The sequence below is a fragment of the Sphingomonas trueperi genome (assembly GCF_040545665.1).
Taxonomy (GTDB): domain Bacteria; phylum Pseudomonadota; class Alphaproteobacteria; order Sphingomonadales; family Sphingomonadaceae; genus Sphingomonas; species Sphingomonas trueperi_B.
Window position 1 is genome coordinate 167,216 of record NZ_JBEPMH010000004.1, and the last position, 56,369, is coordinate 223,584.

Annotated in this window: 49 protein-coding genes (2 of these 49 running past the window's edge); 23 read left to right on the forward strand and 26 right to left on the reverse strand. The window is 68.4% G+C overall.

Going from position 1 to position 56,369, the window contains the following annotated elements:
- The 4 genes in view from smc to ABIC65_RS14260 are tightly spaced (at most 24 nt apart) and all read right to left on the reverse strand, a layout consistent with a single transcriptional unit that may run on beyond the window.
- A protein-coding gene (gene smc / locus ABIC65_RS14245) for a chromosome segregation protein SMC (RefSeq protein WP_354309615.1) crosses the window boundary here: on the reverse strand, window positions 1–218 show its beginning. It extends 3,190 nt beyond the left edge of the window; 218 of the gene's 3,408 nt are visible here — the first part of the coding sequence; the start codon lies at window positions 216–218; its stop codon lies off the left edge, out of view.
- Between the two features lie 10 nt (window positions 219–228).
- Window positions 229–996: a thioredoxin domain-containing protein gene (locus ABIC65_RS14250; RefSeq protein WP_354309616.1), complete on the reverse strand. Its 768-nt coding sequence runs from the start codon at window positions 994–996 to the stop codon at window positions 229–231.
- A 24-nt stretch (window positions 997–1,020) separates the two neighbouring features.
- The gene (locus tag ABIC65_RS14255) at window positions 1,021–1,716 is read right to left on the reverse strand and encodes a DsbA family protein (RefSeq protein ID WP_354309617.1); all 696 of its coding nucleotides are present in this window, start codon (window positions 1,714–1,716) and stop codon (window positions 1,021–1,023) included.
- Window position 1,717: 1 nt separating this feature from the next.
- Window positions 1,718–2,254 carry a DUF721 domain-containing protein gene (locus ABIC65_RS14260; protein ID WP_354309618.1) on the reverse strand — a complete coding sequence of 179 codons (537 nt, stop codon included), beginning with the start codon at window positions 2,252–2,254 and terminating at the stop codon, window positions 1,718–1,720.
- A 28-nt stretch (window positions 2,255–2,282) separates the two neighbouring features.
- On the opposite strand from ABIC65_RS14260, the gene ABIC65_RS14265 reads away from it, so the two are divergent.
- From ABIC65_RS14265 to nudC, 3 genes are read left to right on the forward strand one after another with little or no spacing between them, the layout of a single operon-like run.
- A complete protein-coding gene (locus tag ABIC65_RS14265) occupies window positions 2,283–3,326 on the forward strand; it encodes an A/G-specific adenine glycosylase (protein WP_354309619.1) in 1,044 nt (347 codons plus the stop codon).
- Window positions 3,323–4,606: a serine hydrolase domain-containing protein gene (locus ABIC65_RS14270; RefSeq protein WP_354309620.1), complete on the forward strand. Its 1,284-nt coding sequence runs from the start codon at window positions 3,323–3,325 to the stop codon at window positions 4,604–4,606. Before ABIC65_RS14265 ends, ABIC65_RS14270 begins: the two co-directional genes overlap by 4 nt.
- Window positions 4,603–5,472 (forward strand): NAD(+) diphosphatase, encoded by an 870-nt coding sequence (gene nudC, locus ABIC65_RS14275; protein ID WP_354309621.1) that lies wholly within the window; start codon window positions 4,603–4,605, stop codon window positions 5,470–5,472. Before ABIC65_RS14270 ends, nudC begins: the two co-directional genes overlap by 4 nt.
- Window positions 5,473–5,622: 150 nt before the next feature.
- On the opposite strand, the gene ABIC65_RS14280 is transcribed toward nudC, so the two are convergent.
- On the reverse strand, window positions 5,623–6,513 hold the full coding sequence (locus ABIC65_RS14280; protein WP_354309622.1) for a prephenate dehydratase: 891 nt from the start codon (window positions 6,511–6,513) through the stop codon (window positions 5,623–5,625).
- 102 nt (window positions 6,514–6,615) lie between these two features.
- Here ABIC65_RS14280 and ABIC65_RS14285 point away from each other — a divergent pair, with 102 nt between their 5' ends.
- A complete protein-coding gene (locus ABIC65_RS14285) occupies window positions 6,616–7,293 on the forward strand; it encodes a c-type cytochrome (RefSeq protein WP_354309623.1) in 678 nt (225 codons plus the stop codon).
- A gap of 150 nt (window positions 7,294–7,443) precedes the next feature.
- On the opposite strand, the gene prsR is transcribed toward ABIC65_RS14285, so the two are convergent.
- Genes prsR through ABIC65_RS14300 form a run of 3 tightly spaced genes read right to left on the reverse strand, consistent with a single transcriptional unit; the run spans window position 7,444 to window position 12,235 of the window.
- A complete protein-coding gene (gene prsR / locus ABIC65_RS14290) occupies window positions 7,444–8,808 on the reverse strand; it encodes a PEP-CTERM-box response regulator transcription factor (RefSeq protein WP_354309624.1) in 1,365 nt (454 codons plus the stop codon).
- The gene (gene prsK, locus ABIC65_RS14295) at window positions 8,805–10,847 is read right to left on the reverse strand and encodes an XrtA/PEP-CTERM system histidine kinase PrsK (RefSeq protein WP_354309625.1); all 2,043 of its coding nucleotides are present in this window, start codon (window positions 10,845–10,847) and stop codon (window positions 8,805–8,807) included. The genes prsR and prsK overlap by 4 nt, the downstream gene beginning before the upstream one ends.
- Window positions 10,847–12,235, reverse strand: a complete 1,389-nt coding sequence (locus ABIC65_RS14300; RefSeq protein WP_354309626.1) for a TIGR03013 family XrtA/PEP-CTERM system glycosyltransferase — start codon at window positions 12,233–12,235, stop codon at window positions 10,847–10,849. Before ABIC65_RS14300 ends, prsK begins: the two co-directional genes overlap by 1 nt.
- 159 nt (window positions 12,236–12,394) lie before the next feature.
- Between ABIC65_RS14300 and ABIC65_RS14305 the strand changes: the two genes are divergently transcribed.
- Window positions 12,395–13,453: a mannose-1-phosphate guanylyltransferase/mannose-6-phosphate isomerase gene (locus ABIC65_RS14305; RefSeq protein WP_354309627.1), complete on the forward strand. Its 1,059-nt coding sequence runs from the start codon at window positions 12,395–12,397 to the stop codon at window positions 13,451–13,453.
- A gap of 87 nt (window positions 13,454–13,540) precedes the next feature.
- Here the strand turns inward: ABIC65_RS14305 and ABIC65_RS14310 are convergent, their stop codons facing one another.
- Both ABIC65_RS14310 and ABIC65_RS14315 read right to left on the reverse strand, forming a co-directional pair.
- The gene (locus tag ABIC65_RS14310; RefSeq protein WP_354309628.1) at window positions 13,541–14,050 is read right to left on the reverse strand and encodes a PEPxxWA-CTERM sorting domain-containing protein; all 510 of its coding nucleotides are present in this window, start codon (window positions 14,048–14,050) and stop codon (window positions 13,541–13,543) included.
- A 155-nt stretch (window positions 14,051–14,205) separates the two neighbouring features.
- Window positions 14,206–14,841, reverse strand: coding sequence for a trimeric intracellular cation channel family protein (locus ABIC65_RS14315; protein WP_354309629.1), 636 nt, complete (start codon window positions 14,839–14,841; stop codon window positions 14,206–14,208).
- Between the two features lie 82 nt (window positions 14,842–14,923).
- On the opposite strand from ABIC65_RS14315, the gene ABIC65_RS14320 reads away from it, so the two are divergent.
- Window positions 14,924–15,595, forward strand: a complete 672-nt coding sequence (locus tag ABIC65_RS14320) for a YoaK family protein (protein WP_354309630.1) — start codon at window positions 14,924–14,926, stop codon at window positions 15,593–15,595.
- A gap of 3 nt (window positions 15,596–15,598) precedes the next feature.
- On the opposite strand, the gene ABIC65_RS14325 is transcribed toward ABIC65_RS14320, so the two are convergent.
- Entirely contained in the window at window positions 15,599–16,444 is an 846-nt protein-coding gene (locus ABIC65_RS14325; RefSeq protein WP_354309631.1) for an oxygenase MpaB family protein, read from the reverse strand.
- Window positions 16,445–16,516: 72 nt separating this feature from the next.
- On the opposite strand from ABIC65_RS14325, the gene ppc reads away from it, so the two are divergent.
- The 5 genes from ppc to ABIC65_RS14350 all read left to right on the forward strand — a co-directional run bounded on the left by ppc (window position 16,517) and on the right by ABIC65_RS14350 (window position 24,726).
- On the forward strand, window positions 16,517–19,183 hold the full coding sequence (gene ppc / locus ABIC65_RS14330; protein WP_354309632.1) for a phosphoenolpyruvate carboxylase: 2,667 nt from the start codon (window positions 16,517–16,519) through the stop codon (window positions 19,181–19,183).
- A gap of 98 nt (window positions 19,184–19,281) precedes the next feature.
- Window positions 19,282–20,967 (forward strand): hypothetical protein, encoded by a 1,686-nt coding sequence (locus ABIC65_RS14335; RefSeq protein WP_354309633.1) that lies wholly within the window; start codon window positions 19,282–19,284, stop codon window positions 20,965–20,967.
- The gene (locus tag ABIC65_RS14340) at window positions 20,964–22,505 is read left to right on the forward strand and encodes a hypothetical protein (protein ID WP_354309634.1); all 1,542 of its coding nucleotides are present in this window, start codon (window positions 20,964–20,966) and stop codon (window positions 22,503–22,505) included. Before ABIC65_RS14335 ends, ABIC65_RS14340 begins: the two co-directional genes overlap by 4 nt.
- 9 nt (window positions 22,506–22,514) lie before the next feature.
- Window positions 22,515–24,200, forward strand: a complete 1,686-nt coding sequence (locus tag ABIC65_RS14345; protein WP_354309635.1) for a hypothetical protein — start codon at window positions 22,515–22,517, stop codon at window positions 24,198–24,200.
- Window positions 24,201–24,270: 70 nt separating this feature from the next.
- Window positions 24,271–24,726, forward strand: a complete 456-nt coding sequence (locus tag ABIC65_RS14350) for a hypothetical protein (RefSeq protein WP_354309636.1) — start codon at window positions 24,271–24,273, stop codon at window positions 24,724–24,726.
- A gap of 39 nt (window positions 24,727–24,765) precedes the next feature.
- Here ABIC65_RS14350 and ABIC65_RS14355 read toward each other — a convergent pair whose 3' ends face one another.
- The 3 genes from ABIC65_RS14355 to ABIC65_RS14365 all read right to left on the reverse strand — a co-directional run bounded on the left by ABIC65_RS14355 (window position 24,766) and on the right by ABIC65_RS14365 (window position 27,276).
- Window positions 24,766–25,905 carry a GNAT family N-acetyltransferase gene (locus tag ABIC65_RS14355; RefSeq protein ID WP_354309637.1) on the reverse strand — a complete coding sequence of 380 codons (1,140 nt, stop codon included), beginning with the start codon at window positions 25,903–25,905 and terminating at the stop codon, window positions 24,766–24,768.
- A 271-nt stretch (window positions 25,906–26,176) separates the two neighbouring features.
- Complete coding sequence (locus ABIC65_RS14360) at window positions 26,177–26,632, reverse strand: hypothetical protein (RefSeq protein ID WP_354309638.1); 456 nt, start codon at window positions 26,630–26,632, stop codon at window positions 26,177–26,179.
- The gene (locus tag ABIC65_RS14365) at window positions 26,629–27,276 is read right to left on the reverse strand and encodes a histidine phosphatase family protein (protein ID WP_354310022.1); all 648 of its coding nucleotides are present in this window, start codon (window positions 27,274–27,276) and stop codon (window positions 26,629–26,631) included. Before ABIC65_RS14365 ends, ABIC65_RS14360 begins: the two co-directional genes overlap by 4 nt.
- A gap of 262 nt (window positions 27,277–27,538) precedes the next feature.
- Here ABIC65_RS14365 and ABIC65_RS14370 point away from each other — a divergent pair, with 262 nt between their 5' ends.
- The 3 genes from ABIC65_RS14370 (at window position 27,539) to ABIC65_RS14380 (ending at window position 30,453) form a co-directional block, all read left to right on the forward strand.
- Window positions 27,539–28,159: an outer membrane protein gene (locus ABIC65_RS14370; RefSeq protein ID WP_354309639.1), complete on the forward strand. Its 621-nt coding sequence runs from the start codon at window positions 27,539–27,541 to the stop codon at window positions 28,157–28,159.
- A gap of 148 nt (window positions 28,160–28,307) precedes the next feature.
- A complete protein-coding gene (gene dnaN / locus ABIC65_RS14375; RefSeq protein ID WP_093296005.1) occupies window positions 28,308–29,420 on the forward strand; it encodes a DNA polymerase III subunit beta in 1,113 nt (370 codons plus the stop codon).
- 268 nt (window positions 29,421–29,688) lie between these two features.
- Window positions 29,689–30,453: a Coq4 family protein gene (locus ABIC65_RS14380; protein ID WP_354309640.1), complete on the forward strand. Its 765-nt coding sequence runs from the start codon at window positions 29,689–29,691 to the stop codon at window positions 30,451–30,453.
- On the opposite strand, the gene ABIC65_RS14385 is transcribed toward ABIC65_RS14380, so the two are convergent.
- Entirely contained in the window at window positions 30,450–31,178 is a 729-nt protein-coding gene (locus ABIC65_RS14385; protein ID WP_354309641.1) for a hypothetical protein, read from the reverse strand. The genes ABIC65_RS14380 and ABIC65_RS14385 overlap by 4 nt on opposite strands.
- On the reverse strand, window positions 31,178–31,984 hold the full coding sequence (locus tag ABIC65_RS14390; protein WP_354309642.1) for a hypothetical protein: 807 nt from the start codon (window positions 31,982–31,984) through the stop codon (window positions 31,178–31,180). The genes ABIC65_RS14385 and ABIC65_RS14390 overlap by 1 nt, the downstream gene beginning before the upstream one ends.
- 75 nt (window positions 31,985–32,059) lie before the next feature.
- Here ABIC65_RS14390 and recF point away from each other — a divergent pair, with 75 nt between their 5' ends.
- From recF to ABIC65_RS14410, 4 genes are all read left to right on the forward strand, one after another.
- Window positions 32,060–33,127, forward strand: a complete 1,068-nt coding sequence (gene recF / locus ABIC65_RS14395; RefSeq protein WP_354309643.1) for a DNA replication/repair protein RecF — start codon at window positions 32,060–32,062, stop codon at window positions 33,125–33,127.
- Between the two features lie 163 nt (window positions 33,128–33,290).
- Window positions 33,291–35,702: a ligase-associated DNA damage response DEXH box helicase gene (locus ABIC65_RS14400; RefSeq protein ID WP_354309644.1), complete on the forward strand. Its 2,412-nt coding sequence runs from the start codon at window positions 33,291–33,293 to the stop codon at window positions 35,700–35,702.
- 53 nt (window positions 35,703–35,755) lie between these two features.
- Complete coding sequence (locus ABIC65_RS14405) at window positions 35,756–36,760, forward strand: retroviral-like aspartic protease family protein (protein WP_354309645.1); 1,005 nt, start codon at window positions 35,756–35,758, stop codon at window positions 36,758–36,760.
- Window positions 36,761–36,792: 32 nt separating this feature from the next.
- A complete protein-coding gene (locus ABIC65_RS14410) occupies window positions 36,793–38,226 on the forward strand; it encodes a mannitol dehydrogenase family protein (protein ID WP_354309647.1) in 1,434 nt (477 codons plus the stop codon).
- A gap of 147 nt (window positions 38,227–38,373) precedes the next feature.
- On the opposite strand, the gene ABIC65_RS14415 is transcribed toward ABIC65_RS14410, so the two are convergent.
- The 5 genes from ABIC65_RS14415 to hflK form a co-directional block, all read right to left on the reverse strand.
- Entirely contained in the window at window positions 38,374–40,320 is a 1,947-nt protein-coding gene (locus ABIC65_RS14415) for an OPT family oligopeptide transporter (RefSeq protein ID WP_354309649.1), read from the reverse strand.
- Window positions 40,321–40,474: 154 nt separating this feature from the next.
- On the reverse strand, window positions 40,475–42,073 hold the full coding sequence (locus ABIC65_RS14420; protein WP_354309651.1) for a helicase HerA-like domain-containing protein: 1,599 nt from the start codon (window positions 42,071–42,073) through the stop codon (window positions 40,475–40,477).
- A 69-nt stretch (window positions 42,074–42,142) separates the two neighbouring features.
- Window positions 42,143–43,660, reverse strand: a complete 1,518-nt coding sequence (locus tag ABIC65_RS14425; RefSeq protein WP_354309653.1) for a Do family serine endopeptidase — start codon at window positions 43,658–43,660, stop codon at window positions 42,143–42,145.
- A gap of 96 nt (window positions 43,661–43,756) precedes the next feature.
- The gene (gene hflC / locus ABIC65_RS14430) at window positions 43,757–44,605 is read right to left on the reverse strand and encodes a protease modulator HflC (protein WP_354309655.1); all 849 of its coding nucleotides are present in this window, start codon (window positions 44,603–44,605) and stop codon (window positions 43,757–43,759) included.
- Window positions 44,605–45,687 (reverse strand): protease modulator HflK, encoded by a 1,083-nt coding sequence (gene hflK, locus ABIC65_RS14435; RefSeq protein ID WP_354309656.1) that lies wholly within the window; start codon window positions 45,685–45,687, stop codon window positions 44,605–44,607. Before hflK ends, hflC begins: the two co-directional genes overlap by 1 nt.
- A 71-nt stretch (window positions 45,688–45,758) precedes the next feature.
- Here hflK and ABIC65_RS14440 point away from each other — a divergent pair, with 71 nt between their 5' ends.
- Together ABIC65_RS14440 and ABIC65_RS14445 are read left to right on the forward strand one after the other, a co-directional pair.
- Window positions 45,759–46,715 (forward strand): P-loop NTPase, encoded by a 957-nt coding sequence (locus tag ABIC65_RS14440; protein ID WP_354309658.1) that lies wholly within the window; start codon window positions 45,759–45,761, stop codon window positions 46,713–46,715.
- Between the two features lie 3 nt (window positions 46,716–46,718).
- Window positions 46,719–47,153, forward strand: coding sequence for a CoA-binding protein (locus tag ABIC65_RS14445; RefSeq protein WP_354309660.1), 435 nt, complete (start codon window positions 46,719–46,721; stop codon window positions 47,151–47,153).
- A 145-nt stretch (window positions 47,154–47,298) separates the two neighbouring features.
- Here ABIC65_RS14445 and ABIC65_RS14450 read toward each other — a convergent pair whose 3' ends face one another.
- From ABIC65_RS14450 to ABIC65_RS14460, 3 genes are all read right to left on the reverse strand, one after another.
- Window positions 47,299–48,423 (reverse strand): aminotransferase class V-fold PLP-dependent enzyme, encoded by a 1,125-nt coding sequence (locus ABIC65_RS14450; RefSeq protein WP_354309661.1) that lies wholly within the window; start codon window positions 48,421–48,423, stop codon window positions 47,299–47,301.
- On the reverse strand, window positions 48,420–49,184 hold the full coding sequence (locus ABIC65_RS14455) for a tryptophan 2,3-dioxygenase (RefSeq protein WP_354309663.1): 765 nt from the start codon (window positions 49,182–49,184) through the stop codon (window positions 48,420–48,422). Before ABIC65_RS14455 ends, ABIC65_RS14450 begins: the two co-directional genes overlap by 4 nt.
- 137 nt (window positions 49,185–49,321) lie before the next feature.
- Window positions 49,322–49,930 (reverse strand): hypothetical protein, encoded by a 609-nt coding sequence (locus ABIC65_RS14460; RefSeq protein WP_354309665.1) that lies wholly within the window; start codon window positions 49,928–49,930, stop codon window positions 49,322–49,324.
- Between the two features lie 255 nt (window positions 49,931–50,185).
- Between ABIC65_RS14460 and acnA the strand changes: the two genes are divergently transcribed.
- The 3 genes from acnA (at window position 50,186) to ABIC65_RS14475 (ending at window position 55,668) form a co-directional block, all read left to right on the forward strand.
- Window positions 50,186–52,858, forward strand: a complete 2,673-nt coding sequence (acnA, locus tag ABIC65_RS14465; protein ID WP_354309667.1) for an aconitate hydratase AcnA — start codon at window positions 50,186–50,188, stop codon at window positions 52,856–52,858.
- Window positions 52,859–53,109: 251 nt separating this feature from the next.
- Complete coding sequence (locus ABIC65_RS14470; RefSeq protein ID WP_354309669.1) at window positions 53,110–54,294, forward strand: NF038122 family metalloprotease; 1,185 nt, start codon at window positions 53,110–53,112, stop codon at window positions 54,292–54,294.
- A gap of 183 nt (window positions 54,295–54,477) precedes the next feature.
- The gene (locus tag ABIC65_RS14475; RefSeq protein WP_354309671.1) at window positions 54,478–55,668 is read left to right on the forward strand and encodes an NF038122 family metalloprotease; all 1,191 of its coding nucleotides are present in this window, start codon (window positions 54,478–54,480) and stop codon (window positions 55,666–55,668) included.
- Window positions 55,669–55,708: 40 nt separating this feature from the next.
- On the opposite strand, the gene ABIC65_RS14480 is transcribed toward ABIC65_RS14475, so the two are convergent.
- Together ABIC65_RS14480 and ABIC65_RS14485 are read right to left on the reverse strand one after the other, a co-directional pair.
- A complete protein-coding gene (locus ABIC65_RS14480) occupies window positions 55,709–56,185 on the reverse strand; it encodes an FKBP-type peptidyl-prolyl cis-trans isomerase (RefSeq protein WP_354309673.1) in 477 nt (158 codons plus the stop codon).
- On the reverse strand, window positions 56,185–56,369 hold the final stretch of the coding sequence (locus tag ABIC65_RS14485) for an S-methyl-5'-thioadenosine phosphorylase (protein ID WP_354309675.1). Its footprint extends 682 nt past the window's final position; the window shows 185 of its 867 coding nt (coding positions 683–867); its start codon lies beyond the right edge, outside the window; its stop codon occupies window positions 56,185–56,187. Before ABIC65_RS14485 ends, ABIC65_RS14480 begins: the two co-directional genes overlap by 1 nt.

Here is a 56,369-nt window from a genome sequence, read left to right on the forward strand (position 1 = left end):
GGCCGCGTCGCGGTTCCGGCGAAGATCACGTCTTCCATGCCGGCGCCGCGCATCGACTTGGCGCTGGTCTCGCCCATCACCCAGCGCAGCGCTTCGAGCAGGTTGGACTTGCCGCAGCCATTGGGGCCGACGATGCCCGTCAGCCCCGGTTCGATCCGCAGATCGGCCGGGTCGACGAAGCTCTTGAAGCCCGTCAGCCGCAGCCGCTTTATCTGCATGGCTGGTCGATCAGCGTGCGCCGGCCTTCTGGAGCAGCGGCTCCAGATCGGCCCAGGTGTTCACATCGGTCTTCTGGCCGTTGATGAAGAAGGTGGGCGTCGAGTTCACGCCGTACACATTGGCGCCGTCGGCATTGACCTTGGCGATCGTCTCGATCTGCTTCTGGTCGGCGAGGCAAGCCTTGGCCTGGGCCTCGGGCAGGCCGCGCTGCTTCATGAAGTCGACCATGCCCAGCGCCTGGGCAAAGCCGGCTGCGGCCTGGGGCGGCGGCATCTGCTGGATCTGGTCGAGCACCTGCGGGTTGGTCTGCTGGAGCGCCATGATCTTCTTCTCGAACTCTTCCTGGCCGGCATAGATCTGGTCCAGCGTCGGGAAGAAGGCATCCGAAGGCACGCACTGGTTGAGCAGCGCGAGCGCTAGGTCCGGTGCGCCGTGGATCAGGAAGTCGCGATATTCATAGCTGACCTTGCCGGTCGCGATGTACTTCTCGCGCAGCGGGCCGACGCCGGTGGTGCCGAACTGGGCGCAGAACGGGCACATGCGCGAGCCATATTCGACCAGCTTGATCGGCGCGTTGGGGTTGCCCTGGCGGAAGCCATTGTCCTTGGTCTTCTCGACGACGTCGGTCCACTGCTTGCCGGCGGGGGCCGCCGCGCCGGCGACCGGCGCTGAGGTCTGGACGGGCGCGCTGCTGTTGCCGCCGGTGCCGCCGGCCTTGTTGCCGCCGTTGCAGGCGGCGAGCGCCAGGATGGGAAGAAGCGCGAGGGCGAAACGCATGGAAGTCTCCGGGTTACGAAAGGGTCAGGCGCCGGCGGCGCGCAGTTCGGGCTCGAGATACGGCCAGGTAAAGGCGCGCACCCGCCGGCCATTGACGAAGAAGCTGGGCGTGCCGTCCACTTTGTAGAGGCTTGCGCCGTCCGCTTGGGTCTTGGCGATGCGCGCGATCCCCTTGGGATCGGCGAGGCACTGGCGTGCCTTGGCTTCGGGCAGCCCTTGCGTCTTGAGGAAGGCGATCATGCCCATGGCCTCGGCGAAGCGCGTCGCCATCTGCGGCGGGGGCAGCTTCTGCCAGGCCTCCAGCGTGGCGGGCGTCTTCTCCAGCGCGATCAGCTTTTCCTCGAACCTGGGCTGGTTGGCATAGATCGCGTCGAGCACGGGGAAGAAGCGCTGCGTGCCCACGCACTGGTTGAGCAGCGCCAGCGCCAGATCGGGCGCGCCATGGACGAGGAAGTCGCGATACTCATAGCTGACCTTGCCGGTCGCGATATACTGGTCGCGCAGCGGCTTCATGCCCTCGTTGGCGAAGCGGCCACAGGTCGGGCAGGTGCGCGAGCCATATTCGACCAGCTTGATCGGTGCGTTGGGATTGCCTTGGCGATAGCCGCCCTCGGGCGTGGCGACCACGTTGGTCAGCCAGTTGGGCTGCGGAGCAGGTGCGGCGCCGAGCGCGAAGAGCGGCACCAGCGCCAGCATCAGGGTAATGAGTCTTTGCATCATCTCAATCGATCCGGCCGAACACCGGCGTTTCGTCCTGCGCCGCGACTCCTGCTGCAAGCGATTCGAGCACCGCGCGCAGCTCCGGATCGGCGATGCCGCGCAGGCTGTCGCCCATCGCTTCCGACAGCGGCTTGAGGCTGGGCGGTGGCGCGGGCTTGGCCTTGGGCGCGCGCAGGTCGCCGTGGCGGATCGCCAGCTTGGCGACGGCGGGATAGCCGAAGAAGCGGTTCACCCGCTCGATGATCTCGGGCGCGATATGCTGCATCATCGGCGCGAAGGCGCCAGAGACGGTGAGCGCCAGCACGCCTTCCTCGCGCTTGCCGCGCGGGAAGCGAATCGATTCGGGGGCGGAAACGCGGGCATAGCGCTCGCCGACGATCTCGCTCCAGCGGCTGACCACGGCGGACTGGACGAAGCCGAACTTGCGGAAAGCCGCGCCGCCCACGTCCGGCAGCAGCTCGGATACCGCACGGACGCGGTTCGAGCGCTGCGGCTCGAGGCGCGGCTGGCGGGTGGTGGTACGCGGGGGCTTCGTCATTGCGGGTCCCCCATGCCATAGGCGGGGCGTGCCCGACAACGCTCCTGAATCGATCGCCCCCCCGCTCCTCGCCTGGTACGACGCCAATGCCCGCCGTCTGCCCTGGCGGGCGCCGCCCGGCGCTGACGCCGCGGACCCGTACCGGGTGTGGCTGTCCGAGGTGATGCTGCAGCAGACGCAGGTCGCCACGGTGATTCCGTACTTCGAGAAATTCACGTCGCGCTGGCCCAGTTTCGAGGCGATGGCGGCGGCCGAGGATGCCGAGGTGATGGCCGCCTGGGCTGGGCTCGGCTATTATGCGCGGGCCCGCAACATGCTCGCCTGCGCCCGCGAGGTCGCACGGCTGGGGGAACTGCCCGACACCGAGGCGGGGCTGCGAGCGCTGCCGGGCATCGGCGACTATACCGCCGCCGCGATCGCCGCGATCGCGTTCGAGCGGCGTGCGGTGGTGGTCGATGCCAATGTCGAGCGGGTGGTGACGCGGCTGTTCGCGCTCGCAGAGCCCCTGCCGGGATCGCGCCCGGCGATCCGACGCCTTACCGACACGATCACCCCCGATGCCCGCGCCGGCGATTTCGCCCAGGCGATGATGGATCTGGGCAGCGGCATCTGCACCGTCCGCGCGCCGAAATGCCTGCTCTGCCCGATCGCCTTCGGCTGCACGGCGCGGGCGCAGGGCGATCCCGAAGCCTATCCGGTCAAGGCCAAGAAGGCGCCCAAGCCGCAGCGGCACGGCACGATGTTCTGGCTGGAGCACGACGACGCGGTGCTGCTGGTCCGCCGCCCGGACAAGGGCCTGCTCGGCGGCATGCGCGCGCTGCCCACCGGCCCCTGGGGCGAGTCGCCGCCGGGCATTGCCGACGCGCCTGCCGCCACAAGCTGGCGGATGTTGAACGAAACCGTCCGTCACGGTTTCACCCATTTCGATCTCGAGGTGGCGCTTGCGACTGCAACAATCCCTCGCCATGCAAGCGCACCCCCCGGCGAATGGTGGCCGATCGCCGACATCGAGTCGGCGGGGCTTCCCACCGTCTTCGCCAAGGCGGCCAAAGCGATACGGAGACTGCGATGACGGCCAAGCGCATATTCGGACTTTTCGGGGCGGCACTGTTGCTCCAGGCGCCAGTGGTGCAGGCCCAGACGGCCTCCGTGCCGGCACCCAGCCAGGTCCAGAGCTTCGCGCGCCAGACCGTTGCCTCGGGCAAGGTGCCCGGCATCGTCGTCGCTTATGCCAAGGGCCAGGCGCCGACGACGATCGTGGCCGATGGCCGCATGTCCGAAGAGCCCACCGCGCCCAAGGTGAACGGCGACACGCTGTGGCGGGTCTATTCGATGACCAAGCCGATCACCGGCATCGCGGCGATGATCCTGATCGAGGAAGGCAAGCTCAAGCTCGACCAGCCGATCAGCGACTTCATCCCGGCGTTCAAGGACATGAAGGTGCTGGTCGATCCGAACAAGGACCTGACCAGCCGCCCCGCGACCAAGCCGATCACGGTGCGCAACCTGCTCACCCACACCGCGGGGCTGGGCTACAACATCATCACCAAGGGGCCGCTGCTCAACGAGTATAACCGCCTCGGCATCAACCCCGCCCAGGTGAGCGACTCGTTCGAGGCGACCGCGCGGCCGGTGCGCCCGGCGACGCTGGAAGAATTCGCCAACCGCACCGCGACGCTGCCGCTGATCGCCGAGCCCGGCGCCAAGTTCAGCTATTCGATCGGCCTCGACGTGCTCGGCCGCGTGATCGAGGTGGCGAGCGGGATTCCGTTCGACAGCTTCGTGAACACGCGCATCCTTGCGCCGCTCAAGATGACCTCCAGCTACTGGACGGTGCCCGCGGGCGAGGCGGGGCGTCTGGCGACCGAATATGCGATTGCGGGCGGCAACCGCCTGCCGATCGATCCGGGCGCGACCTCGGTCTATCTCAAGAAGCCGAGCTTCCCCTATGGCGGCGCGGGGCTGGCGATGTCGGCACGCGACTATGATCGCTTCCTCCACATGCTCCAGAATGGCGGCACGCTGGACGGCGTTCGCATCCTCAAGCCCGAGACGGTTGCGCTCGCCATGTCCGACCTGCTGCCGGCGGGCGTGGACAAGACCAATCTCGCGGTGATGGCGCGCGATACCGGCGTGCCGATGGGCTTCGGCGCGGGCGGATCGGTGTTCCTCGCCGACCAGCCGGGCGGGGCGGGCAAGGGCACCTTCGGCTGGTCGGGGGCTGCCGGCACCTTCGCCTGGGTGGATCCCAAGAACCAGGTCCGCGCGACGATGATGGTCAACATCCTGCTCGCCGAACTTGGCCTCAAGGTGCCGGTGCGCGCGGCCGTCTACGCCGATCTGAACAAGTGATCGTCCCCGGCTTTACCGGCGGCACGCTGGACCGCGACGACCGAGTCCGCCACGAGCCCGAATTGCTGGCGGCGGCGCTCGCCGATCCACGCGCGCGGCTGCTGGTAATGGACGGGCTGGTGCCGCAGCTGGACGGCGAGGGGCGGCTGGTCTGGACCGGCCTCGACGCCGCGACGGAGCCTTTGCTGTTCCTCGGCTTCATCGCGGGCGAACCGCGCTTCGTGCAGACGCTGGCGCCGGGCACGCCGCTGCCCCCGGGCCGCCCGCCCGAGCTGTCGGCGATCCTCGACGCCTTCCGGCCCGAGGATGCCGCCAACTATGCCGCGGCGCGCAGCCTAATCGACTGGCATGCGCGCAACGGCTTCTGTTCGCGCTGCGGCACGCCGAGCGACATCTTCCGCGCGGGCTGGGGGCGGCTCTGCCCGAATTGCGGGACCGAGCATTATCCGCGCGTCGATCCGGTGGTGATCATGCTCGCCGAGCATGGCGACCGGGTGCTGCTCGGCCGCCAGCCGAGCTGGCCGCCGGGGCGCTATTCGGCGCTCGCGGGCTTCCTCGAGGTAGGCGAGAGCGTCGAGGATGCCGTGCGGCGCGAGACGCTGGAAGAATCGGGCGTGCATGTCGGCAAGGTCCGCTACGTTGCCAGCCAGCCCTGGCCGTTCCCGTCGCAGCTGATGATCGCGTGCATCGGCGAGGCGCTCGACGAGGACATCGCGATCGACGCACACGAGCTGGAACATGCCGGCTGGTTCGATCGCGCGCAGATCCGGCAGGCGCTGGCACGGGATACGGACGCGCCGTTCCTCGCGCCGCCGGGCTATGCGATCGCCTACACGTTGCTCAAGGCCTGGGCGGAGGGGGAATAGGCGCGACCGTATCCTCCCCCGCCAGGGGGAGGTGGCGCCGAAGGCGACGGAGGGGGAGGATGCCAGAACCTCCCGGCCGTCGTGCTTCCTCCCCCTCCGAGCCGCTGCGCGGCCCACCTCCCCCTGGCGGGGGAGGATACGCTTTCTACCTTACGGCCGCGGCCGTGCCTGCGGGTATGTCCCCAGCAGCCGCACCCACTTGGAGTGGAACACCAGTTCCTCCAGCGCGCGGATCACGCCCGCGTCTTCGGGACTGCCGACGATATCGGCGTAGAATTCGGTCGCGGAGAAGCTGGCCTCGCGCTGATAGCTCTCCAGCTTGGTCATGTTGATGCCGTTGGTCGCGAAGCCGCCAAGCGCCTTGTAGAGCGCGGCGGGAATGTTCTTCACCTCGAAGATCAGCGAGGTCATGAACGGGCCTTCGCCGGTGACCCCCGGCGCGTCGCGCGACAGTACCACGAAGCGGGTCATGTTGTGCGCGGCGTCCGCGATGTCGCTGGCCAGCACGTTCAGCCCGTACAGCTCCGCCGCATGCGCAGGCGCAAGCGCCGCCACCTTGGGGTCGGCGAGTTCGGCGACCATCGCGGCAGCGCCCGCGGTGTCCGGATAGGCGACCTGCGCGATGCCGTGGGCCTTCAGCCAGTGGCGGCACTGGCCGAGCGCCTGGGGATGGCTCATCGCCTCGCGCACGCCCTCGATCGGACCCGTGCCCATCAGCGTGTGGCGGATGGCGAGGAAATGCTCGCCGATGATCGAGAGACCCGATTCCGGAAGCAGGAAATGGATGTCCGCCACGCGACCGTGGAGCGAATTCTCGATCGGGATCATCGCCCGGTCGGCGCGGCCTTCCTTCACCGCATCGATCGCATCGTCGAACGAGAAGCAGGGCAGCGGCAGCGCATCCGGGAAGGCCTCGCGCACCGCGACATGCGAATTGGCGCCCGGTGCACCTTGATAGGCGACCGCGCGCGCCGGCGCCGCTTCCGCCTCGGCAAGCATGCGGGCGACGATCGGGCGGGCGGGGGCGGCGAAATTCTCCATGGGGCGCGGCGCTAGCCTCCGTAGAACTCCGCCGCAAGTGTGCTTGCCTTCCGGCGCGGCAGGGCTCTAAAGATGAACCAAAGCACAGGTGGGAGCGGATGAATGCAAGATCGCTTCAATACGATCGCAGGTTGGGCGCTGGCGGGTGGTATCGCCGCCCTGGGACTTTCGATCGCGAGCGCGAAGTATTTCCACTCCGAGAAGCCTGAACGCCCCGGCTATGTCGTCGAGGCGGTAGAAGATGCGGCGGGTGGCGCCGCGGCGGCCGAGCCGCTGCCGGTGCGCCTCGCCAAGGGCGACGCCGCCAAGGGCGAGAGCGGCTTCAAGCAATGCGCCTCGTGCCACACCATCGCGCAGGGCGGCGCCAACGGCATCGGCCCCAACCTCTATGCCACGCTGGGCGAGGGCATCGCGCAGGGCAAGGGCGGCTTCGCCTTCTCGGACGCGCTGAAGGGCGTCGGCGGGAGCTGGGACCTCGACAAGATGGACGCCTGGCTCACCAACCCGCGCAAGTTCGCGCCCGGCACCAAGATGACCTTCGCCGGCATTTCGGACCCGCAGCTGCGCGCCGACGTGATCCTCTATCTCAACAAGCAGGGCTCGAACCTGCCGCTGCCGGCGGCGCCCGGCGCGGGCTCCGAGCCGGACAATGCCGGGGTGCAGAGCAACAGCGCCGCGGAAGGCGCCGACGTGTCGGTGAACGTCCAGCAGGCCACGCCGGGCGAAGGTACCCCCGCCAAGGACCCGCAGGCCGCGGTGCAGGCCGAGAAGAAGAAGTAGGCAGCGTCGCCCTTCTTAGTCCCCCTCCCGCTTGCGGGAGGGGCTAGGGGAGGGTGCGATGTGGAGGTTCTTTCTGCACCGGCATCGCCTGCTACCCTCACTCACCCTCCCCCATCCCCTCCCGCAAGCGGGAGTGGGGATTAGGCGGGATCAGGTTTGCAGGTCGTAGGCCTTCAGCAGATCATACAGCGTCGGCCGGCTGACCCCGAGCATCCGCGCGGCCGCTGAGACATTGCCGTCGCTCCGCGCCAGCGCATGCCGGATCGCCTGCCGGTCCGCCGCCTCTCGCACCGCGCGCAGGTTGATCGCGGCGGCGTCGCCGGGCGCGAGATCGAGGTCCTCGGCATGGACCGTCTTGCCCTCGGCCATGATCACCGCGCGCTTGATGCGGTTTTCCAGCTCGCGGACATTGCCGGGCCAGCCCCAGGCGTCGATGGCCGCCAAGGCATCGGGTGCGAAGCTCTTCTGCCCGGTCTTCATCTGCTCGGCGTAGCGCGCCAGGAAGTGCCGCGCGAGCAGCCCGGCGTCGCCCGGCCGCTCGGCCAGCGAGGGAATCCGCACCACGATCTCGGCGAGGCGGTAATAGAGATCCTCGCGGAACCGCCCCTCGGCCACCATCGCGTCGAGGTCGCGGTGGGTCGCGCAGACGATGCGGGTGTCCACCGGGATCGGTTTCCGCCCGCCGATCCGCTCGATCACCCGCTCCTGCAGGAAGCGCAGCAGCTTGACCTGGAGCGGCAGCGGGATGTCGCCGACTTCGTCGAGGAACAGCGTGCCGCCCTGCGCGAGCTCGATCTTGCCCTCGGTGGTCTTCACCGCGCCGGTGAAAGCGCCCTTCTCGTGGCCGAACAGCTCCGATTCAAGCAGCGTCTCCGGAATCGCCGCGCAGTTGATCGCGACGAAGCTGCCCCCCGACCGCGGGCTCGACTCGTGCAGGCCCCGCGCCAGCAACTCCTTGCCGGTGCCGCTGGCGCCCAGCAGCATCACTGAGACGTCGGCACCCGCCACCCGCTCGATCGTGCGGGTGACCTTGAGCATCTCCGGCGCGCCGGTGAGCATGCCGCCCAGCACCGCCCTGGCCTCGGCCTTCTCGGCGAGGCGGCGATTCTCCGCCTCCAGCGCATGGACGTGGAAGGCGCGGGCGACGATCAGCCCCAGCGCGTCGATGTCGATCGGCTTCTGGTAGAAGTCCCACGCGCCGAGCTCGATCGCGCGGCGCATCGATTCGCGCTCGAAATGGCCCGAGGCGACGATCACCTTGGTCGCGGGGGCGAGCTTGAGGATCGCCTCCAGCGTCGCGAAGCCCTCGCTGGTGCCATCGGGATCGGGCGGCAGGCCAAGGTCCAGCGTCACCACCGGCGGTTCCTCGGCGCGCAGCAGGGTGATCGCCTCGTCGCGGGTGGTGGCGGCGAGGACCGTATAGCCCTCATAGGCCCAGCGCAGCTGGCGCTGGAGCCCGGCATCGTCCTCGACGATGAGGAGTTTTGGCAGCAGCTTGGGCAGCGCGTCGCTCATGCCGCCGCCTCCACCGCAGGCGCGGCGCGGAGGACGACGCGGAAGCGCGTGCCCTGGCCTTCGCGCGAGCTGACTTCGATACGGCCGCCCATGCCCTGCGCCAGCTGCTGCGCCTCGAAGGTGCCGAGCCCGAAGCCGCCGGGCTTGGACGAGGTGAACGGCTTGAACAGGCGGTTGCGGACGAAGCCGGGCGACATGCCGCAGCCGCGATCGATCACGTCGATGATGGCGTTTTCCTCGTCGGTGGCGAGCGCGAGCGTCACCGGCGCATCGGCCGGGCTCGCCTCGATTGCGTTCTGGATCAGGTGGACGAGCAACTGCTCGAGCGCGGCCGGCTCGGCGAGCGCGATGGCGGGCTCGGCGCCCGACACGAGCCGCACCTGCCCCGGCTGGCGGGCGACGAGCCGCTCGAGCAGCGGCAGCAAGGGCGTGGGGCGCGGCGGCTCGCTGCGCCCGCGGTGATGCTGACCGAGCCGCGCGAGCAGCGCGTTGAGCCGGTCCGACGAGTCGCGCAGCGTCGCGATCATGTCGGCGCGGAATGCGGGATTGTCGGCATGGCGCTCGGCATTGCGCGCGGTGAGTGCGAGCTGGCTGACCAGGTTCTTGATGTCGTGGAGCAGGAAGGCGAAGCGGCGGTTGAACTCGTCGAAGCGCTGGGCCTCTGCCAACGCCTCCTGCGCGCGTGCCTCGGCGAGATAGCTCGCCACCTGGCGGCCGGCGGCCTTGAGCAGGTCGAAATCCTCCCAGTCGAGCCGCCGCGCCAGCGCCGGGCGGCCGAGCAGGATCGCGCCGACCAGCGCGCCGCGGTGAAGCAGCGGCACCACCACCCAGGCGGCGTCGGCCGCCCGCATCCAGCCGGGAGTCGCATCGGCATCGGCGGCATCGGCCTGGGCGAGGCGCACCGCATCGACCTCGATGATCCGGCCGGTCGTCTCCAGATGCGTCGCGAGCGCCTGGTCCGCGCTCAGCGGCAGCGTCGCCCGGTCCCAGTGCCAGCCCGCGCCGGCCACCAGCCCGCCCTCCTCGGCGACCAGCAGCAGGCCGGCGGGCGAGGCGGTGAGGTCGGCGAGCGCGCGGACGATGCGCTGGTCGAGCGGCGCGGCGCCCGGTGCGCCCAGCGTCTCGGTGAAGCGCAGCCACTCGGCGCGATAGTCATAGCGGTGGCGGAACAGGTGCTTGGCGAGCTTCACCTTCACCCAGCCGCGCAGGCCGGAATTGGAGACCAGCGCCAGGATCGCGGCGGTGGCGCCGAACACGAAGGCGGTCTGGAGCAGCCGGGCATGCGCCCCGCCCAGCGTCGCCAGGGCACTGGTCGCCAGCGCGAGCAGCACGAAATAGGCGCCGACCGCGACCAGCGTCAGCGACTGATAGGCGACGGTGCGCGACATCCGCACCCGCCAGTCGCCGCGCCGCTGCAGCCCCAGCCCCATCGCGGCGGCGACGCAGACCAAAGCCGCCCCGCGCGCGACGAGCAGCAGCCCGCTCATCGGCACGCCCAGATAGGCCAGCGTCAGCACCGCGAACTCGATCAGCCAGAAGCCGCCGAGCGCCGCCACCGTCCAGCGCAAGCCACCCCCGGCGGTATGGGCCAGCGCCGAATGCAGCGCCTGCACCATCACCAGCACCCCCACCGCGACGAGCAGGTTGAGCAGCAGCGCCACCGAGGTGGCCTCGCCGGCGATCGGCGTCGGGCTGGTCGCGACCATGTCGAGCGCCATTGCCGCGACGGTCACCAGCGCCACCACCCCATAGACGGTGCCCAGCGCGAGCGGCGGCCGCGGCTCGCCGGCGCGGCGGTGGAGCAGCAGCAGGAAGGCGAGCCAGGCGAGCGTGCGCAGTGTCTCGGCAAGGCGCGTGGCGATCTCTTCCGCGCCGATGCCGGCGGTGGCGAGCGCGGCGAGTGCGGTCAGCCCGAGCGCCGCGGCCAGCGCACGGCGCGGCAGCGGATCGCCGCCGGTGCGCAGCGCCGCGAAGGGCAGCAGCGCGAACAAGAGCGCCGCCAGGGCGTGCAGCCACAGGCTCAGCGCGGCGGTGAGCATCAGCGCGCCCCGCTGGGGAACAGGATGACGCGCGCGGTCTGGAGCAGGATCAGCAGGTCGAGAAAGGGCGAATAGTTCTTGGCGTAGAACAGGTCGTATTCGAGCTTCTGGCGCGAGTCGTCGATCGAGGCGCCATAGGGATAGTTGATCTGCGCCCAGCCGGTGATGCCCGGCTTCACCATGTGCCGCTCGGCATAATAGGGCAGCGCCTGTTCGAGATCTTCGACGAACTTGGGCCGTTCGGGGCGGGGCCCCACGAAGCTCATCTCGCCCTTGAGCACGCTCCAGCATTGCGGCAGCTCGTCGATGCGGATCTTGCGGATGATCCGGCCGATGCGGGTGATGCGCGGATCATTCTCCTCGGCCCAGACCGCCTCGCCCGGCGCCTCGGCATCCTGGCGCATCGAGCGCAGCTTGAGCACGTCGAACGCCTGGCCGTAGAGGCCGACGCGCTGCTGGCGGTAGAGCGCCGGGCCGCGGCTCTCCAGCTTGATCAGGATAGCGGTGACGATCACCAGCGGGAAGGCGACGAGCAGCAGGATCAGGCTGGCGAGGATGTCGAACAGCCGCTTGAACAGGCCCGACATCCGTCGGCCGGAGGAAAAGCCGTCGGAGAAGATCAGCCAGCTCGGGTTGACGCTGTCGAGATCGACGCGGCCGGTGACGCGCTCGAGGAAGGTCGAGAACTCGTTGACATGGACGCCGGTGGTCTTGATCCGCAGCAGGTCCTTCAGCGGCAGCGCGTTGCGGCGCTCCTCCAGCGCGAGCACCACTTCGCTGGCGTTGAGCAGCACGACATGGTCGGCGAGATTGTAAATCGCGTCGCGTGCGATCGCCTCGGGGATGACGCGGTTGGCGTCGCTCATCGCGACATAGCCGACGATCGCGAAGCTGGCGCCGGGGGCCTTGGACAGCTGCTTGAGCCGCGCCGCGCGCGGGCCGGCGCCGAGCACGACGATGCGGCGCTTGAACGCCGCGCCGCCCAGCGTCTTGCCGAGCAGCACCCGCATCAGCAGCAGCAGCACGAAAGCGGTGACCGCCGCGCAGAGCAGATTGGAGCGCCAGAAGCCGATCGGTGGCACGAGGAAATAGAGGAAGCCCAGGCCCAGCACGCCGAGCCCGATCGAGACGAGCAGCCGCACCAGCGCGTGGCGCAGCGACTGGAGCGCCTCCGCGCCGTATGCGCCGAGCGCAACTAGCGCGGTCTCCAGCACCAGCGCAAAGCTCGCCAGCTGCGGCACCCGCTCGCCGATCGGGCCGACATCGATGCCGGCCTGGTGCGCGCGCAACTGCCAGCCCAGCTCGCCCGCGGTGACCAGCAGGAGCACGTCCAGCAGGCCGAGCAGCAGCACGGTATTCGGGACATAATGCTTGAACAGGCGGATCATGGCGCCCACCGGTGTAGCGCCTAAGGGTAAACGAACGGCCAAGCCCGCGTCGGCGCATCAAATTTACGTCGTATCGCAACCGTTTCGGCGCATCCTTGTTTCAGACCGGGAGACCGCCCAGCTATTCTCCACAGCACCGAACCAGGGAGCCTTTTCCGCATGCCGGATTCGAAGCCGATCACGCCTGTCATTCTCTCGGGCGGCTCGGGCACGCGCCTTTGGCCGATGTCGCGGCCCGAACGCCCCAAGCAGCTCTTGTCGCTGACGGCCGAGGAGACGATGCTCCAGCTGACCGCGCGGCGTGCCTCGGGCCCGCGATTCACCGCGCCGATCGTCGTCGCCAACGCCTTCCACGCCGATCTCGTCGAGGAGCAGCTCGCGCTGGTCGATCTCGCCGTACGGGCGCTGATCCTCGAGCCGATCGGCCGCAATACCGCGCCGGCGATCGCGCTTGCCGCGATGGCGGCGGGCAGCGGCAGCGAGCCGATCCTGGTGATGCCGTCGGACCATGTGATTTCCGATGTCGACGCCTTCCATGCCGCGATCGATGCGGCGCTGCCTTTGGTCAACGAAGGCTGGCTGGTCACCTTCGGCATCACTCCCGACTCGCCCGAGACCGGCTATGGCTGGATCAAGATCGGCGAGGAGGAGCTCTCCCCCGGCGTGTTCCGCGTCGATCGCTTCGTCGAAAAACCGCCGCGCGACCGCGCCGAGGCGATGCTGGCCTCGGGGGACCATGCCTGGAACGGCGGCATCTTCCTGTTCCGTGCCGACATGTATCTGGGTGCGCTCAGCGTGTTCGCGCCCGAGATGCTGGTCGCCGCGCAGCAGGCGATGGACCAGGCCAGGCACGAGGGCGCACGGATCTTCCCCGATGCGCAGAGCTTCGCCGCCTGCCCGTCCGATTCGATCGACTATGCGGTGATGGAAAAGGCGCCGCGTGTCGCCGTCGTCCCGGTGACGATGGGCTGGAGCGACGTGGGCAGCTGGGATGCGCTGCACGCGATCAGCAACCCCGATGCCGGCGGCAATGTCGTGCGCGGCGACGTGGTGGCGATCGAGGCGACCAACTGCCTGGTGCAGAGTGAGCCCGGCAAGCGCGTAGCGCTCGTCGGCGTGCAGGATCTGATCGTGGTCGTCTCGGGCGCCGACGTGCTGGTGCTGCCGCGCGGCCGCAGCCAGGAAGTGAAGAAGCTGATCGACGCGATGAAGGACTGAAGCCGCACGGTTGCGGTCGACGTATGCGACGCTGATCGCAACGCAGCCGATCGCCAGGACCGGCGGCGTTGCGATGGGCCTAGAGGATCAGCCGCTGAAGCGGACGCGCACGGTTACGTCGCGGCGCCGGCGGACCATCATGCCGAGCGCGCCGAAGCCTGCCAGCAGCATCGCCCAGCTCGCGGGTTCGGGGACCGCCGTGATGGTGAGGGTGTAGTCCGGATCGGGCGTGTTCGGCGTGAGGCTGAACGTTCCCAGCTTGAAGGTCGGCGCGGATTCGGGGCCCGTGAACAGGCTGGTACCCGTCGAGACAAAGCCGGTGCCGATAACATTGTTGATCAGGCCGAAATTGAAGAAATAGCTTGGGCTGCCGAAGCCCAGATCGAACGTCGTGGAGACGTTGTTGATGGTGCCCGTGACGCCGGCTAGAACGAAGTAATTTCCCGGATCGACGACCGGAGGCGTCGGTGAGGCGTCGAGGACGAACTTGATCGTCTGGCTTCCGGTGATGACGAACCTGTACTGCGCCGCATTGGCCGGTGCGGCAGCCGCAACTGCAGCAGCACAGCAAGCGCTCAAGAAGAGCGTACGTTTCATGCAATCCTCCACATAAGTATCTGTTTTTCGTAACAGTGTACGCAATACAGGCGTGTGGCGCGCCATCTATAACAGATTTTCGTCGGAACTGGCAACAATTGCGCCGGTGGTAGCAACCGTTATGGTGCAATCGCGCAACGGACTTGGGGGCGGCGTCAGTTCTTGCCGCCGCGATAGGCCGGCAACCCCCATTTCCAGATCATCGCCGCGCCGCGCAGTGCGAACCCCGCCGCAGCGGAGGCAAGTCCCGCGGCATAGGGCGGCAGCCCCATCTGGCTGAGCAGCACATAGAGCGAGGCGGTGAGCGCGGCGGCGGTCACATAGAGTTCGGGCCGCATCAGGATCGAGGGCTCGCCCGCCAGCACGTCGCGGATGATGCCGCCGACGCAGGCCGTCACCACCCCCATCACCGCCGCGGGCACCGGCGGGATTCCATAGCCGAGCGACTTGGCTGCCCCGAACGCGGCATAGGCGGCGAGCCCCAGCGCATCGAGCCAGGCGAAGGTCCGGTCGCTCCACCAATGCTGCGGCGTGATCCACACGATCGCCGACATCCCCAGGCACAGCGACGCGACGGTCGCATCGTGCACCCAGAAGACCGGCGCGCCGATCAGCAGGTCGCGCACCGTGCCGCCGCCGACGCCGGTGATCAGCGCGAAGAAGGTGGCGGTGACGATGGTCTGCTGGTGCCGGGTCGCGGCGAGCGCGCCGGTGGCGGCGAATACCGCGATGCCGAACAGGTCGAGCCAGGGCAGGATGGGACCGATCTGGGCGGCGACCGAACTGTTCATCCCCTCGCTTTGCCGCGCGGCCTGCCCCCAAGTCAAACACGGCCCCTTGGCGAGGCCCCGTCGCTTGGGGCAGAGAGGGGTCATGCAACGTACCGAGTCCCCGCTGATCGCGCTCGCGATCCTCCTGGCGGCGCTCGCCGGCTTCGTCGATGCGCTCGCCTTCACCAGCCTGGGCGGTTTCTTCGCCTCGTTCATGAGCGGCAATTCGACGCGGCTCGGCGTCGGCCTCGGCAGCGGCTCCGGCTATGACGCCGCCATCGCCGCGTCGCTGGTGATGAGCTTCGTGGCCGGCGTGATCCTGTCGAGCGTGATCGGCCGCGCCCGCCCGCACCGCCACCAGCCGGTGGTGATGACGGCGGTGACCCTGCTGCTGACGCTCGCCGCGATCGTCGCCACGCTGATGCCGGGGCCGATCGTGCTGCTGCTGCTCGCCGCGGCGATGGGCACCGAGAACGGCGTGTTCCAGCGCGACGGCGAAGTGACGATCGGCCTCACCTACATGACCGGCTCGCTGGTCAAGCTGGGGCAGAAGCTGGCCGGCGCGCTGATGGGCGATGCCGATCGCTTCGGCTGGCTCCGCTATCTGGCGCTGTGGCTCGGCTTCGTCAGCGGGGTGGTGATCGGCGCCGAGAGCCAGTTCCGCTGGGGCTGGAACGCGCTTTGGCTGGCGCCGCTCTTCGCCGCGGTGCTGACGCTGCTGTCGGCGAGCATGACCCGGCCGCGTCGGCGGCCGGACCTCACGCTGGTGCGCTGAGCTTTAGCGAAACGCCCAGCGCAGCGTTTCCGCCACGCCGCGGGTGCCGAGCCGCAGGGCGGGTGCGGCGAGCGGTGGAGTCGAGAGATGGTGCATCTGCCGCGCCCAGCCGGGCAGCAGGTCGATCGCGGCGGCGAAGGTCATCGCCTGGAAGGGCTTGGTCGCGAGATTGGGCGCGGGCTGTTCGAGCAGCAGCCGCGCGACCTCGCGGGTGCGATCGTCATGGCGGAGCTCGCCCCGCATCGCCGCGATCAGCGCCATCGCCTCGGCGCGGCTGTGTGGCACCGGATCGGCACCCAGCGCCTCGGCCACCTGCGCGAACTCGGCGAAATAGCGGTCCTGGTCGGCGCGCGACATGCCGGGCTCGGCATAGCGGATCCAGCCGTCGAGGAAGCTCACCGCTTCGGTCACGTGCACCCAGGCGAGCAGGCGGGGATCATCGGCGCGATAGGGCGTGCCGTCGGGCAAGGTGCCGCGGACGTGCTGGTGGATCCCGCGCACCCGCGCGATCGCCGCCTCGGCTTCGCCGCGCGACGCATAGCTGGTCTGGGCGATGAACCGCGCCGTGCCGCGCAGCCGGCCGAGCATGTCGTGGCGGAACTTGGAATGGTCCCACACCCCCGCCAGCACCGCCGGATGCAGCATCTGGAGCAGCAGCGCGGCGACGCCGCCGACCATCATCGTGGTCACGTCGCCATGCACGCGCCACAGCACCGAATCGCGCGTGAACAGCGCGTCGTCGCTCCGCTGCACCGGCGCTTCGCCGCGCGCGGCATCGTTGAACACGGCACGCACCTGGCCGATCATCGCGCGCCGTACGCTGTGGGTTGCAAATGCAACGAAATCCATCTTGCTAAGCTAGGTACTCTGGTAGCGCGAACAAGTTGACCGGGTTCGCTTTGCAGTGCAGCAATCGCGCCCATGGCCACACTCGCGATCACCAACAACCCCGACATCCGCTTCCTGGGACGGCTGCTCGGCGACGTCATTCGTGCCTATGGCGGCGAGGAATTGTTCAAGCGGATCGAATATATCCGCGCGACGTCGGTGGATCGGCATCGCGGTGTGGCTGGGGCGGGGAAGATCGATTCCGGGCTGGACCGGCTGAGCCTGGACGAGACGCTCGATTTCGTCCGCGGATTCATGCTGTTCTCGATGCTCGCGAACCTGGCCGAAGACCGCCAGGGCGTCGCCACCGAAAAGGATGCCGATGTCGCCGCCGCGCTGGAGCGGCTGGCCAAGGCGGGAATCGGCCGCGAGCCGGTGATGGCGCTGCTGGAGCAAGCGCTAGTCAGCCCGGTGCTCACCGCGCATCCCACCGAGGTGCGCCGCAAGTCGATGATCGACCACAAGAATCGCATCGCCGAGCTGATGGCGCTGCGCGACCAGGGAGTCGAGGAGACGCCGGACGGCGACCAGGTGGAGGAGGCCATCCTCCGCCAGATCGCGCTGCTCTGGCAGACTCGGGTGCTGCGCCGCGAGAAGCTGGGCGTCCCCGACGAGGTCGAGACCGCGCTCTCCTATTTCCGCGACGTGTTCCTGCCGGTGCTTCCCGCGCTCTATGCCCGCTGGGACCGCGCGCTGGGCGACCGCGCGCCGAGCTTCCTGCGCCCCGGCAGCTGGATCGGCGGCGACCGCGACGGCAACCCCTTCGTCACCGCGGAATCGATGCGCTTCGCCCTCGCCCGCGCGGCGGAAACGGTGCTCGACCATTATCTGGAGGCGGTCCATGCGCTGGGTGCCGAGCTGTCGATCTCGACCGAACATGCGGAGGTGCCCGAGGCGGTGCTCCAGCTCGCCGAGGCCAGTGGCGACACCGGCAAGAGCCGCAGCGACGAGCCCTATCGCCGCGCGCTGACCGGCATCTATGCCCGCCTTTCCGCGACGCACGAGCAACTGGTCGGCAAGAAGCCGGGCCGGCCGTCCCCGATTGCGGGCGCGCCCTACGGCCATCCCGCCGAGTTCCGCGAGGATCTCGTCGCCATCGCACGCGGTCTCGCGGACGGCGGACCGCTGGCGACCGGCGGCGCGCTGGGTCGGCTGATCCGGGCGGTGGAGACTTTCGGCTTCCACCTCGCCACGCTCGACATGCGCCAGAACAGCGCGATCCACGAACGGGTCGTTGCAGAGCTGCTCAAGTCGGCCGGCGTGTGCGACGACTATGCCGCGCTCGACGAAGACGCCCGCATCGCGCTGCTCCGCCGCGAACTCGCCAATGCCCGGCCGCTGACCAGCCCCTATTCGGTCTATTCGGAGGAGACCGCCTCCGAGCTGGCGATCGTCCGCGAGGCGGCGGCGGCGCATGCCCGCTACGGCCGCAACTGCATCCGGCACTACATCGTCTCGATGGCGCAGTCGGTGTCCGATCTGCTCGAAGTCCATATCCTCCTCAAGGAAGCCGGGCTCTACGTGCCGGGCGAGACCCTGCAGGCACACATCATGGCGATCCCTTTGTTCGAGACGATCGCCGATCTCGAAGCCGCGCCGCCGATCATGGAAGCCTGGCTCGGCCTGCCCGAGGTCGCCGCCATCGCCGCCGCGCGCGGGCATCAGGAAGTGATGATCGGCTATTCCGACTCGAATAAGGACGGCGGCTATCTCACCTCGACCTGGCAGCTCAGCCGCGGCTCGACCGCGCTCAAGCCGGTGTTCGAGGAAGCCGGCATCGCCATGCAGCTGTTCCATGGCCGCGGCGGCGCGGTCGGGCGCGGCGGCGGATCGAGCTTCTCGGCGATCCTCGCCCAGCCGCCGGGGACGGTGCAGGGCCGCATCCGCATCACCGAGCAGGGCGAGGTGATCGCCGCCAAGTACGGCAGTCCCGAAAGCGCGATGACCAACCTGGAGGCGATGACCTCGGCCACGCTGCTCGCCAGCCTGGAGCCCGAGCGGCTGGCGCCCGCCGATGCGGAGCGTTTCGCGGCGGCGATGGACCAGCTGTCGGACAGCGCCTTCCGCGCCTATCGCGGGTTGGTTTACGAGACGCCGGGCTTCACCACCTTCTTCCGCCAGATGACGCCGATCGCCGAGATTGCGGGTCTCAAGATCGGCTCGCGCCCGGCCAGCCGCAAGAAGAGCGACGCGATCGAGGATCTGCGCGCGATTCCCTGGGTGTTCAGCTGGGCGCAGGCCCGCGTGATGCTGCCGGGCTGGTACGGCGTCGGCGCGGCGCTCGACGCGTTCGAGGACAAGGGGCTGCTGCGCGAGATGGCTACCGCCTGGCCGCTGTTCCGCGCGACGCTCGACAATATGGAGCAGGTGCTCGCCAAGTCCGACATGGGCATCGCCAGCCATTATGCCGCGCTGGTGGAGGATGCCGAACTGCGCGACACCATCTTCGGGCGGATCAAGGACGGCTGGCAGCAGACGCAGGACGGACTGCTCCAGGTGACGCGCCAGACGCGGCTGCTGGAGAAGCACCCGCTGCTCGATACCTCGATCCGGTTGCGGCTGCCCTATATCGAGCCGCTCAACCTGCTCCAGATCGAGCTGATGAAGCGGCATCGGGCGGGCGAAGAGGATCCGCGGATCGGCGAGGGCATCCTCCTGTCGATCAACGCGATCGCCACCGCGCTGCGCAACAGCGGGTAACCGCCCTAGGCGGGTCTAAACGCCCGATTAACCATGGGGGCCTAGCGCTGATGGGCATGGGTCCAGGGCATCTCCGCAACATACGACGCGATTCGCTTTTGGCGATCGGGCTCGCGTTGCTGATGGGAATCGCCTGGACGGTGCGCGATCATGTCGCGCTGGGCGCGCTGCGGCTGCCCGATACCGACGATCTGATGCGCCTCCAGCAGGTCCGCGACTGGCTGGGCGGGCAGGGCTTTGCCGATCTCGCTCAGCACCGGCTGGGCCCGGCGCCAGGGCTGCAGATGCACTGGTCGCGGCTGGCCGATCTGGTGCCTGCCCTGCTGATCCTGACGTTCACCCCGCTGCTCGGCGTAAAGGCCGCGACCGTCGCCGCCGTCATCGTGTCGCCGCTGCTGCTGTTCGCGGCGATGCTGATCATCGTTGCCGCGATCGCGCGTCGCCTCGGCCAGTCCGGTTTCGTCGCCGTCATCCTTGGCGCGCTCGCCTTTCCCGCGATCACCCTGTTCACGCCGGGACGGATCGATCACCACGCGCTGCAGATCGTGCTCGTGCTTACGCTGCTCCATGCCTGTGTCGGGCGGGGTACGCTGGGGCAGGGGGCTATCGCCGGCAGCGCGACCGTGCTGTCGCTGGTCGTCGGCATGGAGACGGCGCCGCTGCTCGCCGCCGGTGGGGCTGCCATCGCGCTGCGCTGGCGGCTCGATGGCGCCGCCGGACAGGCACGGATGGCGGGCTATGCGACCGCGCTGCTGCTGGGGCTGAGCGCCGCGGCGGTGCTCTTCCGGACGAGCGGATGGAACGTCGCGGCCTGCGACGGCTTCACCGCCATCCTGTGGCGCGCCGCGATGCTGGCGGCGCTGGCGCCGGCGGCGATGGCGGTGGCGGGCTTCGCCACCCAATCCGTCGCGGCGCGGACCGCGGTGCTGATCGTCGGCGGAGGACTCGCGCTGGCGGCCGCCGCCATGAGCGCGCCGGCATGTCTCCATCCCTATGGGCAGGTCGATCCGCTGCTCGCGCGGCTCTGGCTTGCCCATGTCAACGAAGCGCAGCCGCTCTTCGCGCTACCGCTCGGCAAGGCGATCGCCGCCGGGGGCATGGCGTTGGTCGGGCTCGGCGCCGGTATCTGGTTCGCCTGGACGACACGGACGGCGGCTTCGTGGATCCTGCTCGCCTTCCAGGCGGCGGCGGTTGGGGTCACGCTGGTGCAGGTGCGCGGGGCGCCGCTGGCGGCGCTGACCGCGGTCCCGGCGCTGGCCGCGATGATCGCTGCCGCCCGGCCGCGCGGACCGATGGCGCTGGTCGTCGCCTGGCTGGGGGCGAGCGGAATCGCCTATGCGGGGGTCGGCGACCGGCTGACACCGCCAGCGCAAGCGTCTGCCCATGGCTGTACGCCTGCCGCCGCCGCGGCGCGGCTCGCTGCGCTCCCACCCGGCCTCGTCGTCGCGCCGATCGACTTCGGCCCGACGCTGCTCGCCACTACGCGGCACCATGTTCTCGCCGGACCCTATCACCGTGATACGCAAGGAAATCGTGCCATGTACGACCTGTTCCTAAGCCCCTCCGGCCAGGCGGAAGCGCTCGCGCGGCGATGGGGGGTGGACTATGTCGCGCTCTGCAAGGACGGCTTTGCCGAAGTCGGCGACCGTGCACGCGATCGCCAGCTGCTGGCCGGCAGCCTGATGGCGGGGCAGGTGCCGCCCTGGCTGCGACCGATATCGCCTGCGGGGTCGAGCACCCAAGTCTACACCCTCACCCAGCCCGTTCGACGCACTACCCAGTGAGCGAACCGCGCAAGGGGGAGGTGCGCTGGTGGGAGCGGCGCTGGTTCGCGCTGGCGGCGGTGCTGCTCAGCGCGGTGCCGTTGCTGTGGCCCACCGTGCCGCCACTTACCGACCTGCCCGGCCATATCGGCCGCTATCATATCGCCGCGCAGCTGGGGGACTCGGCGCTGCTCCGCCAGCACTGGGACTATCGCTGGCGGCTGATCGGCAATCTCGGCGTCGACCTTGCGGTGCTGCCCCTGGCCCGCATGTTCGGGGCGGTGCTGGCGGCCAAGCTGGTGGTGCTGGCGATCCCGCCGCTCACCGTGGCGGGCCTGATCCTGGTGTCGCGCGCGAGCGGCGGGCGGCTTGCCCCGGCAGCACCCTTCGCCTTTCCGCTCGCCTATGGCTTCCCCTTCCAGTTCGGCTTCGTGAACTTCGCGCTGTCGGCGGCGCTCGCGCTGCTTGCGCTAGCGCTATGGATGCGCATGCAGCGGGCGGTGGGTATGCGCGCGCTGCTGTTCGTGCCGATCGCCCTGCTGCTGTGGGTGGCGCATTGTTTCGGCTGGGCGATGTTCTGCCTGTTCGCCTTCGGTGCCGATCTGGCGGCGCTCCGCGCGAACGGTCGCGGCTGGGGCGAAGCGATCCTGCGAACCGGGCTGCGCTGCCTGCCGCTGACCGTGTCGCTCGTGCCGATGCTCGGGGGCGGCGGCTCCGGGGACGGAAGGCTCGGCGCAAGCTGGGAATGGCTGGCCAAGCTGCAATGGCTGGCATCGCTGTTGCGCGAGCAATGGCAGAGCTACGACCTGATCTGCGCGGTGCTGCTCCTCGCGCTCGTTTGGCTGGGCCTTCGCAGCGCGGCGCTGCGCGTCGACCGTCCGCTTGCCTGGGCGGCGGGCATCGGCGCGGTCGCATGGCTGGTGCTACCCTATCGGCTGCTCGGCGGCGCCTATGTCGACATGCGGATGACGCCCTATGTCGTCGCGCTGCTGATCGTGGCGATCCGCGCTCAGGATCGACGGATTGCCAACGCGCTGGCACTGGCCGGCACCTTCTTCTTCCTGTTGCGCATGGCGACCACCACCTGGGTGTTCCTCGGCGCCGCCGCAGCACAGGAGCAAGCGGCGGCGGTGGCAGTGCGGCTGCCGCGCGGTGCCGCCGTCCTCGTCGCGGTGCGTGAACCCTGCAGGTCCTGGAGCGTCGCGCGGCTGGCGCACGTCACCGGGCTCGCAGTTGCGCGGCGCGACGTGTTCGAGAACGGCGAGTGGACGCTGGCGGGCCAGCAACTGCTCCGCGACCGGCATCCCCGAGCCGGCGCCTATCGTGCCGATCCCTCGCAGATGATCTATGATCCCGGCTGCGCGTGGAACGGGCATGGCCTGCCGGCGATGCTGCAGACCTTCGATCGCGGCACCTTCGGCTATGTGTGGATGATCGATCTGCCCGCGCCGCCGCTGCCGCCGGACCTGGTGCCCGTCGCGCGTTCCGGGCCCTCGATGCTGTTCCGCGTCGCACCTACGCCGCACAAGCGCTTGCCGTCCGGGGCGCTCGCGCACTAAAGCGACGCGATGGATAAAGGGGTTCCGCTGCGCTGGTGGCAGACGCGCTGGTTCGTATTGCTCGCCACGCTGGTGGCGGCCGTGCCGCTGCTATGGCCGGACATCCCGCCGCTCGTCGACCTGCCCGGGCATATGGGCCGCTATCGCGTGCAGCTGGTGTACGACCAGGTGCCATGGCTGCGGCAATGGTATGATTTCCGCTGGCAGCTGATGGGCAATCTGGGGGTGGACCTGCTGGTCTTTCCCATGGCCAAGATCTTCGGCCTCGAACTGGGTGTGAAGCTGATCGTCCTTGCGATCCCGACGATGACGGTCGCCGGCTTCCTGATGATCGCCCGCGAAGTGCATGGCCGGATCCCCGCGACGGCGCTGTTCGCCTTGCCCTTCGCCTATGCCTTCCCCTTCCATTTCGGCTTCGTCAACTTCGCGCTGTCGATGGCGATGGCGATGCTGGCCTTCGGTTGGTGGCTGCGGCTGGCGCGGCTGGGCAAGTTCCGCTTCCGCTCGATGGTGTTCGTGCCGCTCTCGGTGATCATCTGGATCACCCACACCTTCGGCTGGGGCGTATTGGGCGTGCTCGCCTTCTCGGCCGAGCTGATCCGCCAGCACGATCTGCGCCGAAACCGCGATTTGCCCTGGTACAAGGATCTGGCCGGCGGCTGGCTCGCGCCGGTGTTCTTCGCCGGGCTGCAATGCGCGGTGATGGCGCTGCCGGCGGTGTTGATGGTGATCTGGCGCGGCGGCGAGCATGTCTCCGGCCAGACCTTCGACTGGTACAACTGGCGCGCCAAGACGCTGTGGGTGACGCAGATGTTCCGCGACCGCTGGCAGCTGTTCGACATCGCCAGCGTCGGCGTGATCTTCCTGCTGCTGCTCAAGGCGGTCCGCGATCCCAACATCCAATATTCGCGCAACCTCGGCCTCTCCGCGCTGTTCCTGCTGCTGGTCTATATCTTTTTGCCGCGCGTGGTCTTCGGATCGGCCTATGCCGACATGCGGATGGTGCCTTTCATGTTCGCGATCGCGATCCTGGCGATACGGCCAAAGCCGGGTCTGTCGATGCGCGGCGCGACGTTGGTGGCGATGCTCGGCCTCGCCTTCTTCCTCGCCCGCATCGGCGCGACGACGGCGAGCTTCTACCTCTACGACCAGGCCTATGATCGCGAGCTCAAGGCGCTGGCGCATGTGCCCGTCGGCGCGCGGCTGGTGAGCTTCGTCGGCGAGACCTGCTACAACGAATGGGCGATGACCCGGCTGCAGCACGTCCCCGGCCTCGCGCTCGAGCGGCGGCTGGCCTATACCAACGACCAATGGTCGATGGCCGGCGGCCAGCTGATGACGGTGCGCTACCGCGCGGCCAAACGATTCGCGCACGATCCGTCGGAGCTGGTGACCAACGTCCAGTGCCCGCGCGAATGGTGGCGCCCGATCGCGCGCAGCCTGGCACTCTTCCCGCGCGACGCCTTCGACTATGTCTGGCTGATCCGGCCGCCGGCGTTCGACAAGCGCTACGAGCAGGGACTGTTCCCCGTGTGGCGCGACGGGCCGAGCGTGCTGTACCGGGTGGACCACGATGTGCCTGGACCGGGGCTCAATCCGGGCGACCTGCCGATCCCCAGGCCGGAGGCGGTGCTGATCCGCGAGGCGGAGGCGGCGGGGGAACTGCCGGGCAACGGCACCGCGCCGCCGTCTTGAGCGAGGGAGGCCAAGGCAGTACGTCCGTCAGCTCCTGAAAAGCATTAGTCCGCAGACTCCCTGAGGTCTCATGATTTCGACGCTAGCTCTCGCCGTCACCGCCAATTGGTCCATCTACGCGAATGCCCGCTTTGGCTATTCCATCTGCTATCCATCTTCGGTGTTACGACCGCAGCGTGAAGCAGATAATGGGGATGGCCGAGCGTTTCTCGGCAGCGATGGTACACGGCTTCTGGCATTCGGCCAGTGGGAAGGCGAGGCGGCTGGGCTCGCCGCCTGGACCAAGGAGCAAGCGCAGACATATGTCGGCAGGCTAGGGAAGATAACCTATCGTGCGGGGCGTGGCGATTGGATGGTCTTCTCAGGAGAAACCGGGACCGGCTTCGTCTTTTACCTCAAGGCGATGAAGCACGGCGACGCCTTCGCGACCTTTCAGCTGACATATCCGGCAACGAAGACGGCGCAGTATCGACCGATCGTGCAGCGGCTTTCCCAATGTCTGCGTTGGACCAGATCGCCACTGTAAGACTAATCGCCTCCTGCGATCGCGCGGCACCCGGCGGCGCTACTCCACCTTCCTGAACGGCGTCAGCTCCTCCAGATATTCCTGCTCGCGCTCGACCGCCTGCTGCTCGCGCACCAGGAAATCGGCGACGGCGCGGCGGAAGCCGGGGTCGGGGAGGTAGTGCGCCGACCAGGTCGTCACCGGCACATAGCCGCGCGCCAGCTTGTGTTCGCCCTGCGCGCCCGCCTCGACGCGGGGCAGGCCGCGCGCGATCGCCGCGTCGATCGCCTGGTAGTAGCAGAGCTCGAAATGGAGGAACGGCACGTCCTCCACGCAGCCCCAATAGCGGCCGTACAGCGCATCCCCGCCGATCAGGTTGAGCGCCCCGGCGATCGGCCGGCCGTCGCGCTCGGCGAGCAGCAGCAGCACCTTGTCGCCCAGCGCTTCGCCGAGCATCGAGAAGAACGGTCGCGTGAGATAGGGGCGGCCCCATTTGCGGCTGCCGGTATCCTGGTAGAAGGCCCAGAACGCGTCCCAATGCGCCTCGGTGATCTCCGCGCCGGTCAGGTGACGGATCGTCAGCCCTTCGACCGCGGCGGCGCGCTCCTTGCGGATCGCCTTGCGCTTGCGGCTGGCGAGCGCACCGAGGAAGTCGTCGAACTTTGCATAGCCGTCATTCTGCCAATGGAATTGAGTACCGGTGCGGATCAGCCAGCCCGCCGCCTCGAACATCGGCACCTGCGCCTCCTCCACGAAGGTGGCGTGCGCCGAGGAAAGGCCGTGCTGGTTCACCACCGCCTCGATCGCGGCGATCAGCGCGGAGGCCTGGGCCGGGTCGCGCAGCAGCAGCCGGTTGCCGGGTACGGGGGTGAACGGCACCGCGATCTGGAGCTTGGGATAATAGCGCCCGCCGGCATGTTCCCAGGCATCGGCCCAGCTATGGTCGAACACATATTCGCCTTGGCTGTGGCTCTTGGCATAGGCAGGCGCGATTGCCGCGGGGGTGCCGTCCGGTCCGTCGACGACGATCGGCAGCGGCTGCCAGCCGGCCTGCGCCGTCGCCGAGCCCGAGGCTTCGAGGATCGACAGGAAGGCGTGGCTGAGGAACGGATTGTCGGCCCCCGCACAGGCATCCCACTCCGCCGCCGGGATCGAGGCGACGCCGTCGGCGAGGCGGGCGGTGACGGATGAAGATCGCACGAGGGACAAGATAGTGGCTGGCGCGAACGGTGCCAGTGGTTTGTTCCTGCCGGCTTCTTGTCCCCTTCTGCTTCTTCTTATCCCCCTCCCGCCTGCGGGAGGGGTTAGGGGAGGGTGTGTGAGGTTCGCGGGCGAGCCGTCGAGATTTGCCCGATCTCCGTCAGTGCGCTTCTTCTATGTCAGCCCTTGCTTCCCTCTCTCACCCTCCCCCGTCCCCTCCCGCAGGCGGGAGGGGGGCGATAGAGGCGGGAGGTCTGCCCTCGTCGTTGCGCTACAGGCAGGCCAGCGTCGCCGCGTCGATCGCGCTGGCGGCGCCCTGTAGCGCATAGCCGTCGACGAACGGCACGCCGCCGGTATCCACGCTCTCCACGCTGAGCGCCCGCCCGTCGCGCATCGCGGCGACAATCGCCGAGTCGGTGCGCGCGTCGGGGGCCCAGGCGTCGTGTCGGCTGGCGGTGAGTTCGAAGCGTCGCTCGCCCGCGACCAGCATCACCCGGGCATGGTCGGCCCGGGCCCGGCTGAGCCGGACGTAGAGCTGGTGCCGCACCCCGCGCCCCCGCCAGCTTGCGATGCTGAGATAGGCCTCGCCGCGCCGGGCGAGGTCGCTGGGCCGCGCTACCGCGAAGCAGCGAGTCGGCGCCGTGTCGCGAAAGGCGCCCCAGCGCGCGAAGATGCCGATCGTCTCGCGCGGTCCCGCCAGGGCAAGCAGCGCCAGCGCCAGGATCATGCCGGCGCCGCGCCGCGCCCGGTGCCGAGATGCACCACCGTCTCCACGCCGCCCTCGATGCGGACGATCGATCCCTGCGGCAGGTCCGGCGCCACCGGCGCATCGAATTGCGGCAGTACGTCACGCCCGGTCATCACCCCGCGCAGGATGCGGCTCGACATGCCGTGCATGATCACCAGCCGGTCGCCGGGATCGTCGTCGGTATCGGCCAGCCAGCTGGAGACTCGCGCGGCGATTGCGTCATACCATTCGCCGCCTTCCGGCGGCCGCGTGTAGAGCCCATGCTCGGCATCGAGAAAGCTGCCCACCTCGCGCTCCAGATCGGCATAGTAGCGCCCGCTCCACGCGCCCATGCCGATCTCGACCAGCCGGTTGTCGGTGCGGGCCTGGTGCCAGTCGAGCTCGAGATGCTCGGCGATGATCGCCAGCGTCTGCAGCGCGCGACCGGCGCTGGAGGCCCACAAGGTCAGCTTCGGTTTCGGCCCGAGCAGTTCGCGCAGCGCCGCGCCCATTGCATCGGCCTGGGCGAAGCCGGCGCGGGTCAGCGGCGTGTGGGGGTGGTCGCCCTGCATCCGCCGAGCGATGTTGAACACGGTCTCGCCGTGCCGCGCGATGAAGTCGCGGCCTTTCCGGGTGCTGGCCATGGCCATGTCTCTCGGGCGAAACCGGCGGAAACGCAATGCCCCCTTTTGGCCCTGATTCGTTCATGCCCGCGACAGGGCGCGGGGTGCATCCGTCCCCTCGCTCGCGGAGCACGCCGGGAGCGAACGGGAGGAAGAACAGGTCGCGGTGCCCGCGTCGGGCCGCCCCTTCCCCTCGATACCGAGCGTCCAGCCGAAGCCCTCTGGCTTGCGGCTGAAGTCAGGCCGCACCCTGTTGGTGCGGCTTCAGTGAGGAGTATTCGTTATGCGTACCAAGCTTTCCATCGCTGCCCTGATCGCCACCACGGCCTTCGCCGCACCGGCCTTCGCCCAGTCGCAGGACCAGAGCTTCAACGGGTCGCACGTCGAAGTGATCACCGGCTGGGATCATGTGAACGACAAGTCGTCCTATGACGCGTCGAAGGACGGCGTCACCTATGGCGGCAACATCGGCTATGACATCCAGCGCGGCAGCACCGTGTTCGGCGTCGAGGGCGAAGTGACCGGCTCGTCGATTAGCGACCGCAGCGGCGACGTGCTCACCCCCGGCGACCGGCTGCGCGTGAAGGCCGGCCGTGACCTCTATGTCGGCGGTCGCCTCGGCTTTGTGGCGGGACCGCGTACGCTGATCTACGCCAAGGCCGGCTACACCAACGCGCAGTTCATCACCGACTATGATTCGCCGGCCACCGCTACCGCCCCGGCGCTCTCCTTCCGCCAGCGCGACAATTATGACGGCTGGCGCCTGGGCGCCGGTGCCGAGTTCAAGCTGACCGACAAGGTCTTTGCCAAGGCGGAATATCGCTATTCCAACTATGGCTCGCAGGCCAACGGCGTCGATCCGGAGCGTCACCAGATCATCACGGGTCTCGGCGTCCGCTTCTGATCGCCGAAAAGGCCATCTGACTGTGGAAAAGGGGGCCGGAGCGGCTTGCTCCGGCCCTTTTTCGCGTTAAGGGTACGTCATGGCGCATTGCCACCGGCCGGGTCATGCCGGGTAGAAAGCAGGGCGACGGCCCGGGGGTTTGAGGTACATGAAGGCGACGATCGAACGCGCAACTCTGTTGAGGGGCCTGAGCCACGTCCAGTCCGTGGTCGAGCGGCGCAACACGATTCCGATCCTGTCCAACGTGCTGATCGATGCGCAGCTCGGCGGCACGATCCGGCTGATGGCGACCGATCTCGATCTGCAGATCGACGAGACGATCCCCGCCGCGGTCGACCAGGTCGGCGCGACGACGGTGTCCGCGCACACGCTGTTCGACATCGTCCGCAAGCTGCCCGAGGGTTCGCAGGTGGTGCTCACCGCGGCCGAGGGCAAGCTGACGGTGGTGGCGGGCCGCGCCCGCTTCCAGCTCGGCACGCTGCCGCGCGACGATTTCCCGATGATCGCCGAGGGCGAGCTGCCGACGACGTTCGAGCTGCCCGCCGAGACGCTCAAGCAGATCATCGACAAGACCCGCTTCGCGATCTCCACCGAGGAGACGCGCTATTATCTGAACGGCATCTTCTTCCACGTGACCGACGATGCCACCCGCATGCTGCGCGCGGCGGCGACCGACGGCCACCGGCTGGCGCGCGTCACCGTGCCCTGCCCGGACGGCGCCGATGCGATGCCGGGCGTGATCGTGCCGCGCAAGTGCGTGGCCGAGCTGCGCAAGCTGCTCGACGAAGTCGACGGCTCGGTGGGCGTGTCGCTCTCGCCGTCGAAGATCCGCTTCGACCTGGGCCAGGCGATCCTCACCTCGAAGCTGATCGACGGCACCTTCCCCGATTACAGCCGCGTCATCCCGACCGCGAACGACAAGCTGCTCAAGCTCGATCCGAAGAGCCTGATGCAGGGCGTCGACCGCGTCTCGACCATCGCCACCGAGAAGACCCGCGCGGTGAAGATGGCGCTGGAACGCGACAAGGTCGTGCTGTCGGTCACCAGCCCCGAGAACGGCGTCGCGGCCGAGGAAGTCCCTGGCGAATATGCCGCGATGGGTTTCGAGATCGGCTTCAACAGCCGCTACCTGATGGACATTCTCGGCCAGATCGAAGGCGATCTCGTCGAGGTCCATCTGGCCGATGCGGCGGCGCCTACGCTGATCCGCGAGAATGATTCCTCGCCCGCGCTCTACGTATTGATGCCGATGCGGGTCTGATCCCGCACCGGTTTTCCGTTAAGATACAGCGGCATGTCCATGGTTGACGGCCGCTTTCCGGCGTCCCCCGCGCTTTCCCCGGCTATGTCGGCGGTTTCTTTGCGATCATAAGCCGGGCCAAGCCCCGAGGGTCGCACTTTACGGGACTTGGGTCGGGCGGCGGATCTCCCTGGATCCGTCGTCCGCCTCAAAGCTTTCGGCCGTGCGTCTTGAAAACATCCCGCCCGCCTGCTATTAACAGTCATGTCAGTTAGGGGGATCGGACTGCATGGCGACCAAGGCTCCGCAACCGTTGCTCAACCCCGGCGTGCCGCTCAAGCGCGAATGGGGCACGGCTTTGTCGGCACTCCGCAAGCTGCTCGCCAATGGCGACGATACCGAACAGGTCTTCAAGATCATGCGCGCGCTGAACGGGGACGTCAGCCAGCGCAACTACCGCAAGCTGCTCACCGTGCCCGGCGGCGGCAAGCTCGCCTATCGCCGGCTGGAGCTGTCGCAGCGGCTCGCCGACCGCGGCTGGATCGACGGCTTCGCCCCCGGCACGCTGGGTGCGTCCTATCGCGACTTTCTCGATTCGACCGGCTATTCGGCCGACGGGCTGGTCCAGGTCAGCATGGTCGAGGGCGGGTTCCAGGGCATCGAGGTCGAGCACCCCTATGCCTGGATGGGCCGGCGCGAGCGCGACATCCACGATCTCTGGCACGTGCTGACCGGCTACAAGGCCGACGAGCATCTCGGCGAGCTGTGCCTGGTCGCCTTCTCCTATGCGCAGACCGGCGGCACCGGCTGGGGCTTCATCGCGCTGGGCGGGGCGCTCAAGAGCATCCGCACCACCGGGCGGCTCGATTGCGTGAAGGCGATCTGGGAAGGCTATCGCCACGGCAAGCGCGCCGGCTGGCTCCACGCCGAGGATTACGAGAAGCTGCTCGAAGAGCCGCTGGAGGGGGCGCGGGCCCGGCTGGCGATTGCCGAGCCGGAACAGTATCGTGTTGCCCAGGCGAAGCTGGCCGAGGCGGGAATCGGCGCGCTTTAAGGGGTCTCGCCCCGCATCCGCTTCTCTTCGAGCCGCTTCTCTTCCATCTCCTTCGCGATCGATCGCAGCGCCTCGGGGCTGGCCAGATTCTTGGGGACGGCGAAGCGTGCGGGGGCGATCGGGCCGAAGTCGACCGCGAGCAACTGCACGGTCTTGGCATCGCCGATCATCAGCGGTGCGCCCTTTTCCGCCATCGCCGCCAGCGCCGCGCGGAACTGCCCGCGCTTGTCCAGAGGGGCGAAGGTGTCGAAAAAGCCGGTGGCCGCCGATCGCAGCGCGCGATTCACCGGCGCTAGCCTGGGCGAGTCGCTAAACGCGGCCTCGATACTGGCGGCGGGGTCGTCCTTGCCCTCGGGCCAGATCCGCCAGACCTGCCCCTTGAGCCCTAGTACCTCGGTCTCGCGCAGAGGTTCGAGCCGCGGCGCGGCCGCGGGGGGCGCCGGCGTCTTCCCGGCCGCGCGGAACATCACGCGGACGAATTCCAGCATGTCGTCACGGTGGCCGGAGATCGCCATGCCGTCGAACTTGCCGAACGTCACATATTCCTCGCCGCCGTGCCGGACATAGACGAGGTCGTCGATCTGGACACGCGCATCGCCATTGTCGGCCACTTCCACGGTCAGCTGGTCGATGCCGGCCTTGTAGGTAGCCTTTACGTCCGCCAGCGCCGGCCACGGAGCCAGCGCCAGCAGGATCGGCAGTGCGCGTGCCAGACGCTTGCGCATTACTTCGCGGCCGGGGTCGCTTCCGGTGCCGGGGCAGGCGCGGCAGGTGCTGCAGGCGCACCCTCGGCCGGTGCGGCACCGGTCTTGTCGCCGGCGGCCTTGGCGGCTTCGAGCGCCTTGTTCGCCTGGTCCTCGATGCGCTTGCGCAGCGCCGCGCGGTCGAGCACGTTCGGCAGCGCGAACTCGCTGGCAGGGATCGCGCCTGGCTTGACGCTCTGCAGCGTCAGCGCTTCGCCCAGGCGGAGCACGGCGCCCTTGGCGATCACGTCTTCCAGCACCTTCTCGGCCTTGGGAACGCTGGTGAACACGGTCGCCATGCGCGCGCCGGTCAGCTTGGTCTGCATGCTGATCGCGGTCGCGATGTTCTTCAGGCGGCTGTCGTCGCTGACGACGATGCGGATCGAATCGCCCTGCGGGTTGCCCTTGGGCTGGACGCTCCAGATCGTGCCCTTCTGGTCGCCGACCTTCTCCTCGCCGACCTGGACCGCTTCATAGTCCGGGTCCTGCGGCAGCGCCTGAGGCTTCATGCCCTTGGCCTTGGCGATGTCCTGCGTCGCGCCGACGAAATCGGCGAAGCTGGCGGCGAACTTGTCGTTGCCGTCGGTGATGACGACGTAATCGGTGCCGCCCTTGTGGATCAGGGTCTGCGGGCCAGCTTCCACCTTGGCGTCGCCATTGGCGGCAGCCTTGACGGTGATCGTGCCGCGGCCGCCGGCGGCGGCGTAGGTCGCGGTCACGTCCTCGGGTGCCTTTGAGCAGGCCGCCACCAGCGCGAGCGCGGCAATCGTAACAGTCTTGCGGATCATGTGTTTCTATCCCTTCGCCCTGATCTATCGGCCAAGCGGTGTTCGTGGGCAAGGTGCTGCGCTACAGCCCCTTTCATGGCCGTCAAGCGTCTCCTGCTCACCGACTTCCGCAACCATGAAGATGCCCTGCTGACGCCGGGGGCGGACTTTGTCGTGCTGAGCGGCGAAAACGGCGCGGGGAAGACCAACATCCTGGAGGCGGTGTCGCTGCTGGCCCCCGGCCGCGGCCTGCGTGGCGCGCCCTTGAGCGAGATGGCCCGGCAGGGCGGGGCGGGAGGCTTCGGCATCGCGGCGACCCTCGACGAAGCCGAGATCGGCACGGGCACCCGCGCCGACGCGCCCGAGCGGCGGATCGTCCGCGTCAACGGCGCAACGGCGGCGGCGACCAGCCTGGCGCAGTGGCTGGTGGTGCTGTGGCTCACCCCGGCGATGGACCGGCTGTTCCTTGAGGCCCCCGGCGACCGCCGCCGCTTCCTCGACCGGCTGACCCTCGCGCTCAACCCCCGCCACGCGCAGGAGGCGACGCGTTACGAGGCGGCGATGCGCGAGCGCAACCGGCTGCTCGCCGACGAGCTGCCCCCTGACCCCGCCTGGCTCGACGCACTGGAGGCGCGGATGGCCGAGCATGGCGCGGCGATCGACGCTGCCCGCCGCGATGCCGTGGCGGCGCTCGGCGCGCGGCTCGCTGACCAGCCCGAGGGGCCCTTCGCGCGCGCCGGCCTCACGCTGGAGGGCTGGCAGGGCGACGCGCCCGCGCTTGCCGCAGCGCTGCGTGAAGGCCGTCGCCGCGATGCCGCCGCCGGGCGCACGCTCGCCGGCCCGCACCGCGCCGACCTGCAGGTGACGCATCTCGACAAAGCCCAGCCCGCGCATCTCTGCTCGACCGGCGAGCAGAAGGCGCTGCTGCTCGGCATCGTCCTCGCCCATGCCGAGCTGGTGGCGGACCGGGTCGGCACGCCCCCGATCCTGTTGCTCGACGAGGTCGCCGCGCATCTCGATCCTGGCCGCCGCGCCGCGCTGTTCGCGCGGCTGGCCGGGCGCGGCCAGGTGTGGATGACCGGCACCGAGCCCGCGCTGTTCGAGGCGGTCCCCGCCACCGCCACCCGCTACCGCGTGGCGGACGGCAGGGTGGAGCCTGCGTGACCGCTGGCCGGTCGACGGCCACCACTGTCATCCCGGCAGAAGCCGGGATCCATTGCCCTGTGCGCTTGCGGAAAGAACCGCCAGATCGGCGCGAATGGATCCCGGCTTCCACCGGGATGACGGCGCCTTTGGCCAAACGCGATCGCCGCCCTACATAGGGTCCGTGCCCGCCGATCTCCCCGCACCTCTGGCCGACTGGTTCACCGCGCGCGGATGGGCGCCGCGGCGGCACCAGCGCGACATGCTCGCCGCCGCACGGGCCGGGCGGCATGCGCTGCTCGTCGCCCCCACGGGTGCGGGCAAGACGCTGTCGGGCTTCCTGCCCACGCTCGCCGACCTGATCGAGACGCCCGCCGAGGGGCTGCACACGCTCTACATCTCGCCGCTCAAGGCGCTGGCGGTGGACGTGCAGCGCAACCTGCTGACCCCGATCGAGCAGATGGGCCTCCCCATCCGCGTCGAGACGCGCACCGGCGACACGCCGCACGAAAAGAAGGTCCGCCAGCGCGCCCGCCCGCCCCAGGTGCTGATGACCACCCCCGAATCGCTCAGCCTGCTGCTCTCCTATGAGGACAGCCTGACGATGTTCGCGGGGCTGAAGACGGTGGTGATCGACGAGATCCACGCCTTCGCCACCGGCAAGCGCGGCGACCTGCTGGCGCTGGCGCTCGCCCGGCTGGAGCGGCTGGCGCCGGGCTTTCGCCGCGTCGGGCTCTCCGCCACCGTCGCCGATCCCGATGGCTATCGCGCCTGGCTCGCGCCCTATGGCGATATCGATGCGGTCACCTTGGTGCAGGGCGAGAAGGGCGCCGATGCCGACATCGCGATCCTGCTTCCCGAAGGTCGCGTGCCCTGGGCCGGGCATTCGGGCATCTATGCCATCCCGCAGGTGATGGCGGAGATCGAAACGCACAAGACGACGATCGTTTTCTGCAACACCCGGGGCCTAGCCGAACTCGTCTTCCAGCAGCTGTGGAAGGTCAACGACCTCAAGCTGCCGATCGGCGTGCACCATGGCAGCCTCAGCCTGGAGGCGCGGCAAAAGGCCGAGCAGGCGATGGCGGATGGGCGGCTGCGCGCGCTGGTCGCCACCGCCAGCCTCGACCTCGGCGTCGACTGGGGCGATGTCGATTGCGTGATCCAGATGGGCGCGCCCAAGGGATCGTCGCGCCTGCTCCAGCGGATCGGCCGCGCCAACCACCGGCTCGACGAGGCGAGCGAGGCGGTGCTGATCCCGGGCAACCGATTCGAATATCTGGAGGCGCGCGCGGCGCTCGACGCCGTCGAGGCGGGCGAGCTCGACCCCGACATCTTCCGCCCCGGCGCGCTCGACGTGCTCGCCCAGCATGTGATGGGCTGTGCCTGCGCGGCGCCGTTCCTCGCCGCCGATATGCTGCGGGAAGTACGTGCAGCATTGCCTTATTCGGCGCTTCCGCAAGAGGTGTTCGACCGGGTCCTCAACTTCATCGCCGACGGCGGCTACTCTTTACGCGCCTATGACAAGTTCAAGCGGCTGACCCAGGGCAAGGACGGCGTATGGCGCGTCACCCAGCCCAATTTCATTGCGCAGCATCGGCTCAACGCCGGCATCATCGTCGAATCGCCGATGCTCGAGGTGCGGTTCAAGAACGGCAAGCGGCTCGGCAAGGTGGAAGAGGGGTTCGCCGCGTCGCTCTCGCCCGGCGACACCTTCTTCTTCGGCGGGCTCGCGCTGGAAGTGGAGCGGGTGGAGGCGACCGACTTGATCGTCCGCGCCACCGCCAAGCAGGCGCGGGTGCCGAGCTATATGGGCGCGCGCCTCGCGATCACCGCCAACCTCGCCGACCGGGTGCGGGCGTTCCTGCACGATCGCGGCCAATGGGCGCGCTTCCCGGCGGACGTGCGCGAATGGTTGGAGACGCAGGACCGCCGCTCGACGCTGCCCGCACCGGGCCAGCTGCTGGTCGAGACCTTCCCGCACGAGGGCCGCCACCACCTCGTCATCTACAGCTTCGAAGGCTGGAATGCCCACCAGTCGCTCGGCATGCTGGTCACGCGGCGGATGGAGGCGATGGGGCTAAAGCCGCTCGGCTTCGTCGCCAACGACTATGCGCTGGCGGTCTATGGGCTGGAAAAGATCCTCGACCCGCGCCCTCTCTTCTCGCCCGACATCCTGGAGCACGAGTTCGTCGACTGGGTGCAGGGCTCGGCGCTGCTCAAGCGCGCCTTTCGGGAGGTCGCGATCATCGGCGGGCTGGTCGAGCGCCAGCATCCCGGCAAGAAGAAGACCGGGCGGCAAGTCACCTTCTCCACCGACCTGATCTACGACGTGCTGCGCAAGTACGAACCCGATCACCTGCTGCTGCGCGCCGCCTGGGAAGATGCGCGGGCGAAGATGACGGATGTCGGCCGTCTCGCGCGCCTGCTCGACGAGGCGGGCGAGCGGATGCTCCATGTCGATCTGGAGCGGGTGAGCCCGATGGCAGTCCCTGTGCTGATCATGATCGGTCGCGAATCGGTCGCGCAAGGCACCACCGAAGACGCGCTGCTCGAAGAGGCGGAGGCGATTGCTGCCGAGGCGATGCGGCTCGACTGACCCCGTTCTTTTGCGGGATTGCTGCGCAACATGGACAGGCGTATGTTCTGCCAATGTTCGGAGTCTCGTCCTCGCTGGTCCTCTGGGCCTTGCCGCTCGGCCTGTTGGCAAGCGGGCCTCTGGCGGTGCGAACCGATCCTGAGACGGCACCCGCCGCCGGCCAGCCCGACGCGATCCAGCTGGCGCTGGGCGAAACCAATGCGCGGCTCACCGTGCCGGTCGCGATCACGCAGCAGGGGCCATACAACTTCATCATCGATACCGGCGCCGAGCGCACCGTGGTGTCACACGAGCTGGCGGCGCGGCTGGGGCTCGCCGCGGGAGCGTCGGTGCACGTCACCTCGATGACCGGGCGCAGCCTCGCCACGACCGTGATCGTGCCCGATCTCAAGATCGAGTCGATCGGGACCTCGCACCAGATCGTCGCGCCCGCCTTCGATGCCGCCAATATCGGCGCGGCCGGGCTGCTCGGCATCGATACGCTGCGCGATCACGAGGTGACGATCGACTTCGACACCGCGACGATGGCGGTGCGTCCCAGCATCAAGCGCAAGCGGGGCGAGAAGCACGATCCGGACGAGATCGTCGTTTCCGCCAAGGACCAGTTCGGCCAGCTGATCGTCACCGACGCTTATTACGGCAATGCCCGGGTGCAGGTGGTGCTCGATACCGGCTCGCAGGTGACGATGGGCAACGAAGCGCTACGCCGCAAGGTCGGCAAGAGCCTGGGCGTGCTGCAGACGATCGAGCTGACCAGCGTCGATGGCGGCAAGACGCTCGCGCAATATGGCCATGTGCCCGACATGCGGGTGAGCAATGTAGCGTTCGATGCGCTGCCGGTCGCCTTTGCCGAGGCCGAGCCGTTCAAGCGCTTCGGGCTCACCAAGCGGCCGGCGATCATGCTCGGCATGGATGCGATGCGCAGCTTCCGCCGGGTCGAGATCGACTTTCCGAACCGCCAGGTGCGCTTCTTCCTGCCGCGGGGCATGCGCGACAAGCGCGCCAATTTCGAGGCGCCACTGCTGCCGCCGGGCCTGCGGAACCCAGCCCGCGATTGACTTTACCGGCCGGGTCTGATTGGCCTGACCATATGACCACGCTTTCGCGCGCGACGCTCGCCGGGCTTCCTGCCGGCATCCTCCGCCCCGGCCATGACCTGGCCGCGATCCGCACCGGGATCGTCCATTTCGGGCCCGGCGCCTTCCACCGCGCCCACCAGGCCGCATTCATCGACAGGGTGCTCGATAGCGATCCGCGCTGGGGCATCGCGGCGGTGTCGCTGCGCAGCGGCACGACCACCGACGCGCTCAAGGCGCAGGACGGGCTCTACACGCTGGCGGTGATCGACCGCGCGCCCTCCACCCGCATCATCGCCGCCCATTCGGACGCGATCGGCCCGGGCGAGGGCGCCCGCCTCCGCGCGCTGCTCGCCAGCCCCGAGGTGCGGATCGCCACCAGCACGGTGACCGAGAAGGGCTATTGCCTGGGCGGCGACGGCACGCTCGACATGAATCATCCTGATATCGTCCACGACCTTGCCCGCCCCGAAGAGCCGGCGAGCGTGATCGGCTGGATCGTCGCCGGCCTCGCCGATCGCCGCGCGGCGGGGGTGCCGCCCTTCGCGATGCTCTGCTGCGACAACATGACCGGCAATGGCGGCAAGCTCCGCGCCGCCTGCGTGGCGCTGGCGCGCGAATGGGATGCGGGCCTCGCCGACTGGATCGCGGCGGAAGTGGCCTTCCCGGATTCGATGGTCGATTCGATCACCCCGGCGAGCGACGCAACCTTCCTCGCCAAGGTGGCGGACGCGCTCGGCGTCGACGACAAGGCAGCGGTGCAGCGCGAATCCTTCACCCAGTGGGTGCTGCAGCGCTTCGACATGGCCGACGGCCCCGATCTCGCCGCGGCGGGCGTCACGTTGACCAGCGATGTGCGCGGCTATGAGCAGGCCAAGCTCCGCATCCTCAACGGCAGCCATTCGAGCCTGGCCTATATCGGCCTGCTGCTCGGCCACGAGACGGTGTTCGAGGCGATGTCGGATGCCGCGCTCGGCAGCTTCGTGACGCGGCTGGCGCATCAGGACATCGCGGCGTCGCTGGGGCCGGTCGATGGGCTGGACGTGCCCGGCTATGTCGATGCGGTGCTGGACCGCTTCCGCAATCCCGCGATCCGGCATTTGCTGGCGCAGATCGCCTGGGACGGCTCGCAGAAGCTGCCGTACCGGTTGCTGGATACGACGGCGGCGGCGCTGGATGCCGGGCCGTCGGTCGAGCGGCTGGTGGTGCCGGTGGCGGCGTGGATCGCGTTCCTGGGCAACAAGGCCAAGGCGGGCGAAAAGATCACCGATCCGCTGGCGGATGTGCTCGCTGCGGCGGCGACCGATGCGGCGCCGGTAGAGGCGGTGCTGGCCCTGCGGCAGGTCTTCCCGGCGCGCGTCGCCGAGGAGGCGCGGTATCGCGAGGCGCTGGGGGCTGCGTTCGCCGCGATCCAGCAGGGCAAGCTCGGCGAGTTGCTGGCGGGCTGAAGATCCTCCCCCGTAGGGCGAGGGGGACCGCCGCCGAAGGCGGCGGTGGAGGGGTGTCCCGGTCAACGTGGCTCGCGCCATCGCAGCGTCGACACCCCTCCGTCGCGGTCCGCGCGCCACCTCCCCTTTCAGGGGAGGATCACCGAATCACCGCGCCTGCCGCCGGGTATACAGGTACAGCCCCGCCGTCAGCGCCAGGAACAGCGCGGTACCCCCCGCCAGCGCCACGCCCGCGAACCCAGGCCCGACCAGCGCCAACGGGACTTCGCTCCCGGTCTCGTACACGATGCCCGCGTAAAGCACCCCGAACAGGCTGTCGCCGACGATCATGCCGGTTGCCATCAGCACGCCCATGCGCTTGACGAACTCGGGGTCGCGCGCGCGTTCGGCGGCGCGGTCGTAGAACCAGCCGATCACCGCGCCGATCACCACGGTCAGCGTCACCCCCATCGGCAGGTAGATGCCGAGGCCCACCGCGAGCGGCGGCAGGCGCAGCTTCGAGGTTCGCGCCAGCACCTCGTCGACCAGGATCACGCCCGCGCCGATCGCCGCGCCGATGCCGATCAGGTCCCAGCGCAGGTCGCCGCCCAGCACGCCCTTGGCGAGCGACGAGATCAGCGCCGCCTGCGGGGCCGGCAGCGCATCGGCGCTGGCCCCCGCCACGCCGGCAAAGCCGAACGAGGCGTTGAGCACGCTCAACACCGGCGGGATGACCAGGCTGCCGAAGATCACGCCGAAGATCAGCGCCACCTGCTGCTTCCACGGCGTCGCCCCGACCAGCTGGCCGGTCTTGAGGTCCTGGAGATTATCGTTGGAGATGGTCGCCACGCCGAACACGATGCCGGTGACGATCAGCGCATAGGCAATGAGGGCCTGGGTCGTGCCGGGATCGAGATCGCGCCCGTACAGCCCCACCAGCATCAGCGAGGCGGCGACCACCGAGAGGATGCCGATGCCCGACACGGGGCTATTCGACGCGCCGATAAGACCGGCCATATAGCCGCACACCGAAGCGATCACGAGCCCGACGACCAGCACGAACGCCAGCGAGCCCGCCACCAGCAGCCCCGCCGAGGCGGAGAGCGGGCCGGCCGAAAGCACGCTCCACAACAGCCAGCCGATCGGCAGCAGCATGCCGAGCGTGACTACGGCGACGATAGTGATCGGCAGGTCGCGCTCGCCGATCGGCACCTCCGCACCGCTGCGCGCGGCGGCCGAGGCGGCGAGCGAGGAGCGGATGCCGCCGATCACCGGTCCGATGATCTTAAGCAAGGTCCAGATCGCCGCCATCCCGATCGTGCCCGCGCCGAGAAAGCGCACCTCGCTGCGGAACACGGTGTTCGCCACCGCGTCCGCCGCGCCCGGCATACCGGCGCTCAGGATCGGCAGCGCGATCCACCAGCCGATCGCGATGCCCACCAGGATGGCGATGCCGACGGTGAGGCCGATCAGGTGGCCCGCGCCGATCAGCGCGAACTGCAGCCCGCCGATGATGCCGGTCGAGCCCGCGCCCGCCTTGAAGAACATGGCACCTTCCTCGGCCGCCAGCTTCATCCGGGTGACCAGCGCGAAGCCCGCCGCGGCGACCGCGTTGACCACGATCACCTTGAGCCCGCGCGCGCTCTCCTCGGCACCCTCGCGGCTGCCGGCGCCGACCTGCAGCACCTCGGCGGCGGCGCGGCCCTCAGGATAAGGGAGTTCGGGCGAATCGACGACCAGCGCACGCCGCAGCGGCACCGAGAACATCACGCCGAGAATGCCGCCGAACATCGTGATCGCGGCGGTCTCGACATAGGGGAAGCCGTTCCACCAGCCGATCATCACGAGGCCCGGCAGCACGAAGATGATCGCGGCCAGCGTGCCCGCGGCGCTGGCGACGGTCTGGACGATATTGTTCTCGAGGATCGTCGAGCCGGGGAAAAAGCGCAGGATCGCCATCGAGATCACCGCGGCGGGGATCGAGGTGGCGAAGGTCAGGCCGATCTTGAGGCCGAGATAGACATTGGCGGCGGTGAACAGCAGCGTGATCGCGCCGCCGAGCAGCACGCCGCGCAGCGTGAGTTCAAGCGGCGCGCGGGCAGGGGCAGTGGCCATGCGCTAGAGGCTCCGAAAGGGGGTGGGGGCGGGGCGTGCCAAACCGCGCCACTGCTGCACGCAGTGGTCCGCTCGGATCAGCATGGCATCCTCGCCGTCGCATTGCCGGCACCGTGGCACCGGCGACAGCGAAAGGACAGGCTTTTCCGGGCGTTCAGCCGCGGAACAGCCCGCCCAGCACCCCGCGGACCACCTGGCCCAGCACGCCGCCGCCGCCCTTGCTGCCGAACACCGCCTTGCTGACTTCGTTCGCCACCGCGCGTCCCGCCGCCGACGAGGCCGAGCGGGTGGCGGAGCGGATCGCGCGGTTCAGCGGGTTGTTCGCCGCCTCGCGCTCGGCCGCGATGCGAGCGCGTTCCTCCTCCTTGGCGCGGCGGGCATCTTCCTTGGCCTGGGCGGCGGCGGCCTTTTCGGCGGCGTCGCGGGCCTGGGCTTCGGCAGCCGCAGCGCTCGCCTCGGCGCGCTTGGCGGCGAGCAGTTCCTCGGCGGACTCGCGGTCGATCGCGCTGTCGTACTTGGCGCCGACCGCATCGGTCTCGACCAGGATCTTGCGCTCGTCCGCCGCCAGCGGGCCGACGCGCGAGGCGGGCGGGCGGATCAGTGTGCGCGATACCGGCGCCGGGGATCCGTCCGCCTGGAGCAGCGAGACCAGCGCCTCGCCCACCGCCAGCTCGGTGATCACGGTCGCCACGTCGAGCCCCGGGCTCGCCCGGAAGGTCTCGGCGGCGGCGCGGATCGCCTTCTGGTCGCGCGAGGTGAAGGCGCGCAGCGCGTGCTGGACGCGGTTGCCGAGCTGGGCGACGACGTCCTCGGGGATGTCGATCGGGTTCTGGGTGACGAAATAGACGCCGACGCCCTTCGAGCGGATCAGCCGCACCACCTGCTCGATTTTCTCCAGCAGTGCCTTGGGCGCATCGTCGAACAGCAGATGCGCCTCGTCGAAGAAGAAGACGAGCACCGGCTTGTCGGGGTCGCCGATCTCGGGAAGCGTCTCGAACAGTTCGGAGAGCAGCCAGAGCAGGAAGCTGGCATAGAGCCGTGGGCTCGCCATCAGCTTGTCGGCGGCAAGGATGTTGATCACGCCGCGACCGATATCGTCGTGTGCCAGGAAGTCCTGGATGCTGAGCGCCGGCTCGCCGAAGAAATGGCTGCCGCCCTGCGAGCGCAGCTGGAGCAGCTGGCGCTGGATCGCCCCGACGCTCTGCTTCGAGACGTTGCCGTAGGTGGTGCTCAGTTCCTCGGCGCGCTCGGCGCAGTGCGCCAGCATCGCCTGGAGATCGTCAAGGTCGAGCAGCAGCAGCCCCTCGGCGTCGGCCACATGGAAGGCGATGGTCAGCACGCCTTCCTGCACCTCGTTGAGGTCCATCAGCCGCGCGAGCAGCAGCGGGCCCATTTCGGAGACGGTGGCGCGGATCGGGTGGCCCTGCTCGCCGAACAGATCCCAGAGCTGCACCGGCATTGCCTGGTACTTCCAGCCGCTGTCGCCGATCGCTTCCGCCCGCGCGGCGAAGGCGGCATGCGGCTTGGCGAGCGGCGATCCGGCCATGCCGAGCCCGCCCAGATCGCCCTTCACGTCGGCCACGAACACCGGCACCCCGGCGGCCGAAAAGCCCTCGGCCAGGCCCTGCAGCGTCACCGTCTTGCCGGTGCCGGTCGCCCCGGCGATCAGCCCGTGGCGATTGGCCCGGCGCAGGTTCAGCTCGATCTGCGCGTCCCCAGCTGCACCAACGAAAAGGCCCGTCTCTTCCGCCATTTCCTGCTCCTCTTGTGGGGAGCCGGCATAGGGAAGAAACGGGCCCTGGTCAGCCGCTTTTGCGGCGGATCAGTTCCCGGCGAGACCGACGGGGATATAGTTGCCGATGTTCTTGCGCTGGACGTAAAGCACCACCTGCTTGCGGCCCGCGGCCTTGGCGGCAGCGGCGGCCTTGGTCAGGTCCGCCGAGGTGCGCACCGGCTGCTGGTTGATCGAGACGATCACATCGCCGCGCTGCAGGCCCTTGCCGGCCGCATCGCTGCTCGGATTCACGCCCAGGATCACGACGCCGCCGATCGAGGGGTCGACGCCGATCGAACGCGCGATCTGCGGGGTCAGCGGCGTCACGCCGATGCCGAGCAGTGCGGTCGGCGCGGTCGCCGCGCTGCTGCCGTCATCGCCGTCATCGCCCTGCGCGCCGTCCTGATCGTTCGGATCGAACTGGGCGAGCTGCTCTTCCGGCGGACGCGTGCCGACCGTCACGGTGACGGTCTGGCGCTTGCCGTCGCGGAGCAGTTCCACGGGGATGCGCGTGCCCGGCGTGACGTTGCTGACGATGTAGGACAGCGTCTGGTCGGGGGTCACGTCCTTGCCGTTGACCTTGACGATGACGTCGCCCTGCTTGATCCCCGCCTTCTCGGCCGGCTGGCCGGGCTCGACGCGGGCGACCAGCGTGCCGCGGTCCGACGGCAGGCCGAAGCCGGCCGCGAGATCCTTGGTCAGGTCCTGCATCGCGATGCCGAGATAGCCGCGCGTGATCGTCTGGCCCTTCATCAGCTTGTCGATGATCGGCTTGGCTTCCTCGGCCGGAATCGCGAAGCCGATGCCGACATTGCCGCCGGTGGGCGACAGGATCTGCGAGTTGATGCCGATCACGTTGCCGTTGAGGTCGAACATCGGGCCGCCCGAATTGCCGCGGTTGATCGAGGCATCGGTCTGGATGAAGCGGTCATAGGCGCCGGTGCCGGTGACGCGGTGCGTCGCCGAGATGATGCCGGCGGTGACGGTGCCGCCCAGGCCGAACGGATTGCCGATCGCCAGGATCCAGTCGCCGACGCGGGCGCGCGCCGAATCGCCGAACTTGACGAAGGGCAGCGCGGTGCCGTCGATCTTGAGCACCGCGAGGTCCGACTGCGCATCATGGCCGATCAGCTTGGCCTTGAAGTCGCGGCCGTCGGCCAGCGTGACGGTGATCGATTCGACCACCGCGCCCTGCGCACCCGCCGAGATCACGTGGTTGTTGGTGACGACATAGCCGTCGGCCGAGATCACGAAGCCCGAACCCAGCGATTGCGCCTCGCGGGTCACCGGCTGGCCCTGGCCCTGGCCGAACATCTCGAACGGCGTGCCGGCGAACGGATTGGCGTTCACCTTCACGCGCTGCGTGGTCGAGATGTTGACGACGGCGGGCTGGAGGCGGGCGACGAGATCGGCGAAGCTCATCGGCGCGCCGGCCTTGGGGGCCACCGCCTGGATGGTGCCCGGCTCGTTCTGCGCGGTCTGCGCGCCGGCCGGCTGGTTGAGCGAAAGCGCGGTGGCGGCGCCACCCAGCAGGATCGCGGTAGTCAAGGCGTAGGCGTAACGCACGGGGTCATTTCCTCTCGAAAGGAATGGTGTTCGTCTCAAACCGCGCTTCTACCCAGCGCGGCTGAACCTGATTTGAATATGAACGAGCGGACAGACTCATCGTTGCCCGGTGAACTCGCGCAGATACTCATTGCTCGGCGACAGGATGATCTGGCTCTCGCCCTTGGCATCCGGGCTCAGGAAGGTGGTCCGGTACGACTGCATCGCGCGGTAGAAGTCGTAGAATTTCGGATCCTTGTTGAACGCCGCCGCATAGATCTGCGCCGCCTGCGCCTGGGCGTTGGCGCGGATGATCTGCGCGTCCTTCAGGCCCTGCGCCTTGATCGTCTCCGCCTCCTGGCGGCGTGCGGTGGCCATGCGGGTGAGCGCGCTGGTCAGCGGCGAGCCCGAGGGCAGCTCGGTCTGCTTGATCCGCACGTCGACGATCTGCACGCCATACTGGCTGGCGAGCCGCTGGAGCGAATCCTGGACATTGTCCATCACCTGGCCCCGCTCGGGGCTGAGCAGCGTGCTCGAGCGGCGCTTGCCCAGCTCGTTGCGCAGCGATGAGCGCAGCAGCGGCTGGAGCTGTTCGCGCAGCCGCTCCTCGGTGCCGACGGTCACCACCATCCGCAGCGGATCGGTGACGCGGTAGCGGGCATAGGCGTCGATCTCGAGCCGCAGCTGGTCGGTCGACAGCACGGGCTCGTCGGGCAGGTCGACGTCGAGGATCCGCTTGTCGACCCAGACGAGGCGGTCGACGAACGGGATGCGGAACACCGGGCCGGCATTGGTGCGGCCGAAGCCTTCCCCGTCCTTGTAGGCGTTGACCGTGCGGTACGGCTTCTCCAGCCGCAGCACGACGACCTGCTTGGTCTCCGGCACGATCGCCACGGTGCTCATCAGCACGATCAGCACCACGATCACCGCGACGACGAGCGCGATCGGATTGCGGGCCCAGGCCATCACTTGGCGACTCCCTTATCCTGCGCATCGGCCGGCGCATTGCCCCGGCGCAGCGCCGGCAGCGGCAGGTAGCTGTTCACGCCGGGTGCCTCGACGATCGTCTTGTTGGTGTTGGCCAGCACGGCCTCCATGGTCTCGTAATAGAGCCGGCGCTTGGTCACTTCGGGGGCCAGCTTGTACTGTTCGTAGATCTTGTCGAACTCGGCCGCCTCGCCCTGCGACGCGGCGATCACGCGCTGGGCATAGGCATTGGCGTTGTTGCGGTTCGATTCGGCTTCCTGCTGCGCGGCGGTGACGGCCTTGAAGTCGTCGTCCACCTGTGCGGGTGCCGCGGCCTTCTGGATCGCGACGCCCTGGATGCGGATGCCCGCGCCATATTCGTCGAGGATCTTCTGCATCGCGACCTGGGCCTCGGCCTCGATCTTCGAGCGGCCCTCACCGATCGCCTCGTTGAGCGTGGTGTTCGAGATCACCGCGCGCATCGCGCTTTCCGCCGTGGCGCGCACCGTCTCGCGCGGATCGGCGATCTGGAACACATAGGCAGAAGCACTCCGCACGTCCCAGCGGACCGAATAGGCGAGATCGACGATGTTCTGGTCGCCGGTCAGCATCAGGTTTTCGCCGCTGTTCGGGAAATTCTCGGTGCGGATATTGCCGACATCGACGACGTCGACCAGCTGGAAGGGGGCGGGCAGGGTGAACTGGATGCCCGGATCGAGCGTGCCCGAATAGCGGCCGAGGAACGTGACCACGCCCTTCTCGCGCGGCCCGATCGGGTGGATCGAGGTGTAGAGCACCCACACCGCCAGCAGGCCGGCGAGGATCAGCAGCCACAGCCGCGCGCCGGTGGGCACGCCGGGCAGGCCGCCGCCACCGCCGCCGCTCCGTGCCCGCCGCCACAGCTCGTCGAGCGCGCTGGGCGAGCCGGTGCGCGAACGCCGACCCTCGGGCGGGACGGACCACGGGTTGCGCGGGCCCCCGCCATTGCCGTCATCCTTGTCCGGGCCGCCGCCCCAGGGGCTTTTCGGCGGCTCGTTGTGGAAGGTGCCGGACAGCGCGTCACGGCCAGAACTATTCACCATGCCGACCTTTATAAGCAGGGCGACGCGGATTTACAGTGGCGTCGGACGATTGTGTACCTATGTGCCGCGGGATGACTGACCCGCAGGACCTTTCCGCCGCCCTCGCCCCCGTCTCCGCCGGCCGCGCCACCGTGCGCCTCGAAGGCGGCCGCGCCAATGTCGTGCTCGACGTGACCGGCCTCGCGCCCGAGACCCGCGACGCGCTCGAAGCCGAGGTGCGCAGCGCCGCCGCCGCGCTGCCGGGCGTCGCCGAAGTGCGCATTCTCCTCACCAGCGAGCGCCGCACGCGCCGGATTCTCGCGGTCGCCAGCGGCAAGGGCGGGGTGGGCAAGTCGACCGTCGCCGCCAATCTGGCGATCGCGCTGGCCCGGCGCGGGCTCAAGGTCGGGCTGGTCGATGCCGATATCTACGGCCCCTCGCAGCCAAAGTTGCTGGGCGTCGAGGGCGTGAAGCCGCAGGCGCGTGACAAAGTATTGCTGCCGATCGAAACGCCGTTCGGGCTCAAGATGCTGTCGATGGGCGGGCTGGTCGCCGAGGGGCAGGCGATCGCCTGGCGCGGGCCGATGGCGGGCGGCGCGCTCGGCCAGATGGTCGATGCCGACTGGGGCGATACCGAGCTGCTCGTACTCGACCTGCCGCCCGGCACCGGCGACGTGCAGCTGACGATGATCCAGAAGCACAAGCCGGCGGGGGCGGTGATCGTCTCCACCCCGCAGGACCTCGCGCTGATCGACGCGACCCGCGCGATCGACCTGTTCAACAAGGCCGGGGTGCCGATCGTGGGTCTTGTCGAGAACATGGCGGGATACTGCTGCCCGCATTGCGGCTGCGTCTCCGATCCGTTCGGCAGCGGCGGGGCGGAGAAGGCGGCGGGCGCGCTCGGCATTCCGTTCCTCGCCCGCATCCCGCTGGCGATGGAAATCCGCGCCGCTTCGGATGCAGGCACGCCCCCCGCCGCCGGAGATACGGAGTCTTCCGGATCCTTTGTAACGCTCGCCGATTCGGTCTATGATTGGCTAAAGAGGTGATGCATGCCGCTGACGCGTGACGAAGACATCCGCACCCTGCTCGAGGAAACGCGCATCATTGCGATGGTCGGCGCGTCCGATCGTCCGAATAGACCCAGCAATGGCGTGATGGTGCTGCTCCAGCGGCACGGCTATCGCGTGATCCCGGTCAATCCGCAGATTACCGGCGAGCATATCCATGGCGAGTTCGTCTTTCGCGAACTGAGCCAGATCGGCGTGCCGATCGACATGGTCGACATCTTCCGCAAGTCCGAACACGCGGGCGCGGTGGTGGACGCGGCGATCGCGGCCGGTGCCCGCTCGATCTGGATGCAGCTCGACGTGATCGACCATGAAGCCGCGGCGCGTGCCGAGGCGGCCGGGCTCAAGGTGGTGATGGACCGCTGCCCGGCGATCGAGATCCGCCGGCTGGGCCTTGCGCCGCTCGCCGCCGCCTGATCGCAGCGCGCGCTAGTTTCACTCCGTCATCCCGGCGGAAGCCGGGATCCATTGGGGTCTCCGTTACGGCTCTCGCTGCTAACGAGAGGCGACTGGATTCCGGCTTTCGCCGGGATGACGGCAGGGTGGGCTTGCCGTCAGGCGGCTAGAGGCCGGCGAGGGCCTCACGCAGCTTCGCCACGTCGCGAGCATCCTGGTAGATACCCAGTCCGATCCGCAGCACGTCGCCGCGCACATCGGTAACAATCTCGTCCGTCAGCAGCGCCGCCTGCCACGCGGCGGCATGCGGGCTGCGCAGCGCCACGAAGCGGGCCTGAGGCGCGTCCGGCGCGGCGGGGTTGATCCGCTCGGCGTCGAGGGGGAAGTCCGCCAGCAACTGCGCGCGGAGCGGCGCGACATGGGCATTGATCGCCGCCGTGGTCAGCCCCTCGCGCGCCAGCATCTCGCGCACCGCGACGAAGCGGTAGAGCCCCGACGGATCGAAGGTCGCGCCGAGGAAGCGGCGGGCGTCGGGCGCATAGCCGATCCGGCCCGGCGGCAGCGCCAGGTCCTCGAACTCGGCATACCAGCCGGTGATCTCCGGCCGCGGCCCGAAGCCCGGCGGCGCGTGGAGGAAGCCGACGCCTTCGCCCGCCATCGCATACTTGTACCCGCCCGCGACGTAGAACACCCGATCCGCCACCGCCGACAGATCGGTCTCGACGGCCATGAAGCCGTGATAGCCGTCGATCAGCACCCACGGCCCCTCGGGCCGCGCCAGCGCCGCAAGCTCGGCGACGCCATCGAAGATATGGCCGGTGCCGAACTGGACATGGCTCGCCACGATCAGGTCGAAGCCGCCCCCCCGCGCCGTCGCGACGATCTCCTCCATCGGTACCCGCGTGACCACCGCCGTGCCCGCTTCCTCCCAGCGCAGCGATTGGCGGCGGAAGCTGTGGAACTCGCCGTCCGTGGCGAGGATGCGCAGCGGCCGGCGCGGGGCCATCGCCGAGACGATCCGCAGCAGCAGTTCATGCGTGTTGGAAGCGAAGACGACCGTCGACGGATCGGGCAGGTGCAGCTCGGCGGCGACATGCGCCTGCGCGGCGGGCCAGATTTCGTCCATCACCCGGCCCCATTTGCGGTCGGCGAGCCGCGCGGCATCGTCCCACGCCGCCTGCTGGCCGAGCCACGAGGCGTCGGGCCACAGATGATGGCTGTGCGCGGCGAAGTGCAGCCGGTCGGGGGCGGCGGCCAGCGACCGCTGGAACAAATGCTTGAAGCTGCTCACAGGTCGGTCCGTAGCGACCAGAGTTCGGGGAAGGCGCGCTTGGCGAGCGTCGATTCGAGATAGGAGACGCCCGGCGTGCCCCCGGTGCCCATCTTGCCGCCGATCACCCGGCTGACGGTGAGGACATGCTTGTGCCGCCACGTCGCCATCGCGTCGTCGATGTCGACCAGCTTCTCGGCGAGCTGGTAGAGGTCCCAGTAGCGATTGGTGTCGCGGTACACCTGGCCCCAGGCGGCGCGGACATCGTCGTTCGGCTGATAGGGCGTCGGCCAGTCGCGGTGCAGCACGGCCTCGGGCAGGTCGAAGCCGGCGGCGGCGAGCGCGGCATTGGCATCGTCCCACAGGCTCGGCAGCGCGGCGGCCTCGTCGGTCAGCGGCCCCGGCACCCCGCCGCCGCGCAGGCCCAGCATCGTCTCGACCGCGCGGAACTGGTCCGACTGGAAGCCCGAGCTGCCGCCGAGCACCGAGCGGAAGCGGGTATAGTCGCTGGGCGTCATCGTCGCGAGCACATCCCAGCTCAGCGTCATCACCGCCTGGATGCGGCTCACCCGCGCCAGGCCCTTATACGCCTCGATCAGCTTGCCCGCGCGGACCAATTCCTTGGCGAGGTGCAGCTCGGCGAGGATCTGCTTGAGCCACAGCTCCTTGGTCTGGTGGATGATGATGAACAGCAGCTCGTCATGCCGGTCCGACAGCGGATGCTGGGCGGCGAGCAGCTGGTCGAGGGCGAGATAGCGCCCATAGGTCATGCCTTCGGTCATGGGCGCGACGCTAGCAGCGGGGCGGGAAACGGCAATGGGCGAGGGGCGGCTTCACCACCCGGGAGGACAATTCACTCTGCAGCCGCCAATCACAGCGAACGATGTAAATGCGGGAAGCGAGAGTGAGAGCCCTTCGCCTATCCGAGCAAACCCAACGAAGATAGGCGGGAAACGTCCGCGGCGAGAGCATCTCGCCATGCCAAATCTCGATGTCTAAAGCCGTAGCCGGCCTCCAGAATTTCGCCGATGATCCGTGAAACAAACTTACCAATGTCCGGTATGCCGGAAACCTCGATCGCCCATCCCATCGGCTCAAAATGCACGAACTGGTTGCGCACTTCATCGTGGAATCGCCTAATCCAAGTGAGCTCCCTATCGGAAATTGCGATGCCCGCACTGTTGCTGCGGTCACCCGCCGAATACGGCTTGCGCACGGCTTTCAGAAGATCAGGTAGAGACATTAACTCGGTGCGAGGCATTTCCGCCGCGGGATTAGTACGACGCATTTCAACAAACGATATCCACTCAGCAGCATTGCGTTTCGTCACCGCCCCGACCGGAGCCAGGGAAGTTGTAAGGTGGCAGACGCACGCTCCTTGGAGTGCCGAATGCAATGCGAGCGCGAACCATTTCCAAGCCTGCGAATCGGATTTGACGTAATCGATGCAGCGCAATACATGCCGGAGCGACCCCGCAACATCCTCCGTTTCATCGGAGTGAATCCAGAGATCTTGCTCCACCGTCATACTTGCTTCGCATAGGCTGCCAACCAGCGGATGAGAAGATGGTTCTAAGTCACATGCCTCAACCGCTTTGAACCGTTACCGCTACCACCACCAGTCCCCCTACCAACCTCCCCTTTCCCTCCCCGCCGCACCGCGCTAAGGCCCCTCGCGAATCTTCGCATTCGCAGCACCCCGACGGTGCGCCCGCGCGGCCTATAATGGGCTGCGTCCACCGAGCGCCCGGCGGACCAGATCAGGGAAAGGACCCCGCGCCTCATGACCGCCATCGGCAACGATACGCTCGGCACGCGTGACTCGCTCACCGTCTCCGGCAAGACCTACAGCTTCTACTCGCTCCCCAAGGCGGCGGCGAAGCTCGGCGACATCAGCCGCCTGCCCTTCTCGATGAAGGTGCTGCTGGAAAACATGCTCCGCTTCGACGACGGCGTGACCGTCACGCCGGAGGACGCCCAGGCGATCGTCGACTGGCAGCAGAACCCCAAGGCGCCCAGCCGCGAGATCCAGTATCGCCCCGCGCGCGTGCTGATGCAGGATTTCACCGGCGTGCCCTGCGTGGTCGACCTCGCCGCGATGCGCGACGCGATCACCAAGCTCGGCGGCGACGCGGCCAAGATCAACCCGCTGGTGCCGGTGCACCTCGTGATCGATCACTCGGTGATGGTCGACGAGTTCGGCACGCCCCAGGCGTTCGACGATAACGTCAAGCTCGAGTACGAGCGCAACGCCGAGCGCTACGAGTTCCTCAAGTGGGGCTCCAAGGCGCTCAACAACTTCTCGGTCGTCCCGCCGGGCACCGGCATCTGCCACCAGGTGAACCTGGAATATATCTCGCAGTCGATCTGGTCGTCGCAGGCGCCCGACGGCGCCACGATCGCCTATCCGGACACGCTGGTCGGCACCGACAGCCACACGACCATGGTCAATGGCCTGGGCGTGCTCGGCTGGGGCGTGGGCGGCATCGAGGCGGAAGCCGCGATGCTCGGCCAGCCGGTGTCGATGCTGATCCCCGAAGTCGTCGGCTTCAAGCTCACCGGCAAGCTTGCCGAGGGCATCACCGCGACCGATCTGGTGCTCACCGTCACCCAGATGCTGCGCGCCAAGGGCGTCGTCGGCCGCTTCGTCGAGTTCTACGGCCCCGGACTGCACGCGATGACGCTCGCCGACCGCGCGACCATCGCCAACATGGCGCCGGAATATGGCGCGACCTGCGGCTTCTTCCCGATCGACGACAAGACGCTCGATTACATGCGCCTCACCGGCCGCAGCGACGAGAATGTCGCGCTGGTCGAGGCCTATGCCAAGGCGCAGGGCATGTGGCACGACGTCAGCGGCCCCGAGCCAATCTTCACCGACACGCTCGAGCTCGACATGTCGACGGTGCGTCCGTCGCTCGCCGGCCCGAAGCGCCCGCAGGACCGCGTCAGCCTCGACAGCGTCGACGAAGTGTTCAACGGCGACCTGACCAAGGTGTACAAGAAGGAGCAGCCCGCGCGCGTCAGCGTCGAGGGTCGCGACCATGACATCGGCGACGGCGACGTCGTGATCGCCGCGATCACCAGCTGCACCAATACCTCGAACCCCTCGGTGCTGATCGCCGCCGGCCTCGTCGCCCGCAAGGCGCGCGCGCTGGGCCTCACCCGCAAGCCGTGGGTGAAGACCTCGCTGGCGCCGGGTTCGCAGGTGGTCACCGACTACCTGAACAAGGCTGGGCTCACCGAGGATCTCGACGCGATCGGCTTCAACCTGGTCGGCTATGGCTGCACGACCTGCATCGGCAATTCGGGTCCGCTCGCCGAGCCGATTTCGGCGGCGATCAACGGCAACGACATCGTCGCCGCCTCGGTGCTGTCGGGCAACCGCAACTTCGAGGGCCGCGTCTCGCCGGACGTCCGCGCCAACTTCCTCGCCTCGCCGCCGCTCGTCGTCGCCTATGCGCTGAAGGGCACGGTGACCGAGGACATGTACGAGACGCCGATCGGCCAGGGCACCAACGGCCCGGTCTTCCTCAAGGACATCTGGCCCTCGAACGAGGAAATCCAGGGCCTGATCAGCGCCAACATCGACGACGAGATGTTCCGCTCGCGCTACGGCAACGTCTATCTGGGTGACAGCCACTGGCAGGGCATCAGCGTCACCGTGTCGGACACCTATGCCTGGCCGACCTCGTCGACCTACATCCACAACCCGCCCTACTTCGAGGGCATGTCGATGACCCCGGCGCCGGTGCAGGACATCGTCGACGCCAAGCCGCTGGCGATCCTGGGCGATTCGATCACCACCGATCACATCTCGCCCGCCGGCAGCATCAAGGCGGATTCGCCCGCCGGTGCGTTCCTCCAGTCGCATCAGGTCGCCAAGAAGGACTTCAACAGCTACGGCGCGCGCCGCGGCAACGATGAAGTCATGGTCCGCGGCACCTTCGCCAACATCCGCATCAAGAACGAGATGGTGCCGGGCGTCGAAGGCGGCATGACCAAGTACGCCGGCGAGGTGATGCCGATCTACGACGCCGCGATGCGCCACAAGGCCGACGGCACCGCGCTCGTCATCGTCGCGGGCAAGGAATATGGCACCGGCTCGTCGCGCGACTGGGCGGCGAAGGGCACCAACCTGCTCGGCGTGCGTGCGGTGATCACCGAGAGCTTCGAGCGTATCCATCGCTCGAACCTGGTCGGCATGGGCGTGCTGCCGCTGCAGTTCGCCGAGGGCGTAACGCGCGAGACGCTGAAGCTCGACGGCTCGGAAACCTTCACCATCACCGGCGTCGCGGGCCTCCGCCCGCGCCAGGACGTGGAAGTGAAGCTGACGCGCGCCGACGGCTCCTCGGAAAGCTTCCTCACTCGCTGCCGGATCGATACCGTCAACGAGCTGGAATATTTCCTCAACGGCGGCATCCTGCACTACGTGCTGCGCAAGCTCGCGGCCTGATCCGTCGCGCTACGCAAAAGGCCGGCGTCCTCCGCAGGGAGGGCGCCGGTTTTTTTGCGTATAGTTCTTCCTGTCGCGTAGTATTCACGAACATGAAGATGTGTGATGACCGCGCGACACGACATTTCAACAAAACAACAAACTGTAACATTTCCTGCTTGACCTGGTGCCGCTGCCTCCATCACCTTGGTTAACGATCGGTAAACCGGGATTCGGTGCGATCGAAGTCATCGACCAAAATGGGGGTTCGGATGAAGACGACGAAGATGAAGGCGCTGCTCGCGACTGCGACGGCATTCGGACTGGCGATTACTGCGGCACAACCTGCGGCTGCGCAGACGAAGATCGTACTCAACGACATTGGCGGTGTGACCGGCTCGCCCGCCGAACTCGGCTTCAAGATCGCCGCGAGCTATTGGGAAAGCGTCCTCACCAACAACGTGACGCTGCATTTCGACGTCGGCTTCGCCAAGCTCGGGCCGAACATCCTGGGCGGCACCAGCAGCACGCTGCTCACCAATGTCGGCATCGACAGCTATTACGGCGCTCTCGCCGCGACCGGCACGAGCGCGCTCGATGCGACCGTTGTCTCGCATCTGGCGCCGCTGAGCGCCACCGGCAGCGTTTCGGCAATCGTGCCGAACTATGCCAAGCCCGCCACCCTGGACGGCGTCGCCGCCACGGGAACGCGTCTGACGCCGGATGGCAAGGCGATCAGCAACACCATGGCGCTGAGCAGCGCCAACGCACAGGCGCTCGGCGCCGCAGCGGCGGCCTCGGACGGTACGATCCAGTTCTCGAGCGACTTCGCCTTCGACTTCAACCCGACCGACGGCATCCAGGCCGGCACCGCCGACTTCGTCGGCGTCGCCATCCACGAAATGGGCCATGCGCTGGGCTTTCTCAGCGGCGCGGACGATTTCGACTATTCGGTCGGCTCGGGTTTCAAGACCGACAATTATTGGTGGGCCTATGCGCTCGACCTGTTCCGCTACAGCGGCGACGGCCAGCTCAACTGGGCGTTCGACCAGCCCTCCTATTTCTCGATCGACGGCGGTGCGACCGTCTTCCAGGGCAAGGACTATTTCTCGACCGGCGAGAATTACGGCGATGGCTGGCAGGCTTCGCACTGGAAGGCCAACAACACCTGCAGCAACTATGTCGGGGTGATGAACCCGTACACCTGCAGCGGCCAGATGGACGAAATCACCTCCGCCGATCTCGCGCTGATGGACGCGATCGGCTGGAACGTGAACGTCGATGTCGTCGCCAATGGCGGCTACAAGTTCACCACCAAGGACGTGGCCCAGGCCTGGATCGCCGCCGGCGGCGCCGTGCCGGAACCGGAAAGCTGGACGATGCTGATCCTCGGCTTCGGCGCGATCGGCGGCGCGATGCGCTATCGCAACCGTTCGCGGCAGGTTCGCTTCGCCTGATCCCCGCGAACTGAAGGAACGACGGCCCCGCTTCTTCCGAAGTGGGGCCGTTTTGCATTGCGTTCTCGGACGGACATGTCCGTTTTGCACCTACCTCCGCTTTCCAGTCCGTGCTCAGGGGCGCTAGCAGGCGGAGCGAAGCGGCGAAGGCGCCGGTCGTTCGCCTCCAGCGGGAGTACGGCTATGGGCTCCTATCACGCGCGGTTCCTGACGTGGACGGCGGCAGCCTTGGTCACGGTCGCGGCGCCGGCCGTGGCACAGACCCACATCGTGCTGCACGATGTGGGCGGGGTCACCGGCTCTCCCGCGGACGTCGCGCTGACGATCGCGGCGCATTACTGGGAATCGGTTCTCACCAACAACGCCACCATCCACATCAATGTCGGCTTTCAGGCGCTGGATCCTGGCGATCTGGCCGCGACGGGCTTTCGTTATTATGACGGCATCACCATCGCCAGCTACCAGAACGCGCTGGCGGTGACCGGCAACAGCGCACTTGACGCGCAGGCCACCAGCCACTTCCAGCCGCTTAGCAGCGCCGGCACGCCGACGGTGCTGATCCCTGCCTATGACGACCCGGCCCACAAGAACGGGGTCGCCGCCTCCGGAACCCGCATCGCTCCCAATGGCAGCATCATCGGCAGCACCATCGCGCTCACCGGAGCCAATCTGAAGGCGCTGGTGAACAACGTGAACGGCCTCGACGCAGAAATCATCTTCTCCAGCGACTATGCGTTCGACTTCAATCCGTCGGACGGAATCACGGCTGGCAGCTATGATTTCATCGGCGCCGCTATTCATGAAATAGGGCATGCGCTGGGCTTCACCAGTGGCGTGGACACGTTCGATAACGTGGTCGGGCCGGTAGACCATATCGACAACATCCCGGTCGCCTATGGCATGGACCTGTTCCGCTATTCGGCACTGGGCCAGCTCGATTGGCGTTTCGACGCACCCGCTTATTTCTCGATCAATGGCGGCGCCACGGCTTTTGGCGGCAGCGCCTATTTCTCAACCGGTGAAAACTATGGCGACGGCTGGGAGGCCTCGCACTGGAAGATCGTCGGCAATTGCACCGGTTTCATCGGCATGATGAATCCCTATTCGTGCGACGGGGTGAACGACGTGGTGACCGCCGCCGATCTGGCGGTGTTCGACGCGATCGGCTGGAACCTCAACGTCAACGTGTTGGCAAACACCGGCTACAGCGTATCCACGGGACAGATTTATCAGGCCTATTACGCCTCCACCGCCCACCGTTCGTTCGCGATGGTGCCGGAGCCTGCGGCCTGGGCGATGCTGATCGCCGGGATCGGCTGGGTGGGCGCGGCAGCGCGCTACCGGCGGCGGCGGATGCTACTGCGTTTCGGCTGAGCCGCGAGACCCCGCATCGGGGCCCGCGGCCCGTCGCCGCTCAGCCGCCGATGCCGAGCAGCTCGATCTTGAACAGCAGCGTGGCACCGCCCGGGATCGGGCCCTTGCCCTGGAAGCCATAGCCAAGCTCGGCGGGCACCGCGATTTCGATCGTGTCGCCCACGCCCATCAGCGGCACCGCGATCTGCCAGGCGCGGATCAGCCGATCGAGCGGGAAGCGCGCGGGTGGGCCGCCGTACGAACTGTCGAACTCGCTGCCGTCGACGAAGGTGCCGGCATAATGCAGCGTCACCATGTCGCTCACCGCCGGGTGCTGGCCCGAGCCGTCGCCCTTCACTCGCCGCCAGCGCAGGCCGCCCTCGAGCACGCGCCAGCCCTGCGCCGAGCCGCGGCTGGCCAGCGCGAGCGACTGGGCGCTCTGCCAGCGCAGGTCCTGCGAGCGATCGACCGGCGCTTCCTGCGCCATGGCGGGAACGGCGAACAGCAGCGCCGTCGCTGCGAGCAGTGCGCGCGCCATCAGCCGAACACCCGGCCGGCGACGGCGTCGAGCTTGGCGAGTAGCTGCGGATCGCGCGCCGAAGGGGCAGTGATCAGCGCCATGTCGAGGCAAGTGTCGATCGGCGAGGGCGTGCGCGCCTCGGGCAGGTTGCGCAGCAGGTGCATGACCATCTTGCGGGCCTTTTCCGCATTGCTGGAGAGCT

Excerpts from the sequence above, each read along its gene's own strand:
- ABIC65_RS14250 (WP_354309616.1), bottom strand. The coding sequence starts at position 996 with ATGCGTTTCGCCCTCGCGCTTCTTCCCATCCTGGCGCTCGCCGCCTGC.
- ABIC65_RS14255 (WP_354309617.1), bottom strand. The coding sequence starts at position 1,716 with ATGATGCAAAGACTCATTACCCTGATGCTGGCGCTGGTGCCGCTCTTC.
- ABIC65_RS14260 (WP_354309618.1), bottom strand. The coding sequence starts at position 2,254 with ATGACGAAGCCCCCGCGTACCACCACCCGCCAGCCGCGCCTCGAGCCG.
- ABIC65_RS14270 (WP_354309620.1), top strand. The coding sequence starts at position 3,323 with ATGACGGCCAAGCGCATATTCGGACTTTTCGGGGCGGCACTGTTGCTC.
- ABIC65_RS14280 (WP_354309622.1), bottom strand. The coding sequence starts at position 6,513 with ATGGAGAATTTCGCCGCCCCCGCCCGCCCGATCGTCGCCCGCATGCTT.
- ABIC65_RS14285 (WP_354309623.1), top strand. The coding sequence starts at position 6,616 with ATGCAAGATCGCTTCAATACGATCGCAGGTTGGGCGCTGGCGGGTGGT.
- prsR (WP_354309624.1), bottom strand. The coding sequence starts at position 8,808 with ATGAGCGACGCGCTGCCCAAGCTGCTGCCAAAACTCCTCATCGTCGAG.
- prsK (WP_354309625.1), bottom strand. The coding sequence starts at position 10,847 with ATGCTCACCGCCGCGCTGAGCCTGTGGCTGCACGCCCTGGCGGCGCTC.
- ABIC65_RS14300 (WP_354309626.1), bottom strand. The coding sequence starts at position 12,235 with ATGATCCGCCTGTTCAAGCATTATGTCCCGAATACCGTGCTGCTGCTC.
- ABIC65_RS14305 (WP_354309627.1), top strand. The coding sequence starts at position 12,395 with ATGCCGGATTCGAAGCCGATCACGCCTGTCATTCTCTCGGGCGGCTCG.
- ABIC65_RS14310 (WP_354309628.1), bottom strand. The coding sequence starts at position 14,050 with ATGAAACGTACGCTCTTCTTGAGCGCTTGCTGTGCTGCTGCAGTTGCG.
- ABIC65_RS14315 (WP_354309629.1), bottom strand. The coding sequence starts at position 14,841 with ATGAACAGTTCGGTCGCCGCCCAGATCGGTCCCATCCTGCCCTGGCTC.
- ABIC65_RS14320 (WP_354309630.1), top strand. The coding sequence starts at position 14,924 with ATGCAACGTACCGAGTCCCCGCTGATCGCGCTCGCGATCCTCCTGGCG.
- ABIC65_RS14325 (WP_354309631.1), bottom strand. The coding sequence starts at position 16,444 with ATGGATTTCGTTGCATTTGCAACCCACAGCGTACGGCGCGCGATGATC.
- ppc (WP_354309632.1), top strand. The coding sequence starts at position 16,517 with ATGGCCACACTCGCGATCACCAACAACCCCGACATCCGCTTCCTGGGA.
- ABIC65_RS14345 (WP_354309635.1), top strand. The coding sequence starts at position 22,515 with ATGGATAAAGGGGTTCCGCTGCGCTGGTGGCAGACGCGCTGGTTCGTA.
- ABIC65_RS14350 (WP_354309636.1), top strand. The coding sequence starts at position 24,271 with ATGATTTCGACGCTAGCTCTCGCCGTCACCGCCAATTGGTCCATCTAC.
- ABIC65_RS14360 (WP_354309638.1), bottom strand. The coding sequence starts at position 26,632 with ATGATCCTGGCGCTGGCGCTGCTTGCCCTGGCGGGACCGCGCGAGACG.
- ABIC65_RS14365 (WP_354310022.1), bottom strand. The coding sequence starts at position 27,276 with ATGGCCAGCACCCGGAAAGGCCGCGACTTCATCGCGCGGCACGGCGAG.
- ABIC65_RS14370 (WP_354309639.1), top strand. The coding sequence starts at position 27,539 with ATGCGTACCAAGCTTTCCATCGCTGCCCTGATCGCCACCACGGCCTTC.
- dnaN (WP_093296005.1), top strand. The coding sequence starts at position 28,308 with ATGAAGGCGACGATCGAACGCGCAACTCTGTTGAGGGGCCTGAGCCAC.
- ABIC65_RS14380 (WP_354309640.1), top strand. The coding sequence starts at position 29,689 with ATGGCGACCAAGGCTCCGCAACCGTTGCTCAACCCCGGCGTGCCGCTC.
- ABIC65_RS14385 (WP_354309641.1), bottom strand. The coding sequence starts at position 31,178 with ATGCGCAAGCGTCTGGCACGCGCACTGCCGATCCTGCTGGCGCTGGCT.
- ABIC65_RS14390 (WP_354309642.1), bottom strand. The coding sequence starts at position 31,984 with ATGATCCGCAAGACTGTTACGATTGCCGCGCTCGCGCTGGTGGCGGCC.
- recF (WP_354309643.1), top strand. The coding sequence starts at position 32,060 with ATGGCCGTCAAGCGTCTCCTGCTCACCGACTTCCGCAACCATGAAGAT.
- ABIC65_RS14405 (WP_354309645.1), top strand. The coding sequence starts at position 35,756 with ATGTTCGGAGTCTCGTCCTCGCTGGTCCTCTGGGCCTTGCCGCTCGGC.
- ABIC65_RS14410 (WP_354309647.1), top strand. The coding sequence starts at position 36,793 with ATGACCACGCTTTCGCGCGCGACGCTCGCCGGGCTTCCTGCCGGCATC.
- ABIC65_RS14415 (WP_354309649.1), bottom strand. The coding sequence starts at position 40,320 with ATGGCCACTGCCCCTGCCCGCGCGCCGCTTGAACTCACGCTGCGCGGC.
- ABIC65_RS14420 (WP_354309651.1), bottom strand. The coding sequence starts at position 42,073 with ATGGCGGAAGAGACGGGCCTTTTCGTTGGTGCAGCTGGGGACGCGCAG.
- hflC (WP_354309655.1), bottom strand. The coding sequence starts at position 44,605 with ATGGCCTGGGCCCGCAATCCGATCGCGCTCGTCGTCGCGGTGATCGTG.
- hflK (WP_354309656.1), bottom strand. The coding sequence starts at position 45,687 with ATGGTGAATAGTTCTGGCCGTGACGCGCTGTCCGGCACCTTCCACAAC.
- ABIC65_RS14440 (WP_354309658.1), top strand. The coding sequence starts at position 45,759 with ATGACTGACCCGCAGGACCTTTCCGCCGCCCTCGCCCCCGTCTCCGCC.
- ABIC65_RS14445 (WP_354309660.1), top strand. The coding sequence starts at position 46,719 with ATGCCGCTGACGCGTGACGAAGACATCCGCACCCTGCTCGAGGAAACG.
- ABIC65_RS14455 (WP_354309663.1), bottom strand. The coding sequence starts at position 49,184 with ATGACCGAAGGCATGACCTATGGGCGCTATCTCGCCCTCGACCAGCTG.
- ABIC65_RS14460 (WP_354309665.1), bottom strand. The coding sequence starts at position 49,930 with ATGACGGTGGAGCAAGATCTCTGGATTCACTCCGATGAAACGGAGGAT.
- acnA (WP_354309667.1), top strand. The coding sequence starts at position 50,186 with ATGACCGCCATCGGCAACGATACGCTCGGCACGCGTGACTCGCTCACC.
- ABIC65_RS14470 (WP_354309669.1), top strand. The coding sequence starts at position 53,110 with ATGAAGACGACGAAGATGAAGGCGCTGCTCGCGACTGCGACGGCATTC.
- ABIC65_RS14475 (WP_354309671.1), top strand. The coding sequence starts at position 54,478 with ATGGGCTCCTATCACGCGCGGTTCCTGACGTGGACGGCGGCAGCCTTG.
- ABIC65_RS14480 (WP_354309673.1), bottom strand. The coding sequence starts at position 56,185 with ATGGCGCGCGCACTGCTCGCAGCGACGGCGCTGCTGTTCGCCGTTCCC.